This window comes from Cellvibrio sp. PSBB023 (assembly GCF_002007605.1).
Lineage (GTDB): Bacteria > Pseudomonadota > Gammaproteobacteria > Pseudomonadales > Cellvibrionaceae > Cellvibrio.
Genome location: NZ_CP019799.1, coordinates 1,499,459 through 1,557,129 on the forward strand (window position 1 = coordinate 1,499,459; position 57,671 = coordinate 1,557,129).

A 57,671-nucleotide genomic window follows, 5' to 3' on the forward strand; every position below is an offset into this window, starting at 1 on the left:
CCTTATTTTATTGGCCGCTCGCTATCGCATTTTTGATTAGCCTGCTACTTGCCAGCCTGCATATTTGGCAAGGGCGTGCAGCACGAGTGGAGCAAGCATCATGATGACCATTGAATCTCTTTTTTCACAGTTTCATTTTTTACGTCCGGCTTGGTTGCTGGCACTGGCTCCTGTGATCGTCATTGCATTGTTACTCTGGTATCAAAAACACACCGCAAAACAATGGCAGCAAATGGTAGCGCCTGAGCTGTTGCAATATTTGCTGGACGGCCAAACCACTCGTATCAAGCCGTGGCAACTTTTGGTTTTATTATTTGCGTGGATTGTGAGTTGCATTGCACTCGCTGGCCCCAGTTGGGAAAAACGTCCGGTCGCTGTAGAGCAAAATCAACAGGCGCTAGTGATGATACTGGATCTATCGCCCTCCATGATGAGCGAAGATTTAAAACCGTCACGCTTGGTGCGCGCACGGCTGAAAATTGCTGATATGCTGCGTCAACGCAAAGATGGTCAAACCGCGCTATTGGTCTACGCCGGTGATGTTCATGTCGTGACACCACTGACTGACGACACAGAAACGATCAACAATATTATTCCCGCGCTGCATCCCGGCATTATGCCCGCACAAGGCAGCAATACCGAAGCCGCTGTCAGCCGCGCCCTGCAATTATTAAAAAACGCTGCCATCACCCAAGGTGACTTGTTATTGATCACCGATGGTGTGGATGAAGATGCCCAATACAACCTGCGCGAAATCATGAAGCGCGAACCGCAATACCGCTTATCCATTCTCGGTGTAGGTGGTGATGCCCCTACCCCGATTCCCAGCAGCAAAGGCGGATTCGTACGCGACAACGCACGCAATATAGTCACTACAAAACTTAACAGCGGTGAACTGCAACAATTAGCCCAGGATACTCGCGGCCGCTATCGCACACTGGCCAATACCAGCAGCGATATTGATTACTTACTCAACCTGCCCGCACCCGCCAAAGAAGAGACGCAACGTGTCGAACGCGAATTCGACAGTTGGTATGACCGCGGCCACTGGTTGGTACTGCTGCTGCTTCCCATCGTGCTTTACAGTTTCCGTCGCGGTGTATTCCTGAGCTTTTTATTATTGCCCTTGATTGGTTTAACACCCAGCAAAAGCTATGCGTTAAGTTGGGATGAGCTATGGAAAAACAACAACCAACAAGCCTACGAAAAATTGCAGCAAGATAATGCCGCCGAAGCCGCACAGGATTTTACGGACCCGCAATGGAAAGCCAGTGCCCAATATAAAGCAGGCGATTATGCGGCGGCGGCCAAAGGTTTTGCCGACATGAATACCGACACCGGCCACTACAACCGAGGCAATGCACTGGCCAAAGCGAATCAGTTAGCAGAGGCACTTAAGGCTTATGATCAGGCGCTGAAATTGAACCCGGCGATGGACGATGCTAAAAAAAATCGCCAGTTGGTAAAAGAAGCCTTAAAGCAGCAACAAAATCAGGATCAGCAAGACGAACAACAAGACAACAAAGATCAGCGGGACAAAGACAATAAGGATCAACAGCAGGACCAACAAAAGAACCAGCAAAACGATCAACAACAAGATCAAAATGACCAGCAACAGGATGCTAATAACCAGCAGAATCAGGATCAAAATCAGTCTGATCAGCAGCAAGATCAACAATCCTATGCGGATCAAGACGAACAGCAAGACAAGGCAGAGCAGGATCAAGAGCAATCAGACAAGGATAAATCTGATGAAGAAAAAGCCGCTGAAGCAGCACAGCGTGAACAAGAGGAACAGCAAGCGGCTCAAGAGCAGCAAACCGCTGAGCCTACAGAGGATAATTTAACGGATGAAGAGCGTCAGGCCATGGAGCAGTGGCTGCGCCGCGTACCCGATGATCCGGGCGGTTTATTGCGCAACAAATTCAATTACGAATACTACAAACGCAATCAGGACATTATGAATGGCGATTGGGCTCCTCCTGAAAACGGGGCAGAAAATCGTTGGTAGGCAAATAATTTGGCCTACAAAAATGTAATGAAAAAAGTGAATCGCTCGCTAGCGTAACGGAACAGGAATGATGAAAGAATCTGACTTTAGTATTAAAAAATGTGCCCGCCAGTTGCTCGGTTTTGTGTTGATGGTAACCGGGCTCAATGTCTACGCTGGCACCCTGACGGCCAGCGTAGACCGTGACACTCTGGGGCTGGAAGAAACCTTCACACTGGTATTGCGCTACGACGAACAAATTAATGCTTCGCCCGATTATGAGTTGCTGCAAAAAGATTTTGATATTCTCAACACCCAAAGCGGCACCCAGATGAGTATTATCAACGGCAACATGGAAGCCTCAACCGAGTGGAAAATTGCTCTCGCCCCAAAACGTATCGGCACACTGCTTATTCCCTCATTTACTATTGATGGCGCCATTAGCGATGCAATTCCCATCACTGTAGAAGGCAAAAGTCGCACACCAAAAAGCAGTGACAGTCAGGTCACGGTAGAGATTGAAACCAGTAAAGACAGCGCTTATGTACAGGAACAAATTATTGTCACCCTGCGGCTATACACTACAGTTGGACTCAGCGGAATTGATTTGCAACCACTCAAAGTGAAAGATGCACTGGTTATCCAGTTGGATGAAAAACAATATCAAACCAAAATCAATGGCCGCCCCGGCGCTGTTGTAGAAACCCGTTATGCACTCTTTCCCCAACAGAGCGGCGAGCTGCTTATTCCCGCTGTGCTGTACCAAGTATCACTCGACTCAGGCCAACGGGATTTGTGGGACAGATTTTATGGCAACAGCCAGAGCAACCTTCTGCGGTTACGCACGGAAGAACAACGCTTAACTATTAACCCTGCCCCCGCGACCAGTAACCAGAATTGGTTACCAGCCAATAAAGTCGACCTGATTGAACACTGGAGTGCAAGTATTGACTCGCTCAAAGTGGGCGAACCTATCACCCGCACCATTACAATCAAAGCTGACGGTTTAACCGCTGGGCAGATTTCTCCACTACAACTACCAACAGTTGATGGACTGACGTTTTATAGCGATCAAGCACAAACTGATGATCAAAAAACAACGCAAGGCATTATTGGTTCGCGCATAGAAACCATTGCCATAGTGCCCACCAAAGCCGGACGTTTTACGCTACCGGAAACAGCAGTATCCTGGTGGGATACCAACAAACAAACCCTGCAAACAGCAACACTGCCTGCGGTCACACTGAATGTGGGCAGTGGAGCCATGTCACCCGATAATATGGCACCCTCGACAAGCGCAAGCGCGGAAGAAGAGGAACAAAGCACCAGTGTTCCACTGAATACAGATTTAAATAGCATTGCCCCTCAAGAAACAACCGTCAGCGCACGCACACCTGTTTGGCTTTATGTATCCAACCTGTTAACGCTCTTGGCAACCGTGTTTTTTGCCTGGCGCTATTGGCAAGCAAAAAGGGATTTAACACAGGGGCACAATAAAAAACACCAACAACAGGTGGCAGAAAATGAATCTGAAGCGGCTGCATGGTCGCAACTGAAACGTGCAATGGCCGATAAAAACCTGCCGCAGCTCCGCAAAGCTATTGTGAGCTGGAGCCAGATTTACTGGGGCGATGCAACGCTGACTGGCCTGCAAGCCATTGCACAACGTGCAGAGTCACCTGCACTCGCAGAGGCATTCCAACAATTGGATACTGCTATTTTCAGTAATGCTTCTAACACAATGGACAGCGAAAACCTGTTGCAATTGCTGGCTAATTTGCGACGTCGTAAATTCAAAACAACAGCCAGTGGGGAACCACTACAACCACTGTACAAATCCTAAAAGCAAAATGGCGAACCCAGGTTCGCCATTTTGCTTTTAGGAACGATCATATTCGAGGCGATCAACCTGCCGATCAAATTGATTTAATACATGCTCAATACAACGTGTTGCCAATGTAAAATAATCCGCCGCTTGAATACTGGGGCGATCCACCACCAGTTGGGTTTCAATGCAATGCAATAAATGGTGTATTTCAGTGCGCGACTGCTCCGGCCAGGTTGTATCGATACTGGAGGCAATTTTGTTACGAAGATGATTCAACTGAATTCGCAACACACTTGAACACTCACCCTTTGCCGCTACGCCAGTTCCCAGCGCACGAGCCTGACCAATATATTCCGCAATCGACAATAGATAGCGCCAATCCGTATCCATCGCATCACCGGTGATTTTGGTTAAATGGTGCACGTCAGCAACATCGTCAATCAAATACAGCAAGTTGGCAATCAACACATTATGTTGTTTGAAATTTTTATCAGCATCGCCCTGCAGATACAACACACTCAAGCGCGACCAATGATCAACCAAACTGGACCATTTTACGTTATTGCGTATCCACTCCCCGGCGGCGGCCACATCTCCCATGGTGTATTTAATTTTTTGCTCAAGGGTTTCAATATCCTGTTTTGCTGCGCTATTGCCATTAATAAACCCTGTGGTTAACCCACGATGCTGCTGGATATAGGTCAACAAACTGCGCAGAATTTTTATATAGCCAATTCCCTGTACAAATAATTTACTTGCTTGCCGTCGTCTGCGCTGCAAGGAAACAATCAGCAACACGACGAAACCTACGGGCACGACCAATAGAATTATTGTAAGCGCTAGAGGAGTTTGCATTATTTTACTCCGCTTGATGGGTCAATTTATGTAAGTGATCAGCAATCTCGGCAGCCTGGCCTGCACGAAAACTATTTTGATTCGCCAGGTCAGCAACGGTTTCTATGTGTGTTGAAATTTCACGGGCGGCAATACTTTGTTGCTCTGCAGCAATCGTTATTTCATCTATCAGGCCAAAAACCACATCAGTCGTGGTTAAGATGGAGGTTAAAGAAGAATCAGCGCTGGCTACTTGCTGCAATGAGTTATCGGTTTTTTCAACCACACTTTTCATGCTGACCAATACTTGCTGCATGGTGTGTTGTACACGTGCAATATTGGTGGCAATTTCTGCGGCCGAACCATGACTGCGTGTCGCCAGTGCACGCACCTCATCGGCAACCACAGCAAAGCCGCGCCCCTGTTCACCCGCACGCGCCGCTTCGATGGCCGCATTCAACGCCAGCAAATTGGTCTGTCCGGCAATATCGCTAATGATCTTGGACATGGATGTCACATCATGCATCAGTGCATCCAACTGGCTTACCCGCGTTTCGGTTTCACGCGCAAGGCTCGCCACATCATTCACCTCGCGACTCGCACTGGCCAGTGCCGAACCGCCCTGCTTGCTTAAATCGCAGGCGGTAGTAGCAGCAGTACGTGCAGCACCAATACGGTTACTGATGTCATCGATACTATGGCTAATTTCGGTAATAGCGGCAGCACTGGACGTAGTCGCACTGGATTGATAGGCAGCGCTTTTGGAAACTTCTTTGGCATTAATGGCCAGCTCTAACGATGAGTGTCCCATTTCTTTAACCGCATCCTTGTACTCTGCATTGCGCCGTTGGCGCGATTTAAAAACATCGATAAACGTATCGTGCAACCCTTGCAAAGGACCACTTACTAACTGATTCCAATCCACCGGTTGTTCGCGATCAACGGCAGACAAATAATGCTTAATCCCTGCCATATCTTTATTCACCCCACCCACAATACCCAATATCAACACCACAATGAGCAACAGAGGGACTAACAACCACACACTTGCATTTTCCAAAACAATTGCACCAGCGACCAAAAGCACATTACACAATATTGCCGTGAGCAAAACCCAGGATTTCACTGAGGCAACTGCCTGCCCCAAAAACCGCACCATCGCATTACCTCCACAAATCTTACAGACAGAATCAATCACCACGCCCGACACTAGCACTGCCCGCATTTAGTGCAGATAATTTTTTAACATTACTCAGTTCACAGCACTCGCCGCCCCCATAAAGGGCAACATAAGCCTGACTTGCACCAATAAGAGAAAATCACACTACCCAAGCCTCACCACACACGCCTTATTTCAAAACCACACTGGATATTCTTCAACATTCATGCCAGATATAAGGCAAAAAAAATGGCCGCCGATTAAGGCGACCATTTTCAGAAAACGTATGAGAAATACGAAATAGAAAAGTATTTTTTATAACATTAGGCCAAACTTTTACTCACCACCTCAAACACATCTTTGGAGAGCTGAGGCTCAGCCATAATGCGCTCCAGCTCGGCTTTCATCAGGGCCTGCTGTTGCGAATTATATTTCTTCCATTTGGTTAATGGCGTTAACAAGCGCGAAGCAATTTGTGGATTTTGGCGATTTAATTGAATAATTTGATCCGCCAGGAATTGATAACCCGCACCCGCGTTTGCGTGGAAATTAATGGCATTCGAGTTACAAAAACTGGCAATGAGTGCACGGATTTTATTCGGATTTTTTCCATCAAACCCTGGGTGCTCCAGCAAGGCTTTTACCTTAGCCAAGGTATTCGGCAAGGAACAGCTGGCCTGCACCATCAACCATTGGTTAACCACCAATGATTCATGCTGCCAGCGCTGATAAAAATCAGCCAGGGCATTTTCTGCCAAGCTTTGACCGAGCGCTGACTCACTGTTCACTAACTGGGTTAGTGCCGCCATCACATCTGTCATGTTATTGCTGGTGCGATATTGTTGCTCACAGGCGCGAGTCAAGGTTTCATCGTTCAATAGGATTAAATAAGCCAACGCCACATTTTTTAAACTGCGTGAGGCTATGGCATCCGCTGTTACACGGTATGCTTGCTGATGATCATAAGCGTTGTAGATACGCACAAACTCATCGCGCAAGGCATGAGCCAGTGCTTTACGCACAGCTAACCGGCTGTAGTGTATTGCCTCAACATCTACCACCTCAGCCAATTCACTGAGGTAGGCTTCTGATGGCAAGCTGAGCATATAAGCGACCATCGCCTGATCAAGACTTTCATCTTGTAGCACACTGCGATAAGCCTCAATTAAATCAGCATCCAAAGTCCAACCGGACAAGTCACCACCCTGTTGGTAGTGCTGCATGGCGGCATAAATTGCAGCCAGCCCCAATTGCTGGCTCGCTTCCCAACGATTAAAACCATCGCTATCGCGGCTCATTAATAACACCAGATCAGCGCGGCTATAGTGGCAATGCAATTTTACCGGCGCTGAAAAACCACGCAGCAAACTGGGCACCGGTTTTTCTTGTACACGCTGGAATACAAAGCTTTGCTCAGCCTGGGTAAGTTCAAGCACCTTGTAGGTGTTGTCGTTGGTTTCAAAATCCGGTTCGGCATCTTTCAGATACAGAGGCAAGTCACCTGCACTGCCCAGTAACCCCATAGCAACCGGAATATGAAATGGCAATTTATGTTGACACTCCGGTGTTGCGGGGCACGACTGTTTAAACGTCAGGCGATATTCCTGCGCATCTTCATCATAGTGATCAGTAACCTCCAGGCGCGGTGTTCCCGCTTGCGAATACCAACGTTTGAATTGAGTCAAATCGCGACCCGATGCATCAGCCAAGGCAGCCACAAAGTCTTCGGTGGTAACAGCTTGTCCATCGTGGCGATCAAAATACAAATCAGTACCTTTGCGGAAATTGTCTTTACCCAGCAAAGTCGCCAGCATGCGAATAATTTCCGCACCTTTTTCATAAACGGTCATGGTGTAGAAATTGGAAATTTCGATATAGGATTCAGGGCGAATCGGGTGCGCCATAGGGCCCGCATCTTCCGCGAACTGCAAAGTACGCAGCAGCGTAACGCCCTCTACCCGTTTTACCGTGCGAGAGCCCATATCTGCAGAAAATTCCGCATCGCGATAAACCGTAAAGCCTTCTTTTAAGCTCAACTGGAACCAATCGCGACAAGTCACACGATTACCGCTCCAATTGTGGAAATATTCGTGGGCAACCACACCTTCTACGCGTTGGAATCCGGCATCGGTAGTGGTTTCCGGTTTGGCCAGTACACAGGATGTATTAAAAATGTTCAGGCCTTTGTTTTCCATGGCGCCCATATTGAAATCATCAACAGCGACTATCATAAAAATATTCAAATCGTATTCGCGACCATAGACTTCTTCATCCCATCGCATGGAATTTTTTAGCGAGGTCATGGCATGGTCGCATTTATCCAGGTCTTTCGGCTCCACAAAAATCTTTAATGCAACTTCACGACCAGAACAGGTGGTAAAACTGTCTTCGATGTGCGCCAAGTCGCCAGCTACCAGTGCAAATAAATATGCGGGCTTTTTAAAGGGATCGTGCCAGATTGCGTAGTGGCGATTGTTATCCAGCTCGCCCTGTTCCAACAAATTCCCATTGGAAAGCAATACCGGGTATTTTTTATCTGCAACTACGGTGGTGGTAAATTCGCTCATCACATCAGGGCGATCAAGGTAATAGGTAATCTTGCGAAAGCCCTCCGCCTCACACTGGGTACAATACATAGTGCGCGAGCGATACAAGCCCTCAAGCGAGGTGTTCGCTTCGGGTTTTATTTTAGTAATAGTGAGTAACTTGAAAGCCTCCGGGGTGTTGAATAAGGTCAGGCTTTCTTCACCAAATTCATAATCCGTAGGCGTCAGGACTTTATCATCCAAGGAAATGGAAATTAATTCCAAATCAGCTCCATGCAACCGGAGTTGGGTTGCCGCAGTTGTTGCCGCCGGGTTGCGATAAAGATCCAACATGGCGCTGACAATCGTTTCACCGTCATAAATCTCAAAACGCAAGTCAGTGGTTTTAATCAAGTAATCAGGTACTTGATAATCTTTGAGATAAATCGTTTTTGGTTGATGATTCTGTTCGGGCAGCGATTGTTCAACAGCAGTCATAGTCAATTCCTGAATCGCAAAAAATGAAGGGGCTTATTCAACCCATTTAATCGGTTTGTCAGTTTGGGCATGATCATGGTCATGCTCGTCATCACCACAAAATGTGTGTGGTTCCGGCGGGATATACCCGGTGTGCTGATCCGGCGGTAAATGTTTGTGTTCATAGGCAATAACTGCCTGCATGCATAATTGACGTTGCTCCGCAGACAGGCGATTACCGTCGGGCCATTTACCCAGCTCTACAGCACGTTTTAAATTTTGATAAATTTCCGGCGTAAGGCTGGACAATAGTTGTTGTAAATCCATAGCAAAACTCGCGCAAAATAAAAATCAGACTTAGCGAAGGAAAAGGTGTCTTGTACACAACGCATAAATAGCACCGGCCACCAACCCGCCGACATGGGCCGCGTTGGCGACAGAGCCCGCAATAAAATAATCCACCACACCGGTCATACACAAAACCAACCAAAACAACATAAAACCAATCAGTGCGGAAGAGACGGCCACTAGCGGGTGTGGGCATATGCGTTGGCGCACAGCAATAAAACCCACCAGAGCATAAACCACCCCGGACATTCCGCCAAAGTTGGTGGCGCCGCTCCAAAAATATTGCGTCAGGTTAGAGGCCACGCCGGTAATCACTACAAATAGTAAAAATGCCCACTTTCCTTGCAGAATTTCCAGGCGACGCCCCAAGTCCCACATCCATAAGCTGTTAAACAAAAAATGGAAAATACCAAAATGTAAAAAGATGGGCGTTAACAATCGCCATATTTCACCGCGACTTAGCGATTCAGCCACCGGAATGTCATAGTTATAGGCAAAGTCTTGAAATGTCATGAGGTGTAAATAGGCGCGGCCAATTTCTGTATTGACCAACAAGGCACCCAGCGCACTCAATGCAATCAACGCGAGCACAACGGGTGTATAGAGTGCCTGAACAAGCAGTGATGGCTCTTGCGCATTGAATGTGGCGGCAGGCGCGACGGCGGTGTCAGCAGGCAATTGCGCGCGTCCATCCTCCAATTGCTGCAAAAAATCCTGCAACGCCGGAATCACAGCGGCATCAATAACAGCCAGGCACTGCTGGCCATTTTCCTCGGTAATGCGATGTTCAAGACCACGCTCACGCAAATAACGGCTGAGTGCACTTAAATCCTGATCCAATGAAAAATATTTTACGGCGATCCAGTTCAAAAGAGAGTCCCACTACTAAAAAGAAGTTTCACGATGAAAAAAGAAAGCTCCACTATGGAAAAAGAAAATTCCACTATGAAAAGTTACGCAAAACGATGCGCATCGCGAATCAGGGGTCAACATAGACCCACACAAATTTATCCTGCTGCAATTGTGCCTCACCATCCATGCGATATGCCACCAAGCGACCAAATTTAACCGCACTGTAATCCAGACAGGCCAAATTGGGAGCAATGGGACGGGGGCTTCCGGTAAGCCAGTAATGCCCCACAAAGAGCGGCGGTTGCTGTTGGTCGTAACAAACCATTTGCGAGCGATGCTCCGCCGCAATGTCCGCCGTAGCAATATGTTCAGGCAAGGGGTCTGGCTGAAATAATAATTGGCCGTAGGTTTTTGCATCCGGCACCCAAAACTTGGTGCGAAACGCATGGCGAACATAACCGTCGGAGGACACCATTTCCTCGCCATCTGGCAAGGGTAAATCGATACCGCCAGTCAGCCGCATACGGGTGCGCGCCTCAAGGCTACCCTTGCAGGATGATCGCTCAACAAATGCCCAATCAATACGCCCATCACCATAGCGAGCGCGATGCTGGTCGATTAACGACTGATCCCAGCAGGCATGCACCGCGCGAAATACCTGATGTGTCACAGGATGCGCAATTTCCAAAAATAGCGGCAAACTAGCAAACCAGTCCATAAACGCACGCCATTCATGGGGGTAGCGGGAAAATTGTTGCAGAGTTTCGGCAATCTGGCGCGCTGCCGCCGGGGTGTGTGCCCGCAGGTATTCGCTGGCACCGGGGGCAATGGGTGTACAGTAGCTCATTGCATTAAATTCATGGTTGCCAAGAATCATCTGCGCACTGCCCTGCTCGACCATAGTGCGCACCAAATGCAAAGCTTCGCGGATTCGCGGCCCCCTATCGACTACATCACCCAGAAAGATTGCCTGGCGCGATGCATGACGATAAACACCGCGAATTTTTTTATAGCCCATCATTTCCAGCAAGCGGGCAAGGGTTTGCGCGCAGCCATGGATATCGCCAATCAAATCATAGCCGTAAGCTTCGCCAAGCCTGGCGGTTATCGGTATTGGCGACGACGAGCCTGCCCCCATATTACTCTCGCAACAAATGCCCACCCCAGCCTAACTTGGAGCGGCAGCGTTGATAGAAGTTGTAATCCAGAGGATGAAGCAACTCCAGCAGTTGGTCTTTTTTGCGGATGCAAATTTCATCGCCTGTCTGCACTTCTACGTGGGAACTGCCATCACAGGTCACCATTGGCTCGGCGCGATTGTGTTCGCCAACGCGAATACTGATCTCGCTGTTGCCGGCCACCACAATGGGGCGACTACTCAGGGTATGGGGATTCATGGGAACCACCACAATAGCATCCAGCGTAGGGTGCAGGATCGGCCCACCACCGCTGAGTGAATAGGCTGTAGACCCCGTCGGGGTGGCAACAATCACCCCATCCGAGCGCTGACTGGTAACAAACACACCATCCACATAGATCTCAAATTGCAACATATGGATGAACTTGCCGGGGTGTAACACTACGTCGTTAAGCGCGTCGGCAGAATCAATAAACTGGCCATCGCGTTTGACTTCCATATCCAGCAAAAACCGTTTTTCCGAGGTAAATTTACCCGAAAGCACTTCATTCACTTTGTTTTCAATATCTTCCGGGGTAATGTCGGTCAAAAAACCCAAGCGCCCGCGATTAACACCCAACAGCGGCACCTGATACTTGGCCAGTGCCCGCGCGCCGCGTAGCAAACTGCCATCGCCACCCACCACAATCACCAGGTCACAGACCTGACCGAGGGTTTCCATATCCATGACTTGTTGTGCAGCGGCAACCATTCCCTCATCGGTGATTAATGCGGCTGTCTCCGCCTCCAGCACAAATGCTTTGTTGCGCTGCTGTAAAAATCGGATAAGCCGCTTGAGGGAATACACCGCGCGCTCGTTGTTGAGGTGACCAATCAGGCCAATAGTTGAAAAATGAGTCATAAGTACCACTGAGAGCGCTAATGAAAAGGGCAAAAGCCGAGGTGTCTGTGGGTTATTATAGCGCTCATCGTCGATAAGACTTAAGTTTATGCAAATTGCATCTATTGCTGAATCCGAGCCGTTTTACCAACTTCGTCATCTTGCTGTGCGCGATTTAGCCTGGTGCTGCCTGAGCGCCCCCCTGCTACAAGCGCTGCCACAGAGTGAAGCACAAATCCTGCCATTGGACACAGGAGACCTCTGGCCCTGGTTGCATAAGCTGGATAAAGATCCGACCACGCTGCTCACTGCGCTGGCAAGTGTCAAAAGTACCCGGCTGGGAATTTATTATGAAACCCTCTGGCGTTTTTATTTTTCGCACAACCCGGACTGGCAGTTACTGGCACACAATTTACCGATCAATCGCGGCAAAGCTACCCTCGGCGCCTTTGATTTTTTATGCAAACAGGGCAATGACTTCTGGCATATAGAAACGGCGGTGAAATTTTATTTGTGCGCAACACGCGACCCGCAGCAAGCAATCGACTGGCGATTCTGGATTGGCCCCAACAGCAATGATCGACTTGATTTAAAACTGGCGCGCTTGTGCGACCATCAATTACCACTGCATACAACCCCGGAAGGTCGCAACGCATTGCAAACACATTTCCCGCACGCAACGCACTGGAAAAGCGGGCTTTGCATGCAGGGTTATTTGTTTTCGCCCGCGCCAATAAACCTGAATCCAGTGGCATTGAGTCGCACAGAAGTAATGCCTCACTTTATTCGGCCACACCATAATCACCCTTCTCATGGCATGGGATTCTGGTGGCATTTGCGCGATTTCTTGCACATCAACACAACAACTAAGGATATAACGGCGGATACAGTGTGGATCGCCTTACAACGAATCCAATGGTTTTCACCGGTGCAATTAAGCGATGCAGAATTAACAACGGAAGCGCACTTATTCAATGACAAGCTGTGCCAGCAAGTACAACAAACAAAACGGCCGCTAATGATAGCGGCCGTTAAAAAGCGCAGATCAGATAGCAGCGAGGATATTGTCTGGCGAGAAGTGCTGCGCGGTATTGTGGTGCCTGATGATTGGCCCGCAACACTGGAATAGCAGATCAATGACCGGGAACCACCACTCCATCGCGCAGCAAATAATTTTGTGTGTCCATTAAAAACTGTGCCTGGCGTGCGGGCGCAAACAACTGCGCACAATTATCCAGCGCAAGAATGTTATAGCCTTGCTGTGCAAGCAAATAGGCTGCTGCCCGGCTTCGACGCCCGGTATCGCAATAAAATACATAGCGATTTTCTTTGTTGAGCAAGCGCGCCTTAATCGCCAGGATATTGAGCGGTATGTTCACCGCCTGCGGCAAATGACCTTCGCTGTATTCTTCATCGCTGCGCACATCAACCGCAATAACACCATCGGCAAGGCTCGCGGGCAACTCATTAAAAGCCAGTGTAGCAACCACTGGCTCTTTCAATAACCGGTAAAAATCCTGTTTTTCCAAACGCATCAATACACCATCGGTACGCATCATAACGGTTGCATTACGCGCAGCTTCATTGACCAATGCATCCTCACCAAAACAGCGACCAATACCAATGGTTGCCAAGTGTTCACGCTTATTATCCTGATGACGCGTTACATCCGCCTCGCCCTCTTTAATAAAATAGCACTGATCGCCAATTTCCCCCTGGCGAATAATGACATCGCCCGCGTAAACAACCTGCGGGGTCAGGCGCGAAAAAATATGTTCAACATTTAATGGCGGCACTTTGAAAAATAAATTGGAGCGAAGCACTGTCATCATCCAATCTATGTCTTCATCAAAATCGCGCTCACGAGCAATATTCAATTGCAGGTAATCCGCGACCTGACTCCAGGTCAGCAACTTGTCTAACTGCTCACTGTTAATACGCAAAAGGCTGCAATCCGTTTCTGCAACCGCCGTGACCTGGCGCGGCTGTTGATGGGCAATAGGGAACAATGAAGATCGGCCTTTAACCAGTATTTGCGTAGCATCCTGCGCGATCAGGTTCACATCGCCATGCAATAAATACACATGCTGCTCGTCGTAGTTACCCGCACTAAATAATGTCTGCCCGGCGCAGACAGTTTCCAGCAGGGATTTATCCAGCAGCGCCAGCAAATGGCTTTCACTCATGTCTTTTAACGGCACCAGCGTGCGCGTTAAATTCAAATCGAATTCAACAGGTGGTAATTGCAGTGTTTTTTGAGCTTGCATAGCAACATCCTTAGGGTGAAAGCCGATTATCAAGGGCAATTAAAACCGCGCCGCCCCTGCAAACCACCGGTGTGAATCGCAACAAGCCGCGAGCCTCGCGGCCAATAGCCTTGTTGCGCGAGGGAACTGATCCCCCAAACCATTTTTATTGTATAAACCGGATCAAGGGGAATGCCCGTCTCACACTCAAACCCCTGCCAGAACGCAAACATCATTGCGCTCATTTTTTTAGCGTAACCACCGCCATGAAAGCCCGATATCAAGCGCCAATTTTCAGCGAGAGCTGATGCGGAAGCCGGTGAGGTAAATGCACCCTCATGCCAGTCGCGCCACAAGGCATCATAGAAGGCAGCAACATTCCCACCCAAATCACCCGCGCCTTTGAGCACCGAAAACCCCACAACCGGTTTGCGTCGATCCACGCCCGCCGCCAACCCGGCCAAACTGGTTCCGGTTCCAACGGGAAGGCAAACCGCCGAATAATCACCGCCGGTTTGCTGTTCCAGCGCAGCTCCCAGTAACTGCATACCGCGCGCGCCCAACAGGTTAGCGCCGCCTTCCGGGATAAGATACGACGCACCATAACGCGCCTGCAAATCAGCCAACCAATCGGCGGCTGTTTTTCGATCATAGTCAGCGCGACTAATGAAAACCAGCTTCATCCCCCGGGCCTGGGCATCCTGCAGGGTTGGACTCAAATGTGCAGGTCGCTCACCGCGAATCACCCCTATTGCATGCATTCCATAGCGATGGGCTGCCGCCGCCAGTGCATGCAAGTGGTTCGAGTAGGCGCCGCCAAAACTGATGACCTGCTGAACACCCTGCGCACGCGCTTGCTGTAAGTTAAAGAACAATTTATAAAACTTATTGCCCGACAACTGCGCATCCAATAAATCGTCGCGCCTGATCCACAATTCAATGCCCTGTCGGGCTAGCAATGCCGTTGTCGCTCGTTGCAACGGCACCGCAAGAGCAGCATTCAATAACTGCTGTGCGGTATCTATAACCACCTGATGTTCCTATCGCCGACTATCCGCCACCAAACCAAGAGCCACAGACTGATGCTGCGCACAGCGATCGCTCTCACCCGGGTGAAATTCTAGCGGAGTTTCGATGATTGGGATGCCTCTGTTACAAGCTTTGCCACGAGCATCCACCGCATTGCAACAAGGCAATTGATGATGCGCCAGCCACGCCAGATAAACCGACTCACTCACCCCGGCCTTGCGCGCGGCATAGGCGCTGGGATCTTCCAAATAGACACCAATGTCGTCGAGCGGAATAGCGACCTCACCCAAGCCTGGCAGGAAGGTCACTAAATTTACGCCAGCTTTCACTAATCGTCCGAGCAGTTGATCGCCACTGTTTTTCAAAAGTTGCTGATTATCCTGCTTGAGCTGGACAATCTCTTCCTTGAGTGTGCTTTCATTTTGGTGGCGATAAAACAGCTCTACCTCGCGCATATCCAGCATTTCGCGTAACTCGGCAGTAGCCGCCCGAATCTTGGCATCCAACTCCAATGCAAAGTTTTCCTGCATCAACTGCAACTGACTGGACTCTCCTTGCTGCGCCGCCTTGAGCTTGTGAGCAAAATATTCACGCATGCCTTCCACCTTGGCGGCCTGGGTATCCAGCGTGTCTTTCAGGATTTTGTTGCGATCCGATAAATCCTGATTGTCTTGCACCAACTGCTGAAGCTTTTGTTGATAGGCCAAAACGCGCTGCTGATGCTCCTGCTGCAAACTGTGTAGCCTGGCCTGCTTCTGGCTCATCAGCGTTGCTATATGCAAGCTCTGCTCTTTGGTGAGCTGCTCCACTTGTTTAGCCAACTCTGCGCTGTAGTAGTCGTGCAGCCGCTGCTCCAGCGCGGCTTGCTCGCGAGCAACATCTTCTTTGCTGTGGTGCGGAGCAATTGCTTCGCGCGAAGAGCGCTCAACCGGAGGCTTGGTCGACTTCACCACAAACCCCAGACGATTAGTCTTTATTGCATCGCGAATCGCAATAAAACTGTTGTTGCCCACCTGCATAGAGGGGTCCCACAGATTCTTTTGGTGCCAGGCTACCGGGCACTGACTGTAGCAAACCAATCGCACAGCACCAGCCCCCATATCGGGGCCGGTCCCAGCCGAGCCCAATAGCTGCTGTAGAGGCACATTCCAACGCCGGTCAACCATGCCCTGCTCGTCAAAACTGACCAGGAAAAACACCAACCCTGTGACCGCCAGAGTAGGCCCAATCTGCACATAGGCCGCTTTTACTGATGTACCTGCGAAGTCGGGGATTGGGATAAAACCATCGAGAATGGCTTCAAACTCGGTATACAGCAACTCACGCGTGATTCGCTCACGGCCAAATAGAAAAACCGCTTCAAATGGGGGGACAGTGGGGTGTGACATAGGCGGGAATCTCAAGCCTGGCGTAGGACGGTTTGAGTATAGGAAATCAGACGCCAGAAAAACGTGAACAACCACGCGCCAGTTGGACTTTTCAGCGGATTTGCGGCCTATTCGACGAAATCAGATAGAAAGGATCAGGCAGCGAAAACTGCCGGTTATAGCGATGAATACAAAGCGGTGGAAAAGTTATGAAAGGCAATTGTTTGCGAGGGAAATCAACAAGCGCCATGCAGCCAAACGCTGCAGGTGCTTTTTATCAGATGTCTGAATAGTCTTCGTAGAAGTCATCATCGGCATCGTCATACTGGATATCCAGTAAATCTTCAACATAGTCTTGCATGGGTATCTCCTTGGTTTAGTTCCGGTTATGTACGCTATTGAATGGACAAGCAGATCAATTGCTTGTTCCCAAGATTACACCGTACAAGGAGCAAACTACCAATGAGATATGACAATTTTATGTCAATGCATAAAGAAAAAGCCCGCAACCAGTGCGGGCTTTTTGTATAGTGGCGGACCGGACGGGGCTCGAACCCGCGACCTCCGGCGTGACAGGCCGGCATTCTAACCGACTGAACTACCGGTCCGCATGCTTCTCAAACTGAGTATTTTGCTTTAATGCCCTTGTTCATGAGAGCGCAAAATGTGGTGGGCGGTACAAGACTCGAACTTGTGACCCATGCCTTGTAAGGGCATTGCTCTACCAACTGAGCTAACCGCCCCTCGTTGAGAGGTGCGCATTCTATCGAATCTGGACTTGGTGTCAAACATTTTTAAGCAAAAAATATAAACTTTTTTGATTTTGTATAAAAGAAAGGCGGAAGCGAATAAAAAGCCAGCAGAGTGATTCAAATTCACCCCGACACAAGCATCACCCTTGAATTGCATTCGATATATTGAGGCACAGCGAGTAAATTATCGACCTTAGCCACAGAGCGACAGCACAGCAATAACCCATGATCACACCCGCATCACTCAGCAACCTGCCCACAACCGATTCCATTACGGATATGGGAATCCTGATTATTTTTCTGATCGTCCTGCAGACGCTGCTGATCATTGGCTTGCAGCGCAGCCGCATGAGCAACAAGCGCGCGCGCCACGCACTCAAAGAATCGCAAAAAGCGCTGGAACAGCGTATTCGCGAACGCACCGATAGCCTCTACCTCACCAACAACTTGCTTATCGATGAAGTCGCACGGCATGAACAAACGGGTCGACAACTGCGCGAGACCAAGCTCTATCTGCAAAGCATGATCAACTCTATGCCGTCGATTATTATCGGCGTCACGGCCGACGCGGAAGTCACACACTGGAATGCTGCCGCCGAAAACACCTTTGAAATTTTTTCCAACGATGCACTGGGGCAAAACATCACCACACTCCTGCCCCGCTTTCCCGTTACCTTGCAAACCATCAAAACCACTATTCGTGAAGGCGAACCATTTTCCACCCAGCATGTACAGCAACACGATGATGAAAAAAATCGCTATTTTGAAATTACCATTTACCCATTAATTTCGCGCACACAAGAAGGCGCAGTGATTCGAATTGATGATGTTACTTTCAAAGTGACCATTGAAAACCTGATGATTCAAAATGAAAAAATGTATTCGCTGGGTGAAGTTGCAGCGGGTATCGCCCATGAAATTAATAACCCACTGAGCGTGATTTTACAAAACGTGCAAAACATAGTGCGTCGCACCGATATCCACTTTGCAAATAACCAGGCCCGTGCGCAGCAACAGAATATTAACCTGACACAAGTACAGGACTACCTCAATAGCAGTGAAATCCCACAAATGCTGGACTCCATTCGCGAAGCCGGTGAGCGCTCTGCAACCATTGTGCGCAATATGCTGGAGTTTGCACACAATTCCAAACGCATCACCGGTTTGATTGATGTAAAACATTTGGTAGAACAAACGATTGTTCTTAATCGCAGCAGCCAACTACATGTGCAGGATGAACATCACCTCCAAATCAGCACCAATTATCAGGAACCACTACCCACCATCAAGGCTTCTGCACCGGAACTGCAACAGGTACTGCTGAATTTACTGCGCAATGCCGCTCAGGCACTGCATCAACACAACACCGAACAGCCTGTTATACACATCAAGGTCTATCGCGAAAATCCTCATCTTGTGATCGAGGTTCAGGACAATGGCCCAGGCATGACCGATACTGTGCGGGAACATCTTTTTGAGCCTTTTTTCACCACTAAGGATGTTGGTTCAGGTACCGGTCTTGGATTATCAGTTTCCTACTTTATTATCACCGAGCGCCATCAGGGTTCCATCGATGTGAAAACTTCACCCGGTAAAGGCAGCACCTTCATTATTAAACTACCGCTGAGTGACGCCGAGTGATCACACCATAAGGTTCAGGATATTAGAGTTAATTCTGAACCATTTATTTTTTGCAGGAATAATAATGATCAAATTATCGCACACTATTGCTGTAACACTCGGCGCATTGATACTCGGTGGTTGCGCCACAACTACGCCACCCAGTGCAGACACCCAGCAGGTCGCAACAGCAGCGGAAAAAATTCTGCGCGACCATGTTTACTACAACGAATTATTTACCAGTTGCGCGGCATTGGGTGGCGAAATTGAAGTGGATGCAATTAACATCCAACAAAATTGGCTGAATGCCAATGCCACCTTAGTCGCAGCTGCAGACAGCTACTACAGCCAACAACAGGCCAGCAATAGCTTTGAGTATGGCAAGCTGACGCTGGCACCTACCGCCATTCGGCTGGCACTTGAAGCCAGCCAACAAGCGCGGGACGAACTCTCACTGAATAAACGCAGCCCAGCCAACCAGCAAAAAACCTGCGCATTCAAACTGGCACAAATGACCCAGGCCAGCTTACCGCTCAGCAATCAGCCACTTATCGCCAGTACACAGGCCGAGCTACTCACACATCAACCACTTGATGAAAATATTTTGGATATCCCCCATTTAGCCGGCGGGATTAAAGCAATTGCAGGCGGGAAAAGTTTTTTCACCATCAACAAAAACCACCAAGCAATCTGTACTGATGCCTATACCCTGGTGATTGCCAATGATTGGCCCAAAGAAGCCTACGCCAACTTCTGTGGCGATCGCGCAGTGGAAGTGCTGGTCTGCGACTGGGGCAAATGTGATACAAAAAAGTTATAATGGGTCATAACAAGCTCCGCCCACCCGGAGCTTGAGCCTTTATATTATGAGCCTTGTATGATTCCTACCGACTTTTCCCCTGCCAGCTACCAACAACAACTCAGCGCAAAGCAGCGTCGAATTGCTGCGGATTTTTCTGCATTTTCACTGCCAGACATTCAGGTATTTCAATCGCCGGAAAAACATTACCGAATGCGCGCCGAATTTCGGGTATGGCATGAACAAGCCCGTAGCGATTACGTGATGTTTACCCAGGACGAATTTAAACGTCCCTACCCGATCCACGAATTTCCAGTGGGTTCCGCGCTAATGAATGCGCTAATGCCGCGCTTGCTCAGTGAAATCAACAGCAACGAATTACTTCGTCACAAGCTATATCAAGTGGAGTTTCTCACCACCCAAAGTGGTGAAGCACTGGTGACCCTGATTTATCACAAAGCCTTGGGTGATAACTGGACTGCTACTGCCAGGCAGCTTAAAACCACATTGGGTATTGATATTGTGGGCCGCAGCCGCAAACAGCGGCTGCTTATCGAGCGCGATCATGTAATTGAACGGTTGACTGTTGGCGGGCGTGAATACCTGTACCAACAAGTGGAGGCGAGCTTTACCCAACCCAACGCGACTGTCTGCGAAGCCATGCTGGGCTGGGCAGTTGAACAGAGCAAAAGAATGGGCGGGGACTTACTGGAACTTTACTGTGGCAACGGCAACTTTACCCTGCCGCTGGCACAAAATTTTGACAAGGTGTTGGCAACAGAAGTCTCCAAAACCTCAGTGGAATCCGCGCAATACAATATTGCCGCCAATAACATCACTAATATTCAAATCGCGCGCATGTCGAGCGAAGAATTTTCCCAGGCGATGGATGGCGTGCGTGAATTTAATCGCCTTCGTCATGTAAATTTAGCGGACTATCACTTCTCCAGTATTTTTGTGGACCCACCGCGCGCCGGTTTGGATCCACACACCACCAGCATTACACAACGCTTTGACAATATTATTTATATATCTTGCAACCCGGATACCTTGCGTGAAAATTTGGCAACCATCACCCAGACCCATCGCATTACCGCCTTCGCAATTTTTGATCAATTTCCTTATACCCACCATGTAGAATGTGGTGTGATATTGAAAAAGCGCTAAGCAATCAAGCGATTATTGGTCGCGCCATATAAAACGCGGGCCCGCTGTAAGTTGCCAGATTTTGCTGTTGGGCCTGCGTCAATTCATCGCAACACACAAACCCTAACTTTTCCCAAAACACTTTGGAATTTTGCACCGACACCAGTGCCGCATGCTCAAGCTGCCGCTGACGCGCCTCTGCCAGCGCATGGTTAACCACCAAATGCCCCAAGCCAAATCCCTTAGCCGATTGGCTGATTGCAAGGTCATGCAAATAAAGCGTATTGGCCTGCGGCTTGTGCGTAAACTCAAAGCCCCAAGGCGTCACATCACCCAAGGCGGAGTGATAGCCCACCAAGTAACCATACACCTCGCCTTCCCGCTCAACCACCCAGGAGCTATCGGGTGTTTGCGCAAAGCGCGTGTGAATAACCTCATCAGTTTCAAGAATTTCATCGACATAGGCTTCCGCCTGAATACGAATAACGGCAGCAAGATCCTGCCACTGCATCGCACGACACACAAAGTGGGACATAGCTTAAAAATCTCTACCCTGGATGCGCTTGGCCGCATCCATCACAAAATCATTAAAGGTGGCTTCATGCTGCAAACGTTCCAAATCAAATTGGCGCTGCTCGGCATTGGAGAGGTTTTGCCACGCCTCCAGATAGGGAATATGGCTGGTTTTTTCACGCAGTTGATAAAATGCGGAAAACTCGGTTTTGACGTCACCACTAACATCCAATGTGTCCAGCAGTCCGGAAATACGAATACTTGCCTCTGTAAGCGTCAGCTCGTCGCTGTGCAGTGCATGGGCCAGTATCTGGATACTCTTATTAATCCATTCTCGCTGTTCACGCTGCGCCTGTTGATTGGCAAGCTCTTGTGCTTTCAGTTTTCTCTCTCGCTCCTGTTGCTGGCGATAAACCTTAAACACCAATCGCCCTGCAATCGCAGCCAACACAAGAATAATCAACACACCCAATACTACTACTAGCGATAACACACTCATAACGGCTCTCTTGTAAAAATAGTTTCAAGGCAACAAGGCTGCGATGCACAGGAGTCAGGAATTTTCATCATCCCCTGCGCCTGCATCCAATAAATAATCGTCGCTCTCACTGCCCGCCTCTTCCAATAAATGACCGGCAATAGATTTTTTGGTTTTTGCACCCAAGCGACGAATATCATCAACGCGTTTAACCAAATTACCGCGCCCGGTTTGCAAGCGTTCACGGGCCTTGGCGTAGGCCTCCTGGGTTTTATTGATGGAGTGACCGATTGCGTCCAGCGACTCCAACAACAACACAAACTGGTCATGCAAGGCACCTGCGTCTTTGGCGATACGCTCGGCATTTTTGTTTTGTTTTTCATAGCGCCAAATGTTTTCTACAGTGCGCAAGGTAGCCAACAAGGTTGTTGGGCTGACCAAAATGATATGGCGATCATAAGCTTCTCGGTACAGGCCCGGCTCATGCTGTAAGGCGAACATAAAGGCCGCCTCAATTGGAATAAAAATAAACACGAAATCGAGCGCTTTAATACCATCCAGCTTTTCATAGTCCTTAATGCTCAAACCTTTAATGTGATTGCGCAAGGAATTTACATGAGCCGTTAAATGTTGTTTGCGTGCCGCTTCATCATCGGCACTGCAAAACTTTTCGTAATCGACTAGCGAACATTTAGCATCGATGACTATGTCCTTATTTTCCGGCAAATGTATGATCACATCCGGCATCAGGCGAGAGCCGTCGCTGCTGGTAAAATTTACCTGGGTATCATATTCGCGGCCTTTTTGCAGACCGGATTCTTCCAGCAAACGCTCCAATACCACCTCGCCCCAGTTACCCTGGGTTTTGGTATTACCCTTCAACGCCTGGGCGAGATTAACTGCATCTTCACCAATTTTTTGCGCTTGTTTTTGTAACTCGACTACTTGACCAGACAAACGGTTGCGCTCGGCATTTTCTTTTTCGTACACATCTTCCACTTTTTTGCGAAACTCGGTGAGCTGCAATTTCAGTGGGTCGAGCGTGCTATCCAGCAGCGTTTTACTGTTTGCGCTGAATTGTTGCTGCTTGTTTTCAAAAATTTTGTTGGCCAGGTTTTCAAATTCCTTAGCCAAATCCGCCTTGGCATTCTGCAGCAATACTAATTGCTCGGCAAAATGCTTGCGCTCTTGCTCCAAGCGCGTTTTTAATTCTGTGGTCTCCTGTTGAAACACACCCAATTGTTCATCTTTACGCAACAATTGCTGTTGCAGCTCAGCAAAGTGCAGCGTTTTTTCTCGCAGCGCTGCCACGTCCTGCTGCGCCGCTCCCAATTGTTGCTGCAATTCAGCGCCTTGCTGCCGCGCCAATTGGAGCTGGGCTTTGGCTTCAGCCAATTGCGCAGCCAGTTGCTGGCCATCCTGTTGTAACGCGGCTTCGCGCAAGGCATGGGTGTGCTGTAACTGCAGTTGGGCCGCTTCCAGTTCATGGGTTTTCACAAGCACAGACTGGTCAAGGCGACGCCCGACAATCCAATACACAATAAGCGCACCAATAACCAACCCCGCCAGGGTGGCAACAAGAATGAGTAGCGATGGATTCACAAGAAAACTCCAGAATGTAAAACGCAGCTAGGCTTTATTCGCGCTGGCCGTTAAAATTGCCGCCATTTTAGCAACATATCCCCAGTCGCAGGCCAATAGATTTGTCCCAGTCCCCCGCCGCTCACGCAAAGCCTACCCAAACTCCGTCTATTCTGGTGTTCGACTCCGGCGTGGGCGGGCTGAGCGTGGCAAGGGAAATCCAACAGCGACTGCCGCAAGTATCGCTGGTCTACGCCTCGGATAATGCTTTTTTCCCCTACGGCACCAAGGGCGAAGCAGAATTGATTGCGCGTGTGGATTTGGTGATTCGCACACTGCTGGATCGCTATGCGGTGGATATTCTGGTTATCGCCTGCAATACCGCAAGCACCCTAGCCTTACCGCATTTGCGCAGCCAGTTGTCATTACCTATCGTTGGTGTAGTACCCGCTATAAAACCGGCGGCGACACAGAGTAAAACCGGTGTCTTTGGCCTGCTAGCCACGCCCGCCACCGTGGCACGCCCCTATACCCATGAACTGATTCGCGAATATGCCGCTAACTGCAATGTCATTTCACTGGGCAGCAGCGAACTGGTGCAACTTGCCGAACAAAAATTGCGCGGCGAAACACTGGATACGACAGCAATTAACGCAATCGTGACGGAGTTATTGAGCGCACGCCATGCCGATCGCATGGACACCCTGGTACTCGCTTGTACCCATTTTCCACTGCTCAGAGAAGAACTCGCCAAAGCCCTACCTGCCCACATCAACATGATTGATTCCGGTGAAGCCATAGCGCGACGCGTTGATTTTTTACTCACCGACACGCTGCAACACACGGCGCCCCATGCAGCTACACATATCGCCGTCTTTACCAAAGCAACTAAAGAAGCCGAGTTGCTGGCACCGGCACTGGCCGGGTTTGGTATTTACCAGCAGGATTACCTTAATATCTAACCTGTACCTCTATTACACTAACAAGCTGCGCGCATAAAAAAACCGCCGGGCAGTTGCGCGGCGGTTTTTTCGTACTCGGGCTTTTTATCTGCCCAAATCATTCAACACTTACAAATCAGTAATAGGCTTGTACTTGGGAACCAATACTTTCATTACACCCCAGGCCAGCAAATACGCCAAGGCGCAGAAGCCAAACATGATGGCATAGCCAGTCTCGATTTTGCCCAGAGAGTCGTAGTAGTCAAACAACCAACCCGCTGTTTTGGATACCGCCACGCCACCCATACCGCCAGCCAAACCACCAATGCCCACCACAGAAGCAACGCTCTTTTTGGGGAACATATCGGAAACGGTGGTAAAAATATTGGCCGACCAAGCCTGGTGAGCAGATGCACCAATACCAATCAGGATAATAGGCACCCAGAAACTGATATGACCAAAAGGCTGCGCCAGCAGTACAACCAAGGGGAACAAGGCAATCAACAACATCGCCTTCATACGACCATCGTAAGCGGTGTAGCCGCGATTAATAAAATACATGGGCAAGGCGCCGCCGCCGATACTGCCAATCATCGTCATGCTGTAGAGCACGGTCAGCGGCAACATTAACTCGGTTCCTTTAATGCCATATTGTTTGGCCAGGAAGATAGGCAACCAAAACAGGAAGAACCACCAGACGCCATCGGTCATAAATTTACCGAAGGTAAATGCCCAGGTTTGGCGATAGGTTAACAATTTGAACCAGGATACTTTTTGATCGCCTGCATCATCCAATTGCAACTGTTCTTTTTCGCTGTCGCTTTCGATGTAGGCTCTTTCGCTGTCGCTCATGCGTTTTTGTTCGGTGGGCTTATCGTAGAAGATATGCCAGAAAATCATCCATACAAAACCGATGGCACCGATGATGATAAAGGCTGTCTGCCAACCCCAATGCACAGCAATCCAGGGTACAGTCAAAGGCGCCAGAATCGCACCAACGTTTGCGCCCGAGTTAAAAATACCGGTGGCAAACGAGCGCTCTTTTTTAGGGAAATATTCAGCGGTTGCTTTAATCGCCGCCGGGAAGTTACCCGCTTCACCAATGGCCAATACGGCGCGCGACATCATGAAACCAATAATAGATACCGGAACGGCTGCGATACCCGCCAATGCCAATACATGGTTTGACCACTCGCCAATAGGCACTGCATAGGCGTGCATGATTGCGCCCAAAGACCATACAAAAATGGCTAATTGATAACCCCATTTGGTACCAATTTTGTCGATGATACGTCCGGCAAATAGCATGGAAATTGCGTAAACAAACTGGAACACTGCCGTGATGTTGGCGTAGTCCGAGTTGGTCCAGCCAAATTCTTTGGAGAGATCAGGGGATAACAGGCTGAGAACTTGACGGTCGAGATAGTTAACCGTTGTTGCGAAGAATAACAGGGCACAGATGGTCCATCTGTACTTACCAATCGTTTGCTGGCCAATAGATTGCTGGTTCATAAGGTCACTTGCTTATCGTTATGGAGTACAAAGGGAATCATAGCTGCTCTTTTCGGATATCAGTATTTGCGATACCCACAAAGTGCGAGCCGATGAAACTCTCACCGGATTTTTGTATTGACCTTATTTGCCTGATTGCTTATCGCAAGCTGCCTGTTTGGCATTTGAGTGCCGTCCTTTATTAGCGGTGTCGGCAATGAGCAAGGCTATTGCGACGGCGAACATCCAGTTGTCCTTTTATTATGATGCGGAAAAGTAACATGATTCCCGTGGGCAGACAAGATAAAGCACTGCTTAACCCCTTGTGGGACAAGGGCTTATAACCAAATTTTTAACCAAACTTTACGTGCACAATACACTCTCCCTACAGACCGTAACAAACCATACCGCGAACCACACAATAAAGAGTTACGGTGCCATAATGCCAGCTACGCTTTCCTGCTATCGATTACAAGACTCAGGCACTATCCATCATGGTTGATACCTACTTCGACATTACGCCCTACCTGAACGCTATTGCGCACGATCAATTAATCCTCACTGCCAACAATCGCCTGCGCAACCATATGCTGCGCGCCTACGGGCAATGGCAGGCCAGCAGCAACATCCAGGTCTGGCCAACACCACGTATTTATTCGCTCAGCCAGTGGTTGGAATCGCGCTGGGAAATGCTGCAGCGGCGCGCCTATGCGCCTGCAGCACAACGTATTATCAGCAATCTGCAACGCCAGACACTGTGGGAAAAAATTATTGGCGAATCCTCCCTCGCCCAAGCGTTATTACAAGCAGAGCCGCTGGCGCAAGCCGCAGACAGCGCATTGCGTAATCTTGAGCTTTGGCAATTAACCGAGGAGGATGTTCGTAGCGCCGACCCTATACTCAATATCCAAAGCAACAGCTATTGCTGGCTGACCTGGCTGGGCGATTTTCGCGCGCGCCTGAGCAAACTCGGTTTTATCACTCAGGAAACGGCAAACCAGATTTTAATCAATGCCTTTAAACAAGGTGAGTTAACGCAAGAGGCGACCCTTTATCTCACAGGTTTTGATGATATCCCCCCACAACACCAGGATCTCATCAACAGCGCCTGCCATGAATTAGTGACGATCAAACCGCTGGATAATGCCAGCCATTTGCAGCGCACCGAACTCAACAACACCGAGCAGGAAATGCGTGCCGCGGCGCTCTGGAGCAAGCAACAGCTAGAGCAAAATCCGGCGGCGATGATTGGCATTATTGTGCCCAACCTCGGCCAATGCCGCGATCAAGTGGAGCGAGTATTTGTTGAGGTCTTTGAACCCCTCGCCGCCCTGCCCGATCAACCGCGCTATACATTACCCTTTAACTTTTCCGCCGGTACACCACTCGCCACCACACCCATTATTGCCGCCACACTGGATTTACTCGAATTACAGAAATCCTCCTGGGAATTGGAAAGCCTTTGCAATCTATTGCTCTCCCCGTTTTTTGGCGATGCAGACACAGAATTAGTATTGCGCGCGCATTTAATCCACACCCTGCGTAAGCAAGGAAAGTTCACTATCAGCCTGAGCGATTTGCGCTATCACTGTCAAAAACTCAGCAGCACCTTAGCCATACCCGTAAACGAAACTCATCTCGCTACGCGATTAGTGCAATTGGAAAATTATCGTCGCCAGAGTTTTGGATTTCACAGCGCCGAATATTGGTGTGATTTTTTTCAACAGCATTTGCAATTACTCGGCTGGCCCGGCACCCGCCGATTAGATAGCCAGGAATATCAACAACTCACCCTGTGGAATCAAGTGCTGGATAATTTCTTGCAACTGGATGCCACGGGTATTAATTTCAGCTACAGCAACGCCATTCAACAGCTGCGCAGCATCGCGGGAAAAACCCCATTTCAGGCGCAAACCCCCAACTCACCCATTCAAATCCTCGGCGCACTGGAAGGTGCCGGTTTGCAATTCAGTCACTGTTGGGTCATGGGTTTACATCATCGCCAATGGCCACCGGTGCCCGCACCTAACCCACTGCTACCCAGCAATTTGCAGCGCACAAAAAAAATGCCTCACGCCAGCGCAGAACGGGAATTGGAATTCGCCCGCGCACTCACCGCGCACTATCAACAATGTGCAGCGCAGGTCATTTTCAGCTCGGCCCACAGCGATGACGATAGTGAACTCAGCCCCAGTGCGTTGATTCGCCATTTACCACTCACCGCTCCTGCGCAACTTATTCACACACACACCACTACCAGCGCCGAAAATTATTCACTGCTCACACACAGCAAACAATGGGAGCTGGTAGATTGTGCCAGCGCGCCACTGCTGGAGATTACCAAAGAGCCGGTGCGCGGCGGTGCCAACCTGTTTAAAGAACAAGCGGCCTGCCCATTCAATGCCTTTGCACGTTTGCGTTTGGGCGCGACACGCACAGAAGAACCCCTTGCCGGTTTTTCGCCCATTGAACGCGGCAATCTATTGCACGACGCACTCGCTACAGTCTGGCGCGACCTGAAAAATCAGGCGGCACTGATAGCCTTGGATGAAACCTCACTCGGCAACCTAATTAACAATGCCGCGCAACAAACGGTCGATGCACTAAAACAAAAACGCGGTACCAGCATCGGCGCTTATTACGCGCAACTGGAACAGGAACGTTTGAGTGAGCTTCTGGCAGAGTGGTTAGCGCAGGAAAAAACACGCCCGCCGTTTAGCGTGGTAGCCATTGAAGAAGAAGTACAAATCACCTTTGCTGGTTTGCCACTGAAATTGCGTATCGACCGTATTGATGAATTGGCAAATGGTGAATTGCTATTAATCGATTACAAAACCGGCCAGCCAAAAGCCGCCAGTTGGCAAGGCGAGCGTATGGATGAACCGCAGTTGCCGCTTTATGCCGTGACTGCTAGCAGCGAAATTGCCGCCATCGCCTTTGCCCAAATTAATGCCAAAGCCATGCAGTGGATTGGCACTGGCGAATTGCATGTAGCGCACGATGGCATCTTTCCCGGCAAACAAAGTTGGCATGAACAATTACAGGAATGGCAGCATCATTTACAACAACTCGCACAGGATTTTATTCAGGGCGATGCCCGCGTCGATATGAAAAACCCAACCACTGCCCAATATGCAGAAGACTTATTACCGCTCAACCGTTTACTGGAAGCCGATGCCCTCGCTGCGTTTATCCAACGTCAACAAGGAGCGGTGTAATGTCCACTATCATTAACCAACCTGTCGATCAACAAGTTCGTATTAATGCGCTCGATCCACAAACTTCGTTTGCAGTGTCAGCGCCCGCCGGCTCCGGTAAAACGGGCTTGCTCACCCAACGCGTATTAACGCTGCTCGCCACTTGCGATGAACCCGAAGAAGTATTGGCGATTACCTTTACGCGCAAAGCGGCCGGTGAAATGCAGGACCGTATTATGCAAGCGCTCTGGCAAGCCGCTGATTCACCCGAGCCCAGCGACCCTCATGTATTGCGCACCTGGAAAATTGCCCAACAGGTTTTACAGCGCGATAAAGCATTACAGTGGAACTTATTGCACAGCCCGCAGCGCTTGCGCGTGCAAACCATCGACAGCTTATGCCGTTCCATTACCAAACAATTGCCACTTGCCAGCGGTATAGGCGCACAGCCGGACACATTGGAAGATGCCGAACAAGCCTACAAATTAGCCGTACGCGAATTATTTACACTGCTGGAGGAAGATGGCCCACTGCGCGCCGATTTAACCCGTCTGTTGCGCCATGTGGATAACAACCTGCCCGCTGTAGAAAAATTATTAACCGGGCTTTTGGGCAAGCGTGAACAGTGGCTGGGCGTATTACTGCAAGCCCGCCATGAAGAAGCACGCCGTTATTTACAAGGTGTTTTACAAGAAGTTATTCGCGAACATTTGGAACAGGTTTATAACGCCCTGATTATTCACGCCAGCGAACTCTGCGCAATTGCAGATCGTGCAGCAACCAACTTGCAAGAGGAAGGCGAGCGCAAAAATCGTATTCATGAATTGCAGGGCATCACTCACCTGCCCGACGCAGAACCCAGTGCATTTAACGCCTGGCTAGCCATTTGCGATTTACTTCTGACCAACAGCGGCACCTTTCGTGCGCGCCTGACCAAAGCGGAAGGTTTTCCTGCTGGAAAAGAAAATGCAGAACTGAAAAACCAATTCAATGAATTAATTGCCGCGCTTATCGACACAGCACCGGATGCCGAGCAATTACTGCAAGACCTGCGCAACCTGCCCCCGCCAATCTATGCCGATCACCAATGGCAATTACTGGACAGCCTCACCAGTATTTTGCCCATTCTGGTTGCACAATTAACATTGGTATTTAAACAGCAAAGCGCGACAGATTACACCGCCATCAGCCAAGCCGCATTGGTCGCATTGGGTGATGAAGAATCGCCAACCGATCTCGCACTGCAACTGGACTATCGCATTCGCCATATTTTGGTAGATGAATTTCAGGATACTGCCAGCCCACAGCTTGAGTTATTGAAAAAACTCACCAGCGGCTGGCAAGCCGGCGATGGCCGCACCCTGTTTATTGTGGGCGATGGCATGCAGTCCTGTTACGGATTCCGCAATGCCAATGTGGGTTTATTTTTGGATGCGCGCCAGCAAGGCATAGGGTCAGTGGATTTAACCGCTCTGGATTTGCGCGTGAATTTTCGCTCGCAAGCCGGTGTGGTGAATTGGGTCAACAGTATTTTTCAAAACGCATTTCCCGCGCACGATGACATGAGCCGCGGAGCAGTGAGCTATTCACCCTCTGTTGCCTTTAAAGCGGAATTGGAAGGCGACGCTGTGCAATTTTATGCCTGCACTTATTCATCCGAAACCAAAAATACCTACAGTAGAAATAATGATGACAGTGAGAGCGGCGACGGCGACGAGCCATCATCGCGCCTGCAAGCACAGCAGCAGGAAGCGGAAAAAGTCGTCGAACTGGTACAACAAGCGCGCTACAACAACCCCGAAGGCAGCATTGCGATTTTAGTGCGCACACGCAATCACCTCACACGCATTTTACCAGCACTGACTGCCGCCGGTTTGCATTATCAAGCCACAGAAATTGATCGCCTTGCCAGCCGTATGGCAATAGTGGATTTGCTTTCACTGACTCGCGCACTACTCAACGCTGCCGACCGCACCGCATGGCTGGCGATTTTGCGCGCACCTTGGTGTGGCCTACACAACCATGACCTGCATGCCATTGCCACAGCAGATTTAACCGCCCTTAATCCACGCCTTAACGAAAATGCCTTTGCGGTAATTTGGCCGCAACTGGTGCAGTTTGAAAAAATAACCGCACTCAGCCCTGAGGGAAAAAATATTCTGGCGCGCGTGGTGCCACTATTGCAGCAGGCGCTGAATGAAAAATATCGCAAACCATTACGCCAGTGGATTGAAGGCCTGTGGTTTGCCTTAGGCGGCCCAGCCACACTGCTGGATGAAAATGACCGCGATAACATCAACAGTTTTTTTACCCTGTTGGATAAACACCAACAAGGCGGCAGCATTCGCGACTGGCAAGTATTTAATAATGCGATTGACCGTTTATTTGCCGCTCCGCGTGCCGATGCAGATCCGAAACTGCAAGTTATGACTATTCACAAATCCAAAGGCCTGGAATTTGACACAGTGATTATTCCTGGCCTGGATCGCAGCGCACGCAAAGACGACAAACAACTCCTGCTCTGGCAAGAACGCATTAATACACAAGGCGAAAAACAATTACTGCTCGGCTCACTTGCCGCTACTGGTAAAGAGGAAGATCGCCTCTATACTTTTATGCGCCGCGAGGCAGATAAACAACAAGCGTTTGAATCCACCCGTTTGTTATACGTAGGATGTACTCGCGCCATTAAACGCCTGCATTTAATTGCATGCATTAATACCAAAGAGGATGAATTGGTTGCACCCGCCAAAAACTCCCTGTTGCACAGCATTTGGCCATTTGTAAAAGAAAGCGCGCAACTTATTCCTTGCAAGGCGACTGCCGATAGCAGCACAAGTACACACCAACGTAAACCCGGTTTACAACATCTGCTGCGCCTTGCCCCCACATGGCAAGCGCCCGCCTTGCGCGACGTAACGCTACTACATACTTATCGCGGCCATGAATTTGGCACAACAGAAAGTGGTGAAGCAGCGCCTGAAAACCCTTTAAATATCCCCGAGGTAGAAACCACCACTGCGCGTCTTGCCCGCCATACAGGCACGGTGATTCACAGCGCACTGCAAGCCATAGTAGAAAGTAAACTGGTCACTCATCACGAATGCATTACGGCCGATGCATTTATTAACCAGCAGCATTCTTTTTGGAAGATTCAACTGCAACAACTCGGCTGGCATGGCGACAATTTAACTCGCGCCCTGCAAAAAATCGCCCAGTCTATTCGTACTAGTCTTGGCAGCGAACAGGGCCGCTGGCTACTCAATAGTGACCATCAACAAAGCGCCTGCGAACTCTCGCTGATACAAAAAAACAAACAGGATGTGAAAGAATCTATCATTGACCGTACCTTCATCGCCGAAGGTATCCGTTGGATAGTGGATTATAAAAGTAGTGAACCGGAAGCCAGCGAAACGGAAAGTGCGTTTATCGCACGGGAAATGGATACCTACAAAGCACAACTGCTAGGCTATCAAAAACTACTCACCGCAACTGAAACACTGCCTATAAAAACAGCGCTTTATTTAGTTAGCCTTGGCAAACTCATTGAAACACCCTAAATGAAACACCCGAGCCTGGCTCGGGTGTTTGTTCCACATCAATCAGTGATCGCAATTTAACGCCTTAGCAAAGCAAATACCTTTGCCAGGGTTTTAACAGCCGCTTCCAACTCTTCTGCCGTGTAAGCGGCAAAGCCTAATAAAAAACCTGGTTCAGGTGGTGCTGAAATATACAACCCTGTTAAGCCCGTTAATTCTATCCCCTCTTTTCTAGCCGCCTCAATCACCCTGTGCTCTGCAATATCACAAATCAATTTACATGGAATTTGCATACCGCCATCTGGAACAACGGGCGAAACATAGTGTGAGAGATATTTTTCAATTAACCGGGTTAATAAATTCAAACGGCCAGCATAAACCAATCGCATAGTCCGAATATGCGCACCAAAATGACCAGCCTCAATAAAACGGGCCAATGTAAGTTGTGGTATTGAAGCGCTGTGACCATCCAATAAACTGCGGGCGAGCATCATGGGCCTCACCAATGGAGCAGGCAACAACATATAACCAATACGCAACCCGGGAAATAATGATTTTGTAAATGTGCCCACATAAATAGTGCGATGCTGATGATCAAGCCCCTGAATGCACGCCATGGGTTTACCGGCATAATGAAATTCACTGTCATAATCATCCTCAATGATCCAGGCATTTTTTTTAGCCGCCCATTCAATTAATGCCAAACGCCTGTCCAGTGCGAGTGTTACTCCCGTAGGGAACTGATGTGATGGGCTTAAATAAACCGCATGGCTTTGAACGGGTGAATTGCAGATAAGCTCCACCCTTAAGCCTTGCTCATCCACTGGCACGGCAACACATTCAAGCCCTGCTGCTTCAAACGCTTTTCGTGCACCTTGATATGCAGGATCTTCAATAAAAATTTTTTCGCCTGCATCAAACAAAACCTGGGCACAAAGTGTCATGGCCTGTTGCGAGCTGGTTAAAATCAGGATTCTCTCTGGCGTCGCTTGGGCACCGCGTTCAAGATTAATATAATCCGCAATAGCACAGCGCAATGCCTCAACTCCCTGCGGGTGCCCCGATAACAATGCCAAATGGCCCTGCTCTTTCAATACTTGCCGCTCCAAACGCTCCCAAACCGCTAAGGGAAAATGCCGAGTTTCCGGAGTGCCTTGAATAAAAGGCCGAGGAGTTGCAACACTGCAGACACCGCCGCCACGCACAATTAAATCCCCTCTTTTGCTCAGGGTGACTTCATTGTTTTTTTCGACTGCTGTTTTTTTCATCCTGTTTCGCGATGGCCGCCGTGCCGTGGCCGACACAAAACTACCGCAGCCAACACGCCGCTCAATAAATCCTTCCGCATGTAATTGGTTATAGGCCGCCTCCACGGTATCGCGGGAAACCTCCAATGACTGAGCCAAGGCGCGGGATGCAGGTAAGGGTTTGCCCGCCGCAAGAGCGCCATCAAGAATGAGCTGCCTGATGGCCCGCTGAATCCGCATATACATCGGAAAGGCAGAATTAGCCGGGTTCACCAGCCATACCTTTACCGTTTCCAGTTGGGAGGACTTAAACAATTGGCTGGGTCTCCTATCAAAAAATGGAAGGGTATATCAGGCCATTTAATTGTTATAAATACAAGCCTGATTTCCAACATCGAGGATTGACCCGCTATGCCCCCAACACCCGAGAAACCACTAACCCCAAGCGATTTACTCCACCCCATGTTAGCGGCATTGATGACTGTGATTGTCAATTACGGAGGAACCTTTGTATTGGTATTTCACGCCGCCAAAATGGCGGGGCTATCTGCTGATGCAACTGCATCCTGGGTTTGGTCTGCTTCCATTGGTGTTGGCCTCACCTGCATTCTACTGAGCTGGGCCACTCGCGAACCTATCATCACCGCCTGGTCAACACCTGCAGCCGCATTTCTGATTATTGCCTTGCCAACGATTCCTTATTCGGAAGCGATAGGAGCCTATTTGATTTCCGCTTTATTATTCATTGCGCTGGGATTAACCGGTTATTTTGAAAAAGTGGTGAAATTAATTCCGCCTGGAATAGCAGCAGGTTTACTCGCTGGCATTTTATTGCAGTTTGGTATTGGCGCATTTGCCGCAATCAATGTGGAGCCATTTCTCGTTATATTAATGATTACTGGCTACTTATTACTGCGCCGCTTTGCCGCGCGCTATGCTGTTGTTGGAGCCTTGTTATTAGGCTTGAGTTTTTTATTTATTCAACATCGCATCGACCTATCCTCCATTGAATTAGCCGTTGCGGCACCCGTATTTACCTCACCTACATTTTCATGGAATACCCTGCTAAGTGTGGCGCTGCCTTTATTTTTAATTACCTTAACAGGTCAATACATACCTGGCATGCTGGTATTGCGCAACGACGGTTTTAAAACCAGCGCCAACCCTATATTGATATTCACAGGGCTAGGTTCTTTTTTGTTTGCGTTTTTTGGTTCGCATGCAATGAATATTGCCGCTATCACGGCTGCTATTTGCACCGGTAAGGAGGCTCATGAAGAATCGGAAAAGCGCTGGATTGCAGGCGTTATTGCCGGAGTACTGTACATAGTCGTTGGCATATTTGGGGTAACCTTAGCTGCACTGTTTATGGTATTTCCATCTTCTTTTATTGCTGCCCTTGCCGGTATCGCACTGCTTGGCACTATATCCAGCAGTTTGTCTAGCGCAATAGCAGATCCAGCTTCCCGTGAAGCATCCTTAATTACTTTTCTGGTTACCGCCGCCAACATTTCTTTTTTGGGCATAGGTAGCGCATTTTGGGGATTGATCATTGGTTTAGCTGCCCATTTTTTATTAACGGCAACTTTTCCAAAAAATAACGCAGCACCTGACACTGCCGATAAAACTCTGCACGAATTGGATTCTTGATTCTATCTCTTGTTGAACACTGCCAACCACAATGAGGCTAAAAGTATGAGCGAAAACCACACTGTTATTGTCACACCAATCGAACAAAAAGATTACGACCAATGGCTGCCATACTGGCAGAGCTATCAAGAGTTTTATGAAGTTGAATTACTTGATGAGGTGACTGAAGCAACCTGGAATCGATTTTTTAATGCAGAAATTCCAGTGTATTGCGCCGTCGCAAGGGAAAATGGCCGCATTTTAGGCTTTGCCCATTATGTTTTTCACGATTCCACATGGGCTATCAAAAACTATTGTTATCTGGAAGATCTGTTTGTTGATCCAACAGCGCGCGGTAAAAATATTGGAAAAAAACTGATTGAATACGTAAGAGAAAAAGCAAAAGAAAGGGATTGCGATAGATTGTACTGGCACACGCAAGAAACCAATAAAAGAGCCCAGCGGCTTTATGATTGGGTGGCGGAAAAACCAGGTGTCATTGAATACAGAATGCCACTATAAACTGTTCCTACACTAAAAAGGCTGAGCAGGAGTGTTCAGCTTTTTTCGGACAAGTCCAATAAGATCCCTATCCTGTTCATCTATTTTTTATCCAAGCCCTCTCTCTTTTTCATCTCATCAACAAGGCTCTGAGGCATAGGGCGGCAAGCGCAATACTTGGTGTGCGCCAAATGCCATTCAAGTTTTTGCTCAAGCGTAGGATTAGTAGGCATCTTATTATTTCGATGCCATTCTGCATTCAACTTTTTCATGATTATACCAACTCATCAAAAGCGTGAAGCGCAACAGGCAATGCACCAATCACTCTATTTCCGGCTGCTGGCAACCCCAGCAAAATAGCACTAACAACCTCCTCTCTTGATGCACCCGCCTCTTTGGCAATTTGCACATGGAAAGGAATACCGCTCTCAAGCCCCTGAACAGATAACACAGCCAAATAAGCAAGGCTCTCTGTCTTCTTATCCAACGAACTGGCTGCCCCCAAACCCTGCACCGCACTCGCCCATGCCTGAGTATGTTTTGGCGCCTCTTGCATAAATACTTGAAAAGCATTACTCACCAATTTTTCATTGTTTTCCATTGCTATATCCTTTTGTGTTGGGTCTTTCTTGCATTATCAAAACAATAGGCTGTCAATTGGGTTTCCTCACTACATCTAACCTCGCCGCAACTGGCCTTGTTAAATTTTTATAGCGATAGATGCAGCAATGGATAAGGTTTCCCCTGCCCATCAACTGGTGAGCGTCCTATGACAGAAAAACCAATATGCTGGTAAAAACCTAGTGCTTGGACATTCTGTTCATTAACATCAACTTTGGTCGCACCTTGAGATTTGATGGCATAGGCTACCAACAAAGCACCAATACCTTTTCCGCGCGCCTCTGGTGCGATGAACAGCATCTCAATATTACCGTCATGTACACCGCAGAACCCCTGAATCTCACCATGAGTATTTTTAGCGCACCTTAAATCAACTGCTTCAAAATACTGCTCCAAAATTAACGGTCTTAACGCCTGTATATCATCCTCAACCAAAAAGTCATGAGTTGCTCTAACCGAAGCTTCCCATATTTCTATCAGCTTAAGGTGATCTGTTTTTTCTACATTCTCAATATTCATCATTGCTATAAACGATTCCGATGTGTGTAAAAACCTATATTTTAAGCAGTCAATATGCAGTACAAACACAATCTTGCAGATATACAGCGTACACCTTTTAAGATGTAATACGGAATAGATTAACCACCGAACGCTAGCATACTCTGGCAACAACCTACATAACGGCTTATTACCACACTACTCGCTTTTGCATCCAGTTGACCCACATCAAAATATGAGTAGCTGCAGCTGTTTTAATAAGAACACTTAACGGGAGCAGACTATGAGAGAACGTGTTTACAAAAAAATGGCGGGGACATCTGCCGTATTTATTCCTGCTGACTTCAACCATGCATCGCCTGTTGAGCGCGATGGTTTGGTGTGGAGCGATAGTGAATTGAGCATGCCGGAAAACCCACAAACTTTGCGGTGGAAACCGCCACTGGATAGCTCTTTGGCACTGGAGGGTTTGGAGGAGTATGACCCACCGGCAGCAGGCGATGCGCGCTACGTAAATAAACTGGGTATTGCGTTTGTGTATATAGGGAAAATTCGTGGCTGGGTGGCGCTGACGGATTATGCTTAGGCAGCTTATGCCACTGAAATATGCCATAAAAAAATGCAGGGGACTTTAATGTCGCCTGCATTTTTAGTGTGTTGCGAAAAAACCGAACCATAAGGCGTGATTTACTATTAATTAAGCGTATCGCTCGGCGGGTTTTCCTTAAACCATGACACAATACCCGGCATTGCTTTCTCAAAGTTACCGGGCGCTGAAAAATTGAGAACACCTGCACCAGCCGCACTGCGATTTTCAAAATCATGGACTACACCCGCTGGAATCAGTACAAAAGAGCCCTTGGGAGCATCAAGCCATTCATCGCCCACCAAAAAACTCATCACACCTTCAACCACATAAAAAACATCATCTTCATCATGACAGTGCGCACCTGGCCCTTGGGTACGAGAATCCAACCACCACTCAGAGATGGAATAACGTCCAGCCGTCTCGGCACCATCGGCTTTGAATAATGCCGATATTCGCCCCATAGGGTACAACCGCCCCTCGCCGGGATTTAACACAATAGGTTTACGCTGCTCCTTATCCACGTTGCCCTCCGTTATCACAATAGCCAATTATTCCTGCCCAAAAAATTTCCCATGTATCTTTAATCAAACTGTACGCCGCCAAATCACCAATCCTATCCACACAAAAAACACTGAAAAAAGCAACCCGATAAAATGACTTCTGACGATACCAACAGCAATCACTGCATTGCTATTATCTTCCGGGCTCACATAAACTTGAATTAACTCACCATTTTTTAATTCTGATTGCGGGCGACTGATACCAAAACCAATGCGCGTGCCACGGTATTGCTTACCCTCTATTTCATAGCGGTATTCCAACCAGCGCCCACCATAATAAGTAAAAACACCCGTATGCCGCTCATTGGTAACAACGCCCTTATAAATTGGCCAATGTGCAGCCGCTGTACTTTTATAAATATTGCTAACGCTAAACATAAACAACAGGCCTGCAGCAAGAATGCACAAACCAAAAAACAACGAACGCAACCGTTGGTACTTTTTCTCTATTTCAGGGTTCATTATTTTCTCGTCACCTATTTATTGTTGCTTCATCACGTATAACAGAGCATCTCGAACCGCTATTACAACGCATTACAGTAGGAAATAAAACTCACTTAGTCGTGAGGAATTACAATTTTTGACGCGCAGCACTCCTTTTGCTACTTGAGTTGCACCTGCCGATCAGGCGCTTTATCGCGCAAAAGAAGCCGGCAGGAATTGTGTGATGATTGCCAACTAATCGCCAATAAAAAAGCGGAGCCACATGGCTCCGCTTTATGTTTTACCGCAATACAGCAGGAAAGAATCAGACACTAAATAACGCGGCGCTATCCAAACCTTGTTTTTCCATGATATCGCGCAAGCGCTTCAAAGCTTCCACCTGGATCTGGCGAACGCGCTCACGGGTCAGCCCAATCTCATGTCCCACTTCTTCCAAAGTGCTGACTTCATATCCTCTCAGGCCAAAACGGCGTGCCAATACTTCACGTTGCTTTTCAGTCAACTCATCCAACCAATGGTCGAGGCTGGTGGTTAAATCGCTGTCTTGCAGCAATGCAGCCGGATCAGACACATGGGTATCAGCAATGGTATCGACAATCGCACGATCCGATGAATTGCCAATTGGCGCATCAATGGAGGTAACACGCTCATTTAGGCTGAGCATGTGCTCCACATCCGCTACGGGTTTTTCCAACAGATTGGCAATTTCTTCCGGCGTTGGCTCGTGATCCAACTTTTGCGACAACTCACGTGCTGCGCGCAAGTAAATGTTCAACTCTTTGACAACGTGGATCGGCAAACGAATGGTGCGAGTTTGATTCATGATCGCACGCTCGATGGTCTGGCGAATCCACCAAGTGGCGTAGGTTGAGAAACGGAAGCCACGCTCCGGATCAAACTTCTCTACCGCACGGATCAAGCCGAGGTTGCCCTCTTCAATCAAATCCAATAGAGCGAGACCACGGTTAACATAGCGACGGGAAATTTTAACAACAAGGCGGAGGTTGCTTTCGATCATGCGCTTACGCGCTGCAACATCACCTTTAAGGGCTTTACGTGCGAAAAACACTTCTTCTTCGGCACTGAGTAAGGGGGAGAATCCAATTTCGTTTAAGTAGATCTGGGTAGCGTCGAGCGTCTTGCTGTATTTGTCATCGATAATTCGTTCGCTCGCGCTGGAAGCGGCTGGCTTTGGCATCTCCTCCTCTTCTGCCAGAAGCAGGTCGGAGTCTTCAATATCCAGATCCTGCGCTATAAAAGCATCATCGCGATCCAATGTGGTTGAGTCATTGTGTAAAGTCATTTTCAGCCCCTTAATCAATTTTTATTTAACCGGCTGGCTTGTATTTATAAATCACCCAGCTCGCCCTAGCTGTAACCCTTGGGGATTGCTCCCACCTGAAGAGTTATTCATGAATTCCCGTTTTAACTCATGAACGTGACATTTTTTTAACGACGCGGTAAAAACTTCATTGGATCAACAGGCGTTCCGTCGCGGCGAATCTCAAAGTGGAGCTTTACCCTATCGGTACCACTAGAACCCATTTCGGCAATTATCTGTCCAGCTTTAACAAAATCACCTTCTTTTACTCGTAATACATTGTTATGTGCATACGCACTCAGGAAGGTTTCATTGTGTTTAACGATGAGCAATTTGCCGTAACCACGCAGCCCACTTCCTGAATAAACCACCTTCCCTGAGGCTGCTGCAAGCACAGGCTCTCCCAATTTGCCACCAATATCAATACCCTTATTTAAACCACTGTTACTTTGAAACGACGATAAAAGCGGCCCGCCCGCTGGCCAACGCCATTGAGGGGCGCCTGAAACTTGTCCAGCTTGTGGGCTGGCATTAGCCTTAGGTGTTTGCTTTATTTGACTACTACGAGAGGTTACTGGCTTTGGGGCAGGAGCAGGCTGCACTCTTGGCTGGGGCTGGCGAGACGCTGTTTTAGCAGGGGAAGTTGCCGCCGGAAGCGCTGTTGGTCCAGCGACATCCAGCCGGATAACTTGCGAGGGACGAATAATATAAGGTGGCTTAATACCATTGTGTTCAGCCAATATTTCATACTTCAACCCGTAGCGCCAAGCAATGGAAAACAGGGTATCACCGGGAATGACTACATGAGTCTGTGGTCTTTTTATATTGGTGCGCGATTTATCAAATACCGGAGCAGGAGAATTCGTTGCGCAGCCATCAAGCAATATCAGAGTGATCGATAAAACGAACATTCTGATAAGAAACCTTGAGGAAAAAAATGCGGGCTTTGGCATCGAATTACTCAATAATCATGGTTATTTTTCAATCTCTTTTATGCCATTTTGGACTTAATAATTAAAATTTATTTTAAAATTATCTAATATTTTTATAAAAGCAGAGGAAAAAAGAAAGAAAACTTGAGCAAGTCACAGATTTTTTCCATGAATTATCCTACCAATATTTTTCCAGCAGAGGCGATTTGGCAAATCCCTCCTTCTATATTAACGTGCGGTACCAGACAGAAACGGAACGAACTTTACCGGCTCCAGGACACGAGTCACAAACTTGTCCGATTCACCATCACGAATGACCAGATGCAATTGTTGTTCACGCCCACCAACAGGAATCACGAGAACACCGCCAGGCGCCAGTTGCTTTAGCAATTCATCTGGAATCGCTTGGGGAGCAGCCGTGCTGATAATGCCGTCATAAGGCCCGGCTTCAGGCCAGCCAAACCCGCCATCAGCATGACGCATTTGCACATTACGTAAACCTAATTGACGCAGCCGGTCGCGGGCTTTGTCTTGCAGTGGTTTTATCCGCTCAACGCTGTACACCTGCGGAACAAGCTGTGCCAATACGCTGGTTTGATAACCGGACCCAGTACCCACTTCAAGTACCTTCTGCAAATTGCCGCCCGCAGCGCCCAGCAACACTTCCGTCATACGCGCCACGATGTAAGGCTGGGATATGGTTTGCCCATGCCCGATTGGCAAGGCAGTATCCTCATAAGCGCGATGGGACAAGGCTTCATCCAGAAAAATATGACGCGGTGTATTTAACATCACATCTAACACGCGCATATTCGTTACGCCCTGATCGCGCAACCGCTGAATAAGACGCTCACGGGTGCGCAGCGAGGTCATACCTACACCTTGCATCAATAAGTCAGTCATCTCCAGATCCCCTCCATCACCTACAACCGCCCATCAGGCCCAATGTAAAACCGGTTAAACAAAGCGGGCAACTATACCATAGCGACGATTCAATGCTCACACCCCTAATCCAACTCGATTAGTGAGTCCTGGCTGCGATTAGTCAACTGCGCCAACTCGCGCAGAATAGCCGTGGCGAACTCACCGGCAGCCAGCGAAAAAGACACTTCCAGGTCATTTTCTATCCAGCGCCAATGAGCATTTGACGGAAGCAAGCGCAAAGATCGCCGCTCTTGTGACAATCCGGCATGCTCAAGCCCATCACACCATTGCTGCCAGTCAGCCAACACCGTTTGTTCCAGCACTAATAATTCATCGCCTGCCAATGAGCGACCACGCCCCCACAACGGCCCTGATGACTGAGGCTCGGGGTCACCCGGCATAAGGTCGCACCAGTTACCTGCAACAACCCGTGCGGCAAGCACCTGATTAAATAAATAAGAGCGTCCGGCAGATAACATTAGCCCGCGTTTTTGTTTATCTTTATAACGCTTACCGCCCACCAGGATCGCATCGGCTTCTGCCAAATTATTGCCATTAAAACCAAAGCGTTGCTCGCCAAAATAATTGGGTACACCCAAGGTTAGCACGCGATGAATTTTTTGTTCCAATGCGGGACGATCATCTGTTTGAAGATCGCGCAAACGAATCACAAAATAATTTTGGCGATGATCACCACGACGCAGTTTCTGCTGATGACGGGCAACGCGAATGACATAAATCGTATCGCTATTGAGCAACATCCAATCAGGTTCGACACCTTTTGGTAGGTAGACACTGAACCATTGGGTAGTCACAGCATGGCGATCTTTGCGGCCAGCATAACCAACATCATTACTGTTGACTTTGGCCAGCTCGGCAATTTTCCCGGCAACCCAGGCAGTATTTTCACCGCGCTTTAAGATTTGTAAAAAAACATGCTCGCCAACACCTAGGGGTTCAAAGCCCAAGTCTTCATCTACTTTAAAATCTTCCGGTTGTTCACGAAAAATAGCAGATGCATTCAGTTCGCCGTATGCACGCGGGAAATCCAACGAAAATTCTGTCAAAACACAATCCGTAAATAATAAGTGACGCTATAACAAAATAGCTCGATTAGTGATTATTCTTTTCGATAAGAACAACCGCATAGCAGGCAATACCTTCTTCGCGTCCGGTAAAGCCCAAACGTTCGGTAGTGGTCGCTTTAACGTTGATTTGCGACAAATCTGCCTGTAAATCCGTGGCGATAGTTTCAACCATACGGGGAATATAGGTCGCCATGCGCGGTGCTTGAGCAACAATAGTCATGTCGGCATTAGCCAGCTTCCAGCCCAATTGATTGAGCTTTGCATACACCATGCGCAACAAAGCACGGCTATCAATATTGCGATACTGCATATCGCTATCAGGAAAATGCTTACCGATATCACCCAGAGCCGCCGCACCCAACAAGGCATCACATAACGCGTGTAACAGTACGTCGCCATCCGAGTGGGCAATCAAACCGCGCTGATGTGGAATAACAACACCACCAATAACAATTTTATCGCCATCGCCAAACGCGTGAACATCGTAACCATGGCCAATACGCATAGACATATTTTTTATTCCTGTTAAAAACAATTACCTGACATCAGGTATGTTGTTGCAATAAAAAACCGGCAATTGCCAAGTCATCGGGATAGGTAATTTTTATATTACTGCTGCGGCCTTTCACCATCAGTGGCTTATAGCCAAATGCCTCGAGTGCGGACGCCTCATCAGTAATGATTTTGTTTTCCGCTAATGCGCGCTGCAAACAAGCACGCAACAATCCCACACGGAACATTTGCGGCGTTTGTGCCTGCCATAAGGCGCTACGATCTATTGTGGACAGAATATTCCCATCGCTGACATTTTTTAAGGTATCGCTCACCGGCACACCAAGGATACCACCAACAGGATGATCTGCGACGCAGCGAATCAGCGATTCAATATCCTGCTGTGTAATGCACGGGCGTGCGGCATCATGCACCAATACCCAATCATCTTCCTGCGCCACATCAGACAGCGCGATTAATGCATTCAATACTGAACCGGCGCGCTCCGCTGCACCCTCAACGGGATAAATGGCCGGATGCACTGCTATCGGTAATTGTTTCCAATGAGTATCCTGCGAACCCAGGGCCACATAAACACCGGCAAGGCCTTTAATAGCCAACAATCGGGAGAGGGTATGCTCTATAACCGTTTTTTGTAACAAGGGAAGATATTGTTTGGGACAGTCAGTGCCCATACGCGCACCGACACCTGCGGCAGGCACCACCACCCAATAAGCAGGCGCTTGTTGATTAGACACTGTCATTGAATGGAATCTATGTTGGAAATGTTAGCTATGTGATGAACAAGGATTATTGTTCGTCATCCAGAATAATAAAAAAGGTTTCGTCTTTTTTGATCAGACCAATATCGTTGCGCGCACGCTCTTCAATAGTATCCAAGCCGGTTTTTAGCTCTTCCACTTCCACATCAAGAATGCGATTACGCTCGCGCATGCGATCAATTTCAGCTTGCTGCAGTTTAATCTCATTTTCCAGCCGATGCGCATGCGCAAGACTGCCGTCGCCGATCCACAATCTGTATTGCAGATAGCTCAGCAAAATTACCAGCACTAACAGCAGCCACTTCATAAGTTCAATCAAACATTGCCAGAGGTATTGAATTATTTATCATTACACTAAAAACAAAGGCCGAAAATTCGGCCTTTGTTTTTTCACGCAGATTACGACTTGAATTCTGCGCGACCTTTGTAAGGAGCAGCAGCACCCAACTCTGCTTCAATGCGCAACAGACGGTTGTATTTGGATACACGGTCTGAACGGCACAATGAACCGGTTTTGATTTGGCCAGCAGCAGTCGCCACAGCCAAGTCAGCAATGGTGGTATCTTCTGTTTCACCAGAACGATGAGAAATTACCGCCGTGTAACCAGCGTCCTGCGCCATTTTGATCGCGTCCAATGTTTCTGATAGCGAACCAATTTGGTTGAACTTGATCAGGATGGAGTTAGCGATTTTCTTATCGATACCTTCTTTCAAAATCTTGGTGTTGGTAACGAACAGATCATCACCCACCAATTGAATTTTGTGACCAATTTTTTGTGTCAAATCAGCCCAACCAGCCCAATCGCTTTCATCTTTACCATCCTCAATAGAGATGATTGGGTATTTAGCAGCCAGATCAGCGAGGTAATCAGAGAACTCATTGGTAGTGAACACACGACCTTCACCAGCCAGATCATACTTACCGTCTTTGTAGAACTCGGTAGATGCACAATCCAAGGCCAAGGTAACGTTATCACCCAACTTGTAACCCGCTTTTTCAACAGCAGTAGAAATCACTTTCAAGGCATCTTCGTTGGATGGCAGGTTTGGTGCAAAACCACCTTCGTCACCCACAGAGGTGCTCAAACCTTGATCGTGCAGGATTTTTTTCAAGGTGTGGAAAATTTCCGCACCCATACGCAATGCTTCAGCAAAGGTTTTTGCACCAACGGGCTGGATCATGAACTCTTGAATGTCTACGTTGTTATCAGCGTGCTCACCGCCGTTGATAATATTCATCATAGGCACAGGCATAGAGTACTTGCCTGGGGTACCGTTCAGGTCAGCGATGTGTGCATAGAGTGGAACTTTTTTGGAGATAGCAGCTGCTTTGGCATTTGCCAGAGACACAGCCAAAATGGCGTTAGCGCCTAATACAGTTTTAAAGTCAGTACCATCGGCTTTGATCATGGCGTTATCAATCGCGCGCTGATCCAATGAATCCATGCCCACTACCAGACTTTTGATAGTGGTATTGATGTTGTTAACTGCCTTCAAAACACCTTTGCCCAGGTAACGCGATTTGTCGCCATCACGCAATTCCAATGCTTCACGTGAACCGGTAGAGGCGCCAGATGGAGCGGTTGCAGAACCAATGGAACCATCATCCAAAATCACTTCTGCCATTACAGTGGGGTTGCCACGGCTATCCAAAATTTCAAAGGCTTTAATATCAACAATTTTAGTCATTCATCTTCTCCAGAGTAGATTTCCAAAAAATTAGTTAATGTCGAGTGGTGGGAAGTTTTTCACCAGATCGTCAATGGCTTTCATTTGCTGCAAAAATGGCATGAGTTTATCCAGCGGCAGTGCGCTTGGACCATCGCATTTCGCATTATTTGGATCGGGGTGCGCTTCCAGGAATAAGCCGGCCAATCCCACCGCCATACCCGCGCGAGCCAATTCAGCCACTTGATGGCGACGCCCGCTGGAAGCAGCCCCCATGGGGTCACGGCACTGCAGTGAATGGGTCACATCAAAAATCACCGGTGCGTTGCCGCTCACTTCGCGCATAGTGCGAAAGCCGAGCATGTCCACCACCAGATTGTCATAGCCGAAGTTAGTGCCACGGTCGCACAAAATAATTTGTTCATTACCGCACTCGCCGAATTTTTCGACGATATTTTTCATTTGACCAGGACTTAAAAACTGTGGTTTTTTGATGTTAATGACTGCGCCGGTTTTCGCCATAGCGACAACCAGATCAGTCTGGCGCGCAAGGAAAGCTGGAAGTTGGATAACATCGCATACATCTGCCACTGGCTGGCACTGATCAATTTCATGGACGTCGGTGATCACTGGAACATTAAAGGTTTGCTTAATTTCCTGAAATATTTTCAGACCTTCTTCCAGGCCCGGACCACGGTACGAGTGAATAGAGGAGCGGTTAGCTTTGTCAAAGGAGGCTTTAAAAACATAGGGAATACCCAACTTGCCCGTTGCCTCTACATATGACTCGGCAACCTGCATGGCCATATCGCGAGATTCAAGCACATTCATTCCGCCAAACAAAACAAAGGGGAGTGAATTCCCAACCTGTAAATTGCCAATTTTTACGATTTGTTGTGACACATCTATTCCTTTTTAACGCAGGATATTTCTTGCAGGTAAAAATAAAGGCGCAATAAATTGCGCCCTTACAACTTATTTCTTGTTAGTCAATGCCGCTGTTACAAACGCCGTAAAGAGCGGATGCCCGTCACGCGGCGTAGAGGTAAATTCCGGGTGAAATTGACAAGCGACAAACCAAGGGTGATCAGGAATTTCAACCATTTCTACCAAGGTGTCGTCGGCTGACCAGCCACCGATTTTTAAACCGGCTTTTTGCAACTGATCAACATAATTGTTGTTTACTTCATAGCGATGGCGATGGCGTTCAACAATGACATCCGCACCGTAAACATCGCGCGCTTTGGAGCCGCTAACCAGACGACACTCCTGTGCGCCCAAGCGCATGGTGCCGCCCAGATCCGATGACTCATCCCGTTTTTCCACTTCGCCATCTGAAGTGATCCATTCAGTGATCAAACCAATCACTGGATGAGGCGCGTTGCGATCAAACTCTGTGGAGTTGGCACCTTTCAACCCTAAAACGTTGCGCGCAAATTCAATAACTACAGACTGCATGCCCAAACAAATACCAAGATATGGCACTTTGTTTTCACGGGCGTACTGCACTGCCATCAATTTACCTTCCACACCGCGCTCACCAAAACCACCGGGAACCAGAATGGCGTCGGCATCGCTTAAAATTTCAACGCCTTCGTTTTCCACTCGCTCTGCATCAATATAATTAATATTTACCTTGGTGTGGGTGTGAATACCCGCATGGGTCAATGCTTCAATGAGTGATTTGTAAGCATCCAGCAATTCCATGTATTTGCCAACCATCGAAATGGTGATGGAATTTACCGGGTTTAATTTACCTTCAACAACCTTATCCCACTCACTCAGATCAGCTTCCGGGCACTGCAGGCCAAGCAACTCAACAACGATTTGATCGAGTCCATAACTTTGCAACAAACGCGGAATTGAGTAGATGGTGTCGGCATCGGGAAGCGGTACAACTGCACGTTCGGCAACGTTAGTGAAGAGTGCAATTTTGCGGCGTGAGTCTTCGTCCACCAAACGTTCTGAGCGACACAATAAAATATCCGGCTGCAAGCCAATAGAACGCAGTTCTTTTACGGAGTGTTGGGTTGGCTTGGTTTTTGTTTCACCCGCCGTGGCGATATAAGGAACCAGAGTAAGGTGCATCAGCAGTGCGCGCGTTCCCATTTCAACCTTGAGTTGGCGCACAGCTTCCAGGAAAGGTTGCGATTCGATATCACCTACTGTGCCACCGATCTCAACCAGAGCCACATCTACATCTCTGCCGCCTTCAAGGATACGGCGCTTGATTTCATCAGTAATGTGGGGAATAACCTGTACAGTTCCGCCCAAATAATCGCCACGGCGCTCTTTGCGCAAGACGGTTTCATACACACGCCCAGTGGTGAAATTGTTGCGACGAGTCATTTTGGTACGAATAAAACGCTCGTAATGCCCCAAGTCCAAGTCAGTTTCGGCACCATCTTCGGTGACAAATACCTCTCCGTGCTGGAAAGGGCTCATGGTGCCGGGATCTACGTTGATGTAGGGGTCCAGCTTCATAATGGTCACTTTAAGGCCACGAGCCTCGAGAATAGCTGCCAATGAAGCCGAGGCGATGCCTTTGCCCAAAGAAGAAACAACACCACCTGTTACGAATATATAGCGCGTCATGTAAAACCTGATTAACTGTGAAAATGCGGAGCGGATATGGAGATAAATGCCAATAACAGCACTCTTTGCGAGGCTCGGGGATTTATCGTTCAGGACGGGGCGCCAGAGTAACAGAAACCCCCTTTCGGCTCAACGAAAAGCTGGGCGTCAGGTGCGAAGCCAGATTAATGAAAAACAATGAGATGGCATTGATTGCAGACAAAGAGCGGACATTGGTTATTAACTGATTACTGTTTATTCAATGCTTTCGCACTAACAATAATCCGTATCGATTGCGTTAAACGCTTGCTGGATGTGGCGGCTGGCAAAGCCCCTGGCCTGCAAAAAGCGCATTTGCCGTGCGCGCTCACGTTGATCCTGCGGCATTTCATTACCAAACCGTTTGCGGCGGGCATCACAAGCTAATGACTGCCACTGGGTATCCGACTCATCCACACAAGCATTAATAAGTTCCGCGTTGATGCCGCGTTCGCGCAATTCAAGGCGAATCAGTTGACTGCCTTTACCCTGCCGCTGGCGCATGGCGATAAACGCGGTGGCGAAACGCTCATCGGATTGCAGGTTTTGCTCAATCAACGCCTGAATAACAGCATCAAGCAGCTGTGGCCACGCCGAATACTTACGTCCGAGTTTTTCCTTCAACTCTTTAGCGGAATGTTCACGCATTGCCAAAAAATTCATGGCGGCAAAACGTATATCCGATAGTTTGGGTGATTCCACTTCCATAACAACAAAAGCCCTAATAAAAATGGCCGCAAAAAGCGGCCATTAGACTAGCTGATACCAATTAATTCACAGGTGGGAACTGCGCCAGAACATCCACTACAGCGTTGCTCAACACTTCACGCTGCTGTTGTGGCGCCATACCGCGACTCAAACGTTTTTCTGATACACCGCGCCAAATTGGTTTGTCTGTTTTGGCATCGACAATATCGATAATCAGACTGCCCTGGTTGTATACACGCAAACCGGTATTGGTGCCCAAAAAGTAAGGGCGTGGGTAACGATAACCTACACCGTAATACCCAAAACCGTATAAATCGTTATAGCTGCGAGGGTCTATTTTTTCTTCCACCACCACATGGTAGCTGACGATAAAGTCCGGTTTGCTGCCTGCTGCCCCTGGTTGATAGCGCTTGCCCAATTCAGATTCCAGTGCGGCATGGATATGACTCAGGGTAAATGGCGAAATCAGGATATTTTCCTTAGCGTCCTGCTTGGTCTCAGCAACGCTAAATGTTTTTAATGACGCAAAATCAAACCCGGCCTGATGATCAGTCTCCACATAGGGCTGGGAACTACAACCGGCAAGCACCACAGCACCTACCAGTACAATCCAATGCAATATTTTCATAACCTACCTCTTGCTCTTATCAGGTGTCACTGTATGGACTCACAACGCCAATTTATCAGTATCCAGCTTAATGGAAACAGAACACCTTAGCGACATATTCCACCGCTCGCAGCATAGTGCCCCGGCCAAGCACCTGCAATATCTGCTGCTATGACAGCAAAAACCCCCATGGCATTACTGCCAATGGGGGTTTGGTACACTTTATTACAAATTACATTTCCACATCGTCTGTTACTTCGTTGCCACCGGCACTCAATGACAGCGCAGGTGTTGCAAGAAGCTCGGTGCGTACGCGCTGTTCAAGCTCTTGAGCAACTGCCGGGTTTTCTTGCAGGTATTTCATAACATTGTTTTTACCCTGACCAATTTTGTTGCCTTGATAGCTGTACCAGGCGCCGGCTTTATCGATCATGCCCAGCTTCACGCCGTAATCCACAACTTCGCCCATACGGTTGATACCTGAGCCGTACAGGATTTGGAATTCTGCCTGTTTGAAGGGTGGCGCTACTTTGTTTTTAACAACCTTCACGCGGGTTTCGGAGCCGATTACTTCCTCACCTTCTTTAACCGCACCAATCCGGCGGATATCCAAGCGTACTGAGGCATAGAACTTGAGAGCGTTACCACCGGTAGTTGTTTCAGGGTTGCCAAACATAACGCCGATTTTCATACGAATCTGGTTAATAAAAATCACCAAACAGTTGGCATTTTTAATATTGCCTGTGATTTTACGCAGCGCCTGCGACATCAAACGCGCTTGTAAACCAACGTGATGGTCACCCATTTCGCCCTCAATTTCTGCGCGCGGAGTCAGTGCAGCAACTGAGTCGACAACCAACACGTCTACTGCGCCTGAACGCACCAGCATATCGGTGACTTCCAATGCTTGTTCGCCGGTATCCGGCTGGGAAATGATGAGATCTTCAACGTTTACACCCAGTTTTGAGGCGTAAATAGGATCGAGTGCATGTTCGGCGTCGATAAATGCACAAGTGCCGCCCAAGCGTTGGGCTTCGGCAATGACTTGCAGTGTAAGAGTGGTTTTACCGGAGGATTCAGGACCGTAAATTTCAATGATTCGCCCTTTGGGCAAACCGCCAATGCCCAAGGCGACATCCAGCCCCAGGGAACCGGTTGAAATTGCAGGAATGGCGACTTGTTCTTTGTCGCCCATGCGCATCACGGTACCTTTACCGAATTGACGTTCGATTTGGCTCAATGCAGCCTGCAGGGCCTTCTCTTTATTCGCATCCATCTGACACCTCAACGTAACAATAGTGAAATACTGGTTATAAAATCTTTTTGTCGTCAGCGTGTTATTTAACCGACTATGGACATAGCATACATGAAAAACCTGTATGCGCAAACAGTACTAGTAATTTATACAGTATTTTTTTGACAGAGTTCCAGTGCGCCTTCCAGGGCATGAATAACGGCGCCACGCTGGACAGCAGCGCGGTCTCCTGCAATATATTGCACGTCTGTTTTCAGATCACCCGAGGCAGTGAGCCATGCAAACCAGACAGTGCCAACCGGCTTGCCGAGGGTGGCGCCACCGGGGCCTGCAATACCGCTGATGGCAACGGCAATATTGGCACCAGATAGGGCGATTGCGCCGCGCGCCATCTCGCTCACTACCGCTTCACTGACGGCACCTTCGCGGTCCAGCGTATCGGGATTGACGCCCAACAGTGTTTGCTTAGCGATATTGGCATAGCTCACCACACCATATTCAAACCAGTTGGAGCTGCCGGCAATAGCCGTAATTGCCGCCGCCACACCGCCACCGGTACAAGATTCTGCGGTGGCGATGCGCCATTGCTTTCGGGTTAAGGTATTGCCGAGCGATTGCGCCAGATCAAGCAGCAAGCTATCCACCATTGCACCTCGTTAAGATTAAATAATCGCGCCCAGAAATGACAAACCCCGCAACCAGGGCGGGGTTAGAGTAGGACGCGGGGAAAGTCGTTATTCGCCGGAATCTTTTAGCAGACTGTTCAGGCCTTCAATATCGGCGCGAGCTACAGCGCGTTGATCCAGTTTGATACGCGCCGGTTCCGGCAGATCGGTGTATTGGATTACGCCGCGATCCACCAGCACATTGACTACATCTTCCAGAACGCGCACCAGTTCAAGATCCGATGAATGCAGGCTTTCAAGGCGCGCATTGACTTCCTCTTTTACTTTCAGCCAGTTTTGCAGCTCTTCACTTTCGACAGCAATGGGTTCACTCATGCCCTCAAAGGGCAAGGGTTCAACCCTGAGCAGTTTCCCCTGTGCATCGCGCTGTACATAGACCATAGCCTTCCCCCGCCATCGCTGCGTTATCAATAGACGCAAGGATGTTACAAGGTTTCCCAAGCGAAGCATACCTCTGGCGACCGTGGAGCGAGGGAGCAAGGAATCGGTCATGACAATAGACTGACAACCGCAAACCGTGTGAGCTGTGCTTGTGCGATGACGGTTTGTGCAACAACGGAATAGCGCGAAGCTTTGCGCCCTTGGGTATCAAACACGGCGCCGGCAAAATTCAACGCCCATTGTTTTTCGTCCTGGCTTTCCTGCTGGGCCAGGAATTCGCGCACATCTTCCTGACGCAAACTGATGTGTTGACGCAAGCTGCTGATGCGATCCAGCGCGCTGACTACAGAATCCAGTAGCTGGCGCAATTCGCGAAATGATTCCTGGGCAAGTGTGGTACTTAACTCCAAAAATCCCTCTTCAGCGGTGGTGGCTATGCCTTGACTCTGCGCGGGGAACAGCTTGCCCTCCCCTTTGATTTTCAGTTGCTCCTTGAAGAGCTGCCAATCGTTTTCCGGCATGGAAAATGTGAGTGCGCCATCCTGATCCAGCTCGGCGCGAATACCCGCATTGCCAAAACTGCTGTTCAGGCGACGCAATATTTGCTCCTCGCTCATGCCCTCATCCAATACCAGGGCAACAGGTTCTGCCAAGGCGCGGCCAGCGGTAAACAACAGGGTTTCCTTGCCGGCCCGCTGAATGGTGTCCAGTGTTTCCAACCCTTGAATGCTAAAACGGCTGCGCAATGGCTCGTTGAGGCGCAGCTTGAAATTGGCATCCAGCGATTGGCCGGTGCGCTTACTGCGCTCGGCCAACAAGTTGTTTGCCTGAGTCAGTTGCTGGGTAATTGTCTCGCGCTCATTTGCTGACTGGGGTGCGCTGAGTTGGCGACTGATACTCAGTTTAAGCGCTGACAGTTGCTCCGATAAATCGCCCAAATAGCGGTCTGCCGCCTGCATGGAAGAGAGCTGTTGATTAAGCTGAAAATTAAACCCGTTGTGACTGCCACCGCCTCGTGGTTCCCGCGCTTCACGCGCCGACGGTTCCTGCACAGGCTGGCGCGATGCACGGCCAGTAGCGACTTGCGGTCGAGCCTGCGCGCGCGTTTCCAATGCGCTGGTGATGGGGATTTGCTTATCAACTTTCATCGCCACGGTTCCCCTGGTTACAGCAAGCTAAAAAGGGATAACTGATTAATTTTCAGATAGGTTTTCTGTGTTGCCTGCAGAGCCAATTGATAGTTATTCAAGTCGATAGTGGCACCGGCATAGTCCAGGTTGGACAGCTCACCCTCTATCTTCTGGTTTACGAGAGACACTTCATCATTGCTGTCGCTGAGCAGGGTCAGGGTATTTTGACGACCACCCAGCTCGGTCACTGTTGCCAGTAATTTGTTATGGGTGCCATCCAACTGGTTGATGGTGGTTTCAATTTGTGCGCGCACGGCGGGATTGGACGCATCGAGCAGCGGGTCTTTGAGCGTTGCAACCAGACTGTGCAGCTCGTTGAGCATATCCATGCCGGCGCCAAAGATTGAATAGGCTGTGACATTCTCGGCCAGCAATACACCATTGGCGACGGCGGCTTCGCGAGATTTGTCGTTACCTGTGACGGTGTAGGTTTCTGTCGCCGCGTCGTAGTTCACCGCCGGGGTGTCGCTGAGAGTGCCGGAAAACAGGTAGCGCCCTTCCTCGTCACGCACATTGGTAGCACTGAACAGGGTTTTCTCCAGGTTTTCCAACTCGCCGGCAATGGCGGCCAGGTCTTCGCTGGTATTGGAACCATTGGCGGCCCATAACAGGCGATCGCGCACGTTGAGCATGGCATCGGAAATGGAGGTGAGGTTTGCCTCTTGGGTCGACAGGCTGCCGGAAACGTTATCAATATTTTTGCGGTATTGCGCAAGGCTCGCTTCTTCCCGCTGCACACGCATTACCCTGATGCTAGCGATGGGGTCATCCGACGGCAGCAACAGGCGTTTATTGGTCGCCAGTTGCTGCATGATTTTGCCCAACTGCGCCGAATTACCGTTCATTGAGTTGTGCATAGTGGCGGTGATTTGTGCGTTGGTAATGCGCATGCTGTGCCCCTTTAATCCGATAAAAAGTGAATGCCTGCGACGCCTTAGAAGGCGGCGAGCATGTCATCAAACAATTGGTTGGCGGTGCTGATGACTTTCATATTGGCCTGGTAGGCCTGCTGGTAGGTCATCAGGTTGACGGCTTCCTCCTCCAGGCTGACCGCGCTGATGCTGTCACGCTGGGACTGGGCCTGCTGGGTCACGGTGGTAGTGGATTTCAAATCCGCTTGATTCTGCCGACTGTTGCTGGCGACTGTGCCCAGTAGCCCGGTGTAGGCATCGTTGAGGGTTACCGAGCTGCCATTCAGGGTGATGCTCTGACTCTTGATGGCGAGTAAATCCAATAGCACTTTGTTGTTACCGGTTTCGCCTGCGGCTGATGAAAATGCCAATTGCTCCGGTGTCAGGTTATTGACCTTGAGCAGTTGGGTGGCGCTGGTGGGGTCATAGCTGAGCAGCGCTTGGCCGGGGTTGCCCGCCAAATCAAAACCAGTGACCAAAATGTCGTTAACCTTCTGCGCAAATTGCTCTGCCATGTCGTGCAGGGCGGCTTGGTTGGGAAGCAAATCACCGTATTCGGCGTCATATAAACCGCCGAAGGAACCGCCAAAATTATCCTGCTTGAGTGGGAAATTGGTGCCCAAAAACGACAGGGATACCTGCTGCTCACCCGTCGCCAGAAGCGACACCTGCAACTGCCCGGCGGAAGGTCCAGCCACCAGCGGCTGGCCGTTGGACAAGGTCACGCTGATAGAGCCATCGGGCACTTCATTAATGCGCAGCGACGCGTATTGGCTGAGATCTTTCACCAAGCTGTCGCGATGATCGCGCAACGCGGTGGTATCGCCCTTGACCGATTCTGCTTCAATGATTTTTTTATTGAGCTTAGCGATGTTGTCGGTCAGCCCATTGATGGTAGTCACCATGGCGGTGCGCTGCTCGCGCAGGGCCTGTACTTGCGCCTCAATATTGCTGCTCAAGCCGTTGAATCGCTGGCTCATATTGCCCGCCTCAGCGAGGATTTGCTGGCGCAGGGCAATGGAATTGGGGGTCGCGCTCGCCTCGCTCAAGGCAGCGAAGAATTGATCCAAGCCTACGCTGATACTGGAACCCGTACCGGACATTAAACCCTCCAGCGAGGTCAGGTACTCCTGGCGGCTGGCATAGTAGTTTTGTTCGGTAGTGGCACGCCAAAGCTGCTGGTTCTGGAACTCGCTGGCCATGCGGCGAATACTGCTCACCTCTACCCCGCCACCGACATTGAGCCCACCCGCTCCGGCCAGGGAGGCGGTAACGGTGGTTAAGCGGCTAAAGCCGGGGGTATTGACGTTAGCGACATTCTGCCCGGTAGTGGCTATGGCCACTTGGGCGGCGCGCACGCCACTCAGGGCGATTTGGTTGAGAAAGCTCATAGGATTAACCTTGTTTGCCGCTATTCCCGGATGGGTTTAGTGACCCAGCGCAGGGAGGTTGGATTAGCACTTACATTTTCAGTGCTTTCTTTTGCGATGCTCTCTGTTAAGGCGACCGGTATCGGCGTGGACTTAAATCGTTCCTGCCCCGGAATTAGCGGCATCGCACTGCTGGCGCCCTGCCCCGGACTCAGGCTTGATACCTGACTCAACTCCGCCAGAACTTTGCTGGTGTACTCGCGGGTTTCCTTAAAGGGAATCTGCCGCACCCAGGCCGAAACGCTAATGTCGCCGATACGCGGGTCGCCATGGCGTTCAAGCCATTCATCCACCCGCGCCGGGCCAGCGTTATAGGCCGCAACAGCCAACGCCTGCTCACCGTCATAGCGCTCCAATAGCTTGGACAAAAAGGCACTGCCGAGTTGCTTGTTGTAGTCGGCATCGCGGGTGAGGCGACCGAGGTTGAAATTCACACCCAACTCCTGCGCCATTTGACGGGCGGTATCGGGCATTAACTGCATGATGCCCAGCGCGCCCTTGGGCGATACGGCATCCACCTGCCCAGCGGATTCCTGTTTGATCACACTGTCCACCAAGGCGCTAAACCCAGCCGAACCTTTGTTCCAGACATTGGCCAGACTATCCACCCCGCGCTGCCAGGTGCTGCGCAGGGAATCCATGCTGGTGCGTTCGGGCAAGGCCGCCGCGCGCGCCGCTTCGCTGGCATCCTCAATGGTGCTCTGTTGATTGGTGTTGCCGGAGAGCTGCTGCACCAGTAAATCGGCAATACCGGTTTGACGCTTACTGGCGAGGGTATCGGCGAGCATGCCGTCATAGAAATCGCGCATGGTATCCAGCTCGCGGCTACGCATGGGGTTATCGGCAGCCAGCACATCGCCTGCTTTGCGCATTTGCTTGAGCACTTGCTGTAGGAACAGGGCTTCAAACTGCTCGGCAGCGGCTTCCAGCCCGGAGGGCGAAGCAGCGATAGCATTGCTGCTTGCCGAAGGGCTGGTGGAGTTATTGAGGGAGACAATACTCATGGCGGGTCCTTAAATCACTATCAGTTCGGCGTTCAAGGCACCGGCCTGTTCCAGCGCTTGCAGGATGCTCATCACGTCATCCGGCGTGGCGCCCAGGCTGTTAACGGTATTGATAATGCTGTCCAGGCTCGCGCCTTCCGGCCACTTGAACATGGCATTGGCCTCCTGGTTTACATTCACATCGGAGTTGGGAACCACCGCGGTTTGCCCACGGGAAAAGGCGCCTGGTTGGCTGACTTGTGCAGTTTCGTTGATGGTGACCGTTAAGGTGCCATGGCTGACGGCTGCCGCCTTAACACGCACCCCTTCGCTGACTACTACTGTGCCGGTGCGGCTGTTGAATACCACCTTGGGCCGTGCGCGACCGGTTTGTACTTCAAGCCCTTCCAGCATGGCGACAAAACTGGTGCGCTGGTTAGCGGCAGTTGGCGCTTGCAGGGCGATGCGTGTGCCGTTGAGCGCCGTGGCTATGCCAGCGCCGAATTTGGCGTTAATCGCATCGACGATTTTGGTCGCGGTTTGGAAACTGGGCTCGCGGATATTAAGGGTGATTTCTTTGCGTTCGGCGAAGTCCGTTGGAATCGCCCGCTCCACGGTGGCGCCGTTGGGCACACGGCCGGCGTTGGCAGAGTTAATCGCCACACTGGAGCCACTACTGCCTTGAGCGTTTAACCCGCCCACCACCAATGCACCTTGTGCCAAGGCGTAGGTTTCGCCATCCACTCCCACCAGTGGCGTCATGAGTAATTGGCCGCCGCGCAGGCTTTTGGCGTCGCCCAGTGAGGACACAGTGACATCCACCGTTTGCCCGGGGCCATAGGAGGGCGGAATGGAGGCAGTAACCATTACCGCCGCGGCGT

General features: G+C 49.2%; 53 protein-coding genes and 2 tRNA genes (2 of these 55 running past the window's edge). 13 read left to right on the forward strand and 42 right to left on the reverse strand.

The window, feature by feature from the left end; all coding sequences use genetic code 11:
- The 3 genes from B0D95_RS06695 to B0D95_RS06705 all read left to right on the forward strand — a co-directional run.
- Positions 1-104: the 3' end of a VWA domain-containing protein gene (locus tag B0D95_RS06695; protein ID WP_078043177.1), read on the forward strand. Its footprint begins 904 nt before the window's first position; only the last 104 of its 1,008 coding nucleotides appear in the window; its start codon lies off the left edge, out of view; its stop codon occupies positions 102-104.
- Complete coding sequence (locus tag B0D95_RS06700; RefSeq protein WP_246841745.1) at positions 101-2,011, forward strand: VWA domain-containing protein; 1,911 nt, start codon at positions 101-103, stop codon at positions 2,009-2,011. Before B0D95_RS06695 ends, B0D95_RS06700 begins: the two co-directional genes overlap by 4 nt.
- A gap of 67 nt (positions 2,012-2,078) precedes the next feature.
- The gene (locus B0D95_RS06705; RefSeq protein ID WP_078043178.1) at positions 2,079-3,833 is read left to right on the forward strand and encodes a BatD family protein; all 1,755 of its coding nucleotides are present in this window, start codon (positions 2,079-2,081) and stop codon (positions 3,831-3,833) included.
- 36 nt (positions 3,834-3,869) lie between these two features.
- Here the strand turns inward: B0D95_RS06705 and B0D95_RS06710 are convergent, their stop codons facing one another.
- From B0D95_RS06710 to B0D95_RS06740, 7 genes are all read right to left on the reverse strand, one after another.
- Positions 3,870-4,673, reverse strand: coding sequence for a nitrate- and nitrite sensing domain-containing protein (locus B0D95_RS06710; RefSeq protein ID WP_078043179.1), 804 nt, complete (start codon positions 4,671-4,673; stop codon positions 3,870-3,872).
- Between the two features lie 4 nt (positions 4,674-4,677).
- Positions 4,678-5,778, reverse strand: coding sequence for a methyl-accepting chemotaxis protein (locus B0D95_RS06715; protein ID WP_168172414.1), 1,101 nt, complete (start codon positions 5,776-5,778; stop codon positions 4,678-4,680).
- 356 nt (positions 5,779-6,134) lie between these two features.
- Positions 6,135-8,834 carry an aminopeptidase N gene (gene pepN / locus B0D95_RS06720; RefSeq protein WP_078043181.1) on the reverse strand — a complete coding sequence of 900 codons (2,700 nt, stop codon included), beginning with the start codon at positions 8,832-8,834 and terminating at the stop codon, positions 6,135-6,137.
- 33 nt (positions 8,835-8,867) lie between these two features.
- Positions 8,868-9,140: a YeaC family protein gene (locus B0D95_RS06725; protein ID WP_078043182.1), complete on the reverse strand. Its 273-nt coding sequence runs from the start codon at positions 9,138-9,140 to the stop codon at positions 8,868-8,870.
- A 30-nt stretch (positions 9,141-9,170) separates the two neighbouring features.
- Positions 9,171-10,031 carry a rhomboid family intramembrane serine protease gene (locus B0D95_RS06730; RefSeq protein ID WP_078043183.1) on the reverse strand — a complete coding sequence of 287 codons (861 nt, stop codon included), beginning with the start codon at positions 10,029-10,031 and terminating at the stop codon, positions 9,171-9,173.
- A 109-nt stretch (positions 10,032-10,140) separates the two neighbouring features.
- Entirely contained in the window at positions 10,141-11,151 is a 1,011-nt protein-coding gene (locus B0D95_RS06735) for a metallophosphoesterase (protein ID WP_078043184.1), read from the reverse strand.
- A 1-nt stretch (position 11,152) separates the two neighbouring features.
- A complete protein-coding gene (locus tag B0D95_RS06740) occupies positions 11,153-12,052 on the reverse strand; it encodes an NAD(+) kinase (RefSeq protein WP_078043185.1) in 900 nt (299 codons plus the stop codon).
- An 88-nt stretch (positions 12,053-12,140) separates the two neighbouring features.
- On the opposite strand from B0D95_RS06740, the gene B0D95_RS06745 reads away from it, so the two are divergent.
- A complete protein-coding gene (locus tag B0D95_RS06745; protein ID WP_078043186.1) occupies positions 12,141-13,160 on the forward strand; it encodes a DUF1853 family protein in 1,020 nt (339 codons plus the stop codon).
- 4 nt (positions 13,161-13,164) lie between these two features.
- Here B0D95_RS06745 and B0D95_RS06750 read toward each other — a convergent pair whose 3' ends face one another.
- The 5 genes from B0D95_RS06750 to B0D95_RS06770 all read right to left on the reverse strand — a co-directional run bounded on the left by B0D95_RS06750 (position 13,165) and on the right by B0D95_RS06770 (position 17,416).
- Complete coding sequence (locus tag B0D95_RS06750; protein WP_078043187.1) at positions 13,165-14,298, reverse strand: cyclic nucleotide-binding domain-containing protein; 1,134 nt, start codon at positions 14,296-14,298, stop codon at positions 13,165-13,167.
- Positions 14,299-14,327: 29 nt separating this feature from the next.
- Positions 14,328-15,308, reverse strand: a complete 981-nt coding sequence (locus B0D95_RS06755) for a 1-aminocyclopropane-1-carboxylate deaminase/D-cysteine desulfhydrase (protein WP_078043188.1) — start codon at positions 15,306-15,308, stop codon at positions 14,328-14,330.
- A 9-nt stretch (positions 15,309-15,317) separates the two neighbouring features.
- On the reverse strand, positions 15,318-16,694 hold the full coding sequence (locus B0D95_RS06760) for a hypothetical protein (RefSeq protein WP_078043189.1): 1,377 nt from the start codon (positions 16,692-16,694) through the stop codon (positions 15,318-15,320).
- Positions 16,695-17,204: 510 nt separating this feature from the next.
- A tRNA-Asp gene (locus tag B0D95_RS06765) sits at positions 17,205-17,281 on the reverse strand.
- 59 nt (positions 17,282-17,340) lie between these two features.
- A tRNA-Val gene (locus B0D95_RS06770) sits at positions 17,341-17,416 on the reverse strand.
- Between the two features lie 234 nt (positions 17,417-17,650).
- Between B0D95_RS06770 and B0D95_RS06775 the strand changes: the two genes are divergently transcribed.
- The 3 genes from B0D95_RS06775 to trmA all read left to right on the forward strand — a co-directional run bounded on the left by B0D95_RS06775 (position 17,651) and on the right by trmA (position 21,011).
- Positions 17,651-19,066 carry a nitrogen regulation protein NR(II) gene (locus B0D95_RS06775; protein ID WP_078043190.1) on the forward strand — a complete coding sequence of 472 codons (1,416 nt, stop codon included), beginning with the start codon at positions 17,651-17,653 and terminating at the stop codon, positions 19,064-19,066.
- A gap of 64 nt (positions 19,067-19,130) precedes the next feature.
- Positions 19,131-19,865, forward strand: a complete 735-nt coding sequence (locus B0D95_RS06780; protein WP_078043191.1) for a hypothetical protein — start codon at positions 19,131-19,133, stop codon at positions 19,863-19,865.
- Positions 19,866-19,922: 57 nt separating this feature from the next.
- Positions 19,923-21,011, forward strand: a complete 1,089-nt coding sequence (gene trmA, locus B0D95_RS06785) for a tRNA (uridine(54)-C5)-methyltransferase TrmA (protein ID WP_078043192.1) — start codon at positions 19,923-19,925, stop codon at positions 21,009-21,011.
- Between the two features lie 4 nt (positions 21,012-21,015).
- Here the strand turns inward: trmA and B0D95_RS06790 are convergent, their stop codons facing one another.
- Genes B0D95_RS06790 through rmuC form a run of 3 tightly spaced genes read right to left on the reverse strand, consistent with a single transcriptional unit; the run spans position 21,016 to position 23,583 of the window.
- A complete protein-coding gene (locus B0D95_RS06790) occupies positions 21,016-21,525 on the reverse strand; it encodes a GNAT family N-acetyltransferase (protein ID WP_244904464.1) in 510 nt (169 codons plus the stop codon).
- A 3-nt stretch (positions 21,526-21,528) separates the two neighbouring features.
- Complete coding sequence (locus B0D95_RS06795) at positions 21,529-22,002, reverse strand: DUF2489 domain-containing protein (RefSeq protein ID WP_078043193.1); 474 nt, start codon at positions 22,000-22,002, stop codon at positions 21,529-21,531.
- Positions 22,003-22,056: 54 nt separating this feature from the next.
- On the reverse strand, positions 22,057-23,583 hold the full coding sequence (rmuC, locus tag B0D95_RS06800) for a DNA recombination protein RmuC (protein ID WP_078043194.1): 1,527 nt from the start codon (positions 23,581-23,583) through the stop codon (positions 22,057-22,059).
- A 101-nt stretch (positions 23,584-23,684) separates the two neighbouring features.
- On the opposite strand from rmuC, the gene murI reads away from it, so the two are divergent.
- Entirely contained in the window at positions 23,685-24,524 is an 840-nt protein-coding gene (gene murI / locus B0D95_RS06805; RefSeq protein ID WP_246841746.1) for a glutamate racemase, read from the forward strand.
- 108 nt (positions 24,525-24,632) lie between these two features.
- Here murI and B0D95_RS06810 read toward each other — a convergent pair whose 3' ends face one another.
- Positions 24,633-26,015: an MFS transporter gene (locus tag B0D95_RS06810; RefSeq protein WP_078043195.1), complete on the reverse strand. Its 1,383-nt coding sequence runs from the start codon at positions 26,013-26,015 to the stop codon at positions 24,633-24,635.
- A gap of 473 nt (positions 26,016-26,488) precedes the next feature.
- Here B0D95_RS06810 and B0D95_RS06815 point away from each other — a divergent pair, with 473 nt between their 5' ends.
- Together B0D95_RS06815 and B0D95_RS06820 are read left to right on the forward strand one after the other, a co-directional pair.
- The gene (locus tag B0D95_RS06815) at positions 26,489-29,212 is read left to right on the forward strand and encodes a PD-(D/E)XK nuclease family protein (protein WP_078043196.1); all 2,724 of its coding nucleotides are present in this window, start codon (positions 26,489-26,491) and stop codon (positions 29,210-29,212) included.
- Positions 29,212-32,751, forward strand: a complete 3,540-nt coding sequence (locus B0D95_RS06820; protein WP_078043197.1) for an exodeoxyribonuclease V subunit beta — start codon at positions 29,212-29,214, stop codon at positions 32,749-32,751. Before B0D95_RS06815 ends, B0D95_RS06820 begins: the two co-directional genes overlap by 1 nt.
- Positions 32,752-32,807: 56 nt before the next feature.
- On the opposite strand, the gene B0D95_RS06825 is transcribed toward B0D95_RS06820, so the two are convergent.
- Positions 32,808-34,292 carry a PLP-dependent aminotransferase family protein gene (locus B0D95_RS06825; RefSeq protein ID WP_078043198.1) on the reverse strand — a complete coding sequence of 495 codons (1,485 nt, stop codon included), beginning with the start codon at positions 34,290-34,292 and terminating at the stop codon, positions 32,808-32,810.
- Between the two features lie 96 nt (positions 34,293-34,388).
- On the opposite strand from B0D95_RS06825, the gene B0D95_RS06830 reads away from it, so the two are divergent.
- Positions 34,389-35,627: a benzoate/H(+) symporter BenE family transporter gene (locus B0D95_RS06830; protein WP_078043199.1), complete on the forward strand. Its 1,239-nt coding sequence runs from the start codon at positions 34,389-34,391 to the stop codon at positions 35,625-35,627.
- Between the two features lie 45 nt (positions 35,628-35,672).
- Positions 35,673-36,128: a GNAT family N-acetyltransferase gene (locus B0D95_RS06835; RefSeq protein ID WP_078043200.1), complete on the forward strand. Its 456-nt coding sequence runs from the start codon at positions 35,673-35,675 to the stop codon at positions 36,126-36,128.
- Between the two features lie 80 nt (positions 36,129-36,208).
- On the opposite strand, the gene B0D95_RS20545 is transcribed toward B0D95_RS06835, so the two are convergent.
- The 3 genes from B0D95_RS20545 to B0D95_RS06845 all read right to left on the reverse strand — a co-directional run bounded on the left by B0D95_RS20545 (position 36,209) and on the right by B0D95_RS06845 (position 37,250).
- Entirely contained in the window at positions 36,209-36,379 is a 171-nt protein-coding gene (locus B0D95_RS20545) for a hypothetical protein (protein ID WP_168172415.1), read from the reverse strand.
- 2 nt (positions 36,380-36,381) lie between these two features.
- Positions 36,382-36,708, reverse strand: a complete 327-nt coding sequence (locus B0D95_RS06840) for a carboxymuconolactone decarboxylase family protein (protein WP_078043201.1) — start codon at positions 36,706-36,708, stop codon at positions 36,382-36,384.
- Positions 36,709-36,815: 107 nt separating this feature from the next.
- Positions 36,816-37,250 carry an acetyltransferase gene (locus B0D95_RS06845; RefSeq protein ID WP_246841747.1) on the reverse strand — a complete coding sequence of 145 codons (435 nt, stop codon included), beginning with the start codon at positions 37,248-37,250 and terminating at the stop codon, positions 36,816-36,818.
- Between the two features lie 259 nt (positions 37,251-37,509).
- Here B0D95_RS06845 and B0D95_RS06850 point away from each other — a divergent pair, with 259 nt between their 5' ends.
- Positions 37,510-37,812 carry a hypothetical protein gene (locus B0D95_RS06850; RefSeq protein ID WP_244904467.1) on the forward strand — a complete coding sequence of 101 codons (303 nt, stop codon included), beginning with the start codon at positions 37,510-37,512 and terminating at the stop codon, positions 37,810-37,812.
- Positions 37,813-37,919: 107 nt separating this feature from the next.
- Here the strand turns inward: B0D95_RS06850 and B0D95_RS06855 are convergent, their stop codons facing one another.
- The 22 genes from B0D95_RS06855 to B0D95_RS06960 form a co-directional block, all read right to left on the reverse strand.
- Positions 37,920-38,336 (reverse strand): cupin domain-containing protein, encoded by a 417-nt coding sequence (locus tag B0D95_RS06855; RefSeq protein WP_244904468.1) that lies wholly within the window; start codon positions 38,334-38,336, stop codon positions 37,920-37,922.
- Positions 38,337-38,399: 63 nt separating this feature from the next.
- Positions 38,400-38,837 carry a DUF3592 domain-containing protein gene (locus B0D95_RS06860; protein ID WP_078043202.1) on the reverse strand — a complete coding sequence of 146 codons (438 nt, stop codon included), beginning with the start codon at positions 38,835-38,837 and terminating at the stop codon, positions 38,400-38,402.
- Between the two features lie 286 nt (positions 38,838-39,123).
- Complete coding sequence (gene rpoS, locus B0D95_RS06865) at positions 39,124-40,122, reverse strand: RNA polymerase sigma factor RpoS (RefSeq protein WP_078043203.1); 999 nt, start codon at positions 40,120-40,122, stop codon at positions 39,124-39,126.
- A gap of 146 nt (positions 40,123-40,268) precedes the next feature.
- Entirely contained in the window at positions 40,269-41,051 is a 783-nt protein-coding gene (locus B0D95_RS06870) for a peptidoglycan DD-metalloendopeptidase family protein (RefSeq protein ID WP_078043204.1), read from the reverse strand.
- A 249-nt stretch (positions 41,052-41,300) separates the two neighbouring features.
- Positions 41,301-41,975: a protein-L-isoaspartate(D-aspartate) O-methyltransferase gene (locus B0D95_RS06875; protein ID WP_170941600.1), complete on the reverse strand. Its 675-nt coding sequence runs from the start codon at positions 41,973-41,975 to the stop codon at positions 41,301-41,303.
- A 104-nt stretch (positions 41,976-42,079) separates the two neighbouring features.
- A complete protein-coding gene (gene truD, locus B0D95_RS06880; protein ID WP_078043205.1) occupies positions 42,080-43,063 on the reverse strand; it encodes a tRNA pseudouridine(13) synthase TruD in 984 nt (327 codons plus the stop codon).
- A 46-nt stretch (positions 43,064-43,109) separates the two neighbouring features.
- Positions 43,110-43,589, reverse strand: a complete 480-nt coding sequence (ispF, locus tag B0D95_RS06885; RefSeq protein WP_078045658.1) for a 2-C-methyl-D-erythritol 2,4-cyclodiphosphate synthase — start codon at positions 43,587-43,589, stop codon at positions 43,110-43,112.
- A gap of 40 nt (positions 43,590-43,629) precedes the next feature.
- Positions 43,630-44,340 carry a 2-C-methyl-D-erythritol 4-phosphate cytidylyltransferase gene (gene ispD / locus B0D95_RS06890; protein ID WP_078043206.1) on the reverse strand — a complete coding sequence of 237 codons (711 nt, stop codon included), beginning with the start codon at positions 44,338-44,340 and terminating at the stop codon, positions 43,630-43,632.
- A 46-nt stretch (positions 44,341-44,386) separates the two neighbouring features.
- Positions 44,387-44,665 carry a septum formation initiator family protein gene (locus B0D95_RS06895; RefSeq protein WP_078043207.1) on the reverse strand — a complete coding sequence of 93 codons (279 nt, stop codon included), beginning with the start codon at positions 44,663-44,665 and terminating at the stop codon, positions 44,387-44,389.
- A 92-nt stretch (positions 44,666-44,757) separates the two neighbouring features.
- Complete coding sequence (eno, locus tag B0D95_RS06900; protein ID WP_078043208.1) at positions 44,758-46,047, reverse strand: phosphopyruvate hydratase; 1,290 nt, start codon at positions 46,045-46,047, stop codon at positions 44,758-44,760.
- A 30-nt stretch (positions 46,048-46,077) separates the two neighbouring features.
- Positions 46,078-46,929, reverse strand: coding sequence for a 3-deoxy-8-phosphooctulonate synthase (gene kdsA / locus B0D95_RS06905; protein WP_078043209.1), 852 nt, complete (start codon positions 46,927-46,929; stop codon positions 46,078-46,080).
- A gap of 72 nt (positions 46,930-47,001) precedes the next feature.
- Positions 47,002-48,621, reverse strand: a complete 1,620-nt coding sequence (locus B0D95_RS06910; RefSeq protein ID WP_078043210.1) for a CTP synthase — start codon at positions 48,619-48,621, stop codon at positions 47,002-47,004.
- Between the two features lie 252 nt (positions 48,622-48,873).
- Positions 48,874-49,347, reverse strand: a complete 474-nt coding sequence (locus B0D95_RS06915; RefSeq protein WP_078043211.1) for a regulatory protein RecX — start codon at positions 49,345-49,347, stop codon at positions 48,874-48,876.
- A 61-nt stretch (positions 49,348-49,408) separates the two neighbouring features.
- Entirely contained in the window at positions 49,409-49,975 is a 567-nt protein-coding gene (locus tag B0D95_RS06920; protein ID WP_078043212.1) for a DUF4136 domain-containing protein, read from the reverse strand.
- A 211-nt stretch (positions 49,976-50,186) separates the two neighbouring features.
- A complete protein-coding gene (gene recA / locus B0D95_RS06925; RefSeq protein ID WP_078043213.1) occupies positions 50,187-51,230 on the reverse strand; it encodes a recombinase RecA in 1,044 nt (347 codons plus the stop codon).
- A 125-nt stretch (positions 51,231-51,355) separates the two neighbouring features.
- Positions 51,356-51,856: a CinA family protein gene (locus tag B0D95_RS06930; protein ID WP_078043214.1), complete on the reverse strand. Its 501-nt coding sequence runs from the start codon at positions 51,854-51,856 to the stop codon at positions 51,356-51,358.
- Between the two features lie 87 nt (positions 51,857-51,943).
- Positions 51,944-52,276, reverse strand: coding sequence for a tryptophan synthase subunit beta (locus tag B0D95_RS06935; protein WP_078043215.1), 333 nt, complete (start codon positions 52,274-52,276; stop codon positions 51,944-51,946).
- Positions 52,277-52,383: 107 nt separating this feature from the next.
- Positions 52,384-53,424 (reverse strand): hypothetical protein, encoded by a 1,041-nt coding sequence (locus B0D95_RS06940; RefSeq protein WP_078043216.1) that lies wholly within the window; start codon positions 53,422-53,424, stop codon positions 52,384-52,386.
- A 17-nt stretch (positions 53,425-53,441) separates the two neighbouring features.
- Positions 53,442-54,356 (reverse strand): flagellar hook-associated protein FlgL, encoded by a 915-nt coding sequence (gene flgL, locus B0D95_RS06945; protein WP_078043217.1) that lies wholly within the window; start codon positions 54,354-54,356, stop codon positions 53,442-53,444.
- Between the two features lie 44 nt (positions 54,357-54,400).
- A complete protein-coding gene (gene flgK, locus B0D95_RS06950; RefSeq protein ID WP_078043218.1) occupies positions 54,401-55,768 on the reverse strand; it encodes a flagellar hook-associated protein FlgK in 1,368 nt (455 codons plus the stop codon).
- A gap of 20 nt (positions 55,769-55,788) precedes the next feature.
- Positions 55,789-56,811, reverse strand: a complete 1,023-nt coding sequence (locus B0D95_RS06955) for a transglycosylase SLT domain-containing protein (protein WP_078043219.1) — start codon at positions 56,809-56,811, stop codon at positions 55,789-55,791.
- Between the two features lie 9 nt (positions 56,812-56,820).
- Positions 56,821-57,671: the 3' portion of a flagellar basal body P-ring protein FlgI gene (locus B0D95_RS06960; RefSeq protein WP_078043220.1), read on the reverse strand. It continues 250 nt past the right edge of the window; 851 of the gene's 1,101 nt are visible here — the last part of the coding sequence; its start codon lies beyond the right edge, outside the window; the stop codon is at positions 56,821-56,823.

Coding starts and splice junctions, on each gene's coding strand:
- B0D95_RS06700 (WP_246841745.1), top strand. CDS start 101: ATGATGACCATTGAATCTCTTTTTTCACAGTTTCATTTTTTACGTCCG.
- B0D95_RS06705 (WP_078043178.1), top strand. CDS start 2,079: ATGATGAAAGAATCTGACTTTAGTATTAAAAAATGTGCCCGCCAGTTG.
- B0D95_RS06710 (WP_078043179.1), bottom strand. CDS start 4,673: ATGCAAACTCCTCTAGCGCTTACAATAATTCTATTGGTCGTGCCCGTA.
- pepN (WP_078043181.1), bottom strand. CDS start 8,834: ATGACTGCTGTTGAACAATCGCTGCCCGAACAGAATCATCAACCAAAA.
- B0D95_RS06725 (WP_078043182.1), bottom strand. CDS start 9,140: ATGGATTTACAACAACTATTGTCCAGCCTTACGCCGGAAATTTATCAA.
- B0D95_RS06735 (WP_078043184.1), bottom strand. CDS start 11,151: ATGGGGGCAGGCTCGTCGTCGCCAATACCGATAACCGCCAGGCTTGGC.
- B0D95_RS06740 (WP_078043185.1), bottom strand. CDS start 12,052: ATGACTCATTTTTCAACTATTGGCCTGATTGGTCACCTCAACAACGAG.
- B0D95_RS06745 (WP_078043186.1), top strand. CDS start 12,141: ATGCAAATTGCATCTATTGCTGAATCCGAGCCGTTTTACCAACTTCGT.
- B0D95_RS06750 (WP_078043187.1), bottom strand. CDS start 14,298: ATGCAAGCTCAAAAAACACTGCAATTACCACCTGTTGAATTCGATTTG.
- B0D95_RS06760 (WP_078043189.1), bottom strand. CDS start 16,694: ATGTCACACCCCACTGTCCCCCCATTTGAAGCGGTTTTTCTATTTGGC.
- B0D95_RS06775 (WP_078043190.1), top strand. CDS start 17,651: ATGATCACACCCGCATCACTCAGCAACCTGCCCACAACCGATTCCATT.
- B0D95_RS06780 (WP_078043191.1), top strand. CDS start 19,131: ATGATCAAATTATCGCACACTATTGCTGTAACACTCGGCGCATTGATA.
- trmA (WP_078043192.1), top strand. CDS start 19,923: ATGATTCCTACCGACTTTTCCCCTGCCAGCTACCAACAACAACTCAGC.
- B0D95_RS06790 (WP_244904464.1), bottom strand. CDS start 21,525: ATGTCCCACTTTGTGTGTCGTGCGATGCAGTGGCAGGATCTTGCTGCC.
- B0D95_RS06795 (WP_078043193.1), bottom strand. CDS start 22,002: ATGAGTGTGTTATCGCTAGTAGTAGTATTGGGTGTGTTGATTATTCTT.
- B0D95_RS06810 (WP_078043195.1), bottom strand. CDS start 26,015: ATGAACCAGCAATCTATTGGCCAGCAAACGATTGGTAAGTACAGATGG.
- B0D95_RS06815 (WP_078043196.1), top strand. CDS start 26,489: ATGGTTGATACCTACTTCGACATTACGCCCTACCTGAACGCTATTGCG.
- B0D95_RS06820 (WP_078043197.1), top strand. CDS start 29,212: ATGTCCACTATCATTAACCAACCTGTCGATCAACAAGTTCGTATTAAT.
- B0D95_RS06830 (WP_078043199.1), top strand. CDS start 34,389: ATGCCCCCAACACCCGAGAAACCACTAACCCCAAGCGATTTACTCCAC.
- B0D95_RS06835 (WP_078043200.1), top strand. CDS start 35,673: ATGAGCGAAAACCACACTGTTATTGTCACACCAATCGAACAAAAAGAT.
- B0D95_RS20545 (WP_168172415.1), bottom strand. CDS start 36,379: ATGAAAAAGTTGAATGCAGAATGGCATCGAAATAATAAGATGCCTACT.
- B0D95_RS06840 (WP_078043201.1), bottom strand. CDS start 36,708: ATGGAAAACAATGAAAAATTGGTGAGTAATGCTTTTCAAGTATTTATG.
- B0D95_RS06845 (WP_246841747.1), bottom strand. CDS start 37,250: ATGATGAATATTGAGAATGTAGAAAAAACAGATCACCTTAAGCTGATA.
- B0D95_RS06850 (WP_244904467.1), top strand. CDS start 37,510: ATGAGAGAACGTGTTTACAAAAAAATGGCGGGGACATCTGCCGTATTT.
- B0D95_RS06860 (WP_078043202.1), bottom strand. CDS start 38,837: ATGAACCCTGAAATAGAGAAAAAGTACCAACGGTTGCGTTCGTTGTTT.
- rpoS (WP_078043203.1), bottom strand. CDS start 40,122: ATGACTTTACACAATGACTCAACCACATTGGATCGCGATGATGCTTTT.
- B0D95_RS06870 (WP_078043204.1), bottom strand. CDS start 41,051: ATGTTCGTTTTATCGATCACTCTGATATTGCTTGATGGCTGCGCAACG.
- B0D95_RS06875 (WP_170941600.1), bottom strand. CDS start 41,975: ATGACTGACTTATTGATGCAAGGTGTAGGTATGACCTCGCTGCGCACC.
- ispF (WP_078045658.1), bottom strand. CDS start 43,589: ATGCGTATTGGCCATGGTTACGATGTTCACGCGTTTGGCGATGGCGAT.
- ispD (WP_078043206.1), bottom strand. CDS start 44,340: ATGACAGTGTCTAATCAACAAGCGCCTGCTTATTGGGTGGTGGTGCCT.
- B0D95_RS06895 (WP_078043207.1), bottom strand. CDS start 44,665: ATGAAGTGGCTGCTGTTAGTGCTGGTAATTTTGCTGAGCTATCTGCAA.
- eno (WP_078043208.1), bottom strand. CDS start 46,047: ATGACTAAAATTGTTGATATTAAAGCCTTTGAAATTTTGGATAGCCGT.
- B0D95_RS06910 (WP_078043210.1), bottom strand. CDS start 48,621: ATGACGCGCTATATATTCGTAACAGGTGGTGTTGTTTCTTCTTTGGGC.
- B0D95_RS06915 (WP_078043211.1), bottom strand. CDS start 49,347: ATGGAAGTGGAATCACCCAAACTATCGGATATACGTTTTGCCGCCATG.
- B0D95_RS06920 (WP_078043212.1), bottom strand. CDS start 49,975: ATGAAAATATTGCATTGGATTGTACTGGTAGGTGCTGTGGTGCTTGCC.
- recA (WP_078043213.1), bottom strand. CDS start 51,230: ATGGATGCGAATAAAGAGAAGGCCCTGCAGGCTGCATTGAGCCAAATC.
- B0D95_RS06930 (WP_078043214.1), bottom strand. CDS start 51,856: ATGGTGGATAGCTTGCTGCTTGATCTGGCGCAATCGCTCGGCAATACC.
- B0D95_RS06935 (WP_078043215.1), bottom strand. CDS start 52,276: ATGGTCTATGTACAGCGCGATGCACAGGGGAAACTGCTCAGGGTTGAA.
- B0D95_RS06940 (WP_078043216.1), bottom strand. CDS start 53,424: ATGAAAGTTGATAAGCAAATCCCCATCACCAGCGCATTGGAAACGCGC.
- flgL (WP_078043217.1), bottom strand. CDS start 54,356: ATGCGCATTACCAACGCACAAATCACCGCCACTATGCACAACTCAATG.
- flgK (WP_078043218.1), bottom strand. CDS start 55,768: ATGAGCTTTCTCAACCAAATCGCCCTGAGTGGCGTGCGCGCCGCCCAA.
- B0D95_RS06955 (WP_078043219.1), bottom strand. CDS start 56,811: ATGAGTATTGTCTCCCTCAATAACTCCACCAGCCCTTCGGCAAGCAGC.